The sequence below is a fragment of the Mariniflexile soesokkakense genome (assembly GCF_039650365.1).
GTDB lineage: Bacteria > Bacteroidota > Bacteroidia > Flavobacteriales > Flavobacteriaceae > Mariniflexile > Mariniflexile soesokkakense.
Window position 1 is genome coordinate 1 of record NZ_JAZHYP010000008.1, and the last position, 57671, is coordinate 57671.

Sequence of the window (57671 nt, forward strand, 5' to 3'; positions counted from 1 at the left end):
ATTGAAACGGATAGCCAGACCCCACAGGGAAACGCCCAAAAATTATAAAAAGAAAGCTAAATGCGAATTCAGTGGCTACTATATTAGGGATGGTTTCAGTTACTCCTAATATATAGTATGGGGGGGGGAGGGTAAATTATTTATTGATAATATAATCGGTTTCTACTACTTGGCTGTAAACGTCTCTACTAAACATATATAAACGTGAGGGTTTTTTTGAAAGTCCTTTTTGTTTTTCGTCTAGCGGCACTATATAGGGCTTGCCGGAAACCTTTTTTCTGAAATTTCTATTGTCTAATTCTACATCTAATATTGACTCGAAAGCTAGCTGAAGTTCATTTAGGGTGAATTTGATTGGCACAAAATCGAATATTAGCGGATCTGTGATGATTTTGCTTTTTACATCATCGTAGGCATCGTTGATAATTTGATGGTGATCGAAGCCTAATTGCGGTAAAGATTTTAGATTAAACCATTTTATGGAATCATCCATTTTCAACAAATCTTTATTAGATGCTATTATTAAATAATAGGCTACCGTTATGGTTCTTACTTTTGCGCCTCGGCTTCGTATCCAGAGTAAATCTTTATCTGATTTAATTCTAGCTGCGTTGCCATAAGTTCTGAATTGGTTTCTATTTAAATGATTTTCGCCGGTTAGTTCTTTAAAAACTCTATTAGCCGTTTCGCCTAGATTATTACTTTTAAGTACATAATGCCCTGGCAAGACCCAATCATCGACCATTGGTAGATTTTCGTTATATAAATTTAAGGTGCGTTTTCTTAATAAAACATTAAGCCCATTCTCTTCTAGTTTTAAAACCACACAGTCTACTGATAAATTGTCAATTTTTCTAAAATCCATATAAATTAAAACGTTAAATTTACGCTTTTACAAACTTAAACAATCTCTAAATATTAAATTTATAATTAATCCTGTTTTTAAATGATGTTCGTGTTTTTCAATAACAGCCCCATCTTAATGAACACCCAATTTTAAATCTAGATTTTATAAACCAATATTGAACGCTTAATTAATAGTTATTATGATGAAGTCTTTTCAGCTTAACATGGAAAATTTAAAACTATTACCTGAAACTGTTTTAAAACCCTCGTTTGAAAGAGACAAAATAAAAACCAGTATTTTGCATATTGGCGTAAGTAATTTCCATAGATCTCACCAAGCATATTACATTCACGAATTGATGGAGAAGTTCAATGAACTTAATTATGGTATTTGTGGTGTTGATTTGTTGGATTCTGACCGAAAAATATATAATATCCTAAAAGACCAAGATGGTCTTTACACCTTATATACGAAAGAACCAAACGGCGCACATAAGGCAAAAATAATTGGCTCTATTGTTGAATATTTTTTTGGCCCCGAAAACCCGTTGGCAGTAATAGAAAAAATGACAAGTCCTGACATTGAAATTATTTCACTTACCATTGCAGAAGACGGATATCATTTAAACGAAATTACTGGTGCGCTTGATTTGAATCAACCAATATTGGATGAAGAAATCAAAAATCCATTTAACCCTAAAACTGTTTTTGGATATTTAACCCAAGCATTTAAATTAAGAAAACTAAGAAACCTACCTGGTTGCACAATTCTTTCTTGCGATAACATTAAATCTAATGGAGATACAATAAAAAAAGCATTATTGGAATATGTTAGCAAAACCGAACCCGAACTCTTAAACTGGATTTCTAAAAACACAACCTTCCCAAATACAATGGTTGACCGAATTACAACCATAACAGATTTTAATGATATTGAAACCTTAAAACAAGATTTTTTTATAGAAGACCAATGGCCTGTGGTCTGTGAACCTTTTGCACAATGGATAATTGAAGATAAATTTCTTCATAAAAAACCATCATGGGAAAAGGTAGGCGTGCAATTTACACAAAACATTGAACCCTTTGAAAAAATGAAACTACGGTTGCTTAATGCCAGTCACACCATTTTAGGTATACTCGGCACCATGTCTGGCCATAAAACTGTTTATGAAGCCGCAATTGATGACAATCTTATGACTTTTCTAAAATCTTTTATGGACGAAGAAGTACACCCAACTCTTAACGAATCAAATGCTACTCATGTTAGTAACTATAAAAAAATGCTTGTGTCGAGATTTCAAAACCCTCATATAAATGATAGACTATCGCGTATTTGCCAAGAAAGCTCTGCGAAGATTCCTATTTTTATACTTCCTATCATTACAGACCAATTACAAAATGAACAAAAAATTAAAGGCGCTGCCTTTATAATTGCAGCGTGGTGCAAATACAATGATGGCATTGACGACCACGGGAACACTTATAAAATTGTAGACTCTATTAGTAATACACTAATCAGAATGGCCGCACTATCACATCAAAACCCTTTAAAATTCCTAGATATTGAAACGGTTTTTAACGACTTAAACACGAACACCTTTTTTACCGAAACCTATTTAAAACATTTGAACCACCTAAGAACGCATAGTATATCAGAAAGCATTACGGCATTCAACAAGAATACAATTTAAGGCACCTTAAGCAAAACAAGAAAAGCTTTATGAGTAATTTCATAAAGCTTTTAATCGCTATTAATAATAAAAACGCTTAGGCGTTTATCATTTTATTTATCTCTTCTTCTTTAATTTCAGGGTTCGCTCCTTCCCTACTTGCCACTATAGCCCCAACTGCACATGCATAATTAATAGATTCTTGGGGATTATCACTATTCAACAACTTACTAATTAATGATGCCAAAAAAGAATCGCCCGCACCAACAGTATCAATTACATTTATATGATAACCGCTATTGTAATAAAATTTACCATCCACAAACAATACAGCCCCATGCTTACCTTTAGTAACACAGATTGTTTTTGTATTTGTTTGTTCAGCTATAATTTGAATGGTTTGCTCTAATGATGGTGATTTAGAATCGAACATACCGCTTATTTCAAAAATCTCATCATCGTTAAACTTAATAAAATTAGCCTGATTCATTAAATAATTAAGAACATCTGAAGAATAATAAGGCGGCCTTAAATTAATATCGAAAATTTTATATTTTGCTAATTTTAATAGCTCATAAAGCGTGTCTCGGGACATGTCATCTCTTGCAACCAAACTACCAAAAACAAAAGCATCAGATTCTTCAACAATGGAACGAGTCGCATCAGTAAGTTCTATTTTATCCCAAGCCCTAGGAAACATAATGTCGTAGGACGCCGAACCCTTATCATTCAGCATCACTTTTACTTTTCCTGTTTTATAGTTTTTATCTATTTGTATGCCATCAGTGTTTACGCCTTTCGATTTAAAAAAATCCAAAATTCTATTTCCTCTTTTATCTTCTCCAATCCTACTAACCATGGAAACAGCATTGCCAAAACCCTGTAATCTTGCTGCAACATTTAAAGGTGCACCTCCAATTTTTTTATGGGTTGGAAAAACATCCCATAGAACTTCTCCAAAACATGTGATATTTGCCATTTTAAATGTGGTTTAATATGTTTCCATTAATATTTAAAATACATTTTTCAACACCATATTTAGTAATATTGTGATAGGCCGTAACATAAGAATCTACAAAAGATTGCGAATCTTTTAGTGCTCCAAAAATCGCCTCAATTTCCAAAAAGGCAACCGGATTATTTTTTGAAGCTATTGCTTTTTCTTTTAAAGTCGATTTCATAGCATCCTTAACCAACAAAGCTTTACCGGTTTCATCAACCCCCAAACTATAAATTGCCCAAGCCGCAACCACAAAAGCTGCGTGTTCAAAATGTCCTTCTTGTTTAAGCTGGGCATTTACAGTTGGCAAAACAAAAATTGGAAATTTAGCTGAACTCTCTGAACAAATCCTGTCAATCTGGTCTTTTATATAAATATTTCCAAAACGTTCTAATAATGATGCTTCGTAGGCCTCTAAATCCACACCATTTAAATCACTTAAAATAGGAGCCACTTCTTGCCTCATGTAATCCCGAAGAAATCTATTCACATCGTTATTGTTAGCTGCTTCATCAATGGTATCATACCCCATTAAAGCACCTAAAATTCCTAAAACAGAATGCCCAGCATTTAATAGTTGAAGTTTCATTTTTTCAAACGGCACGACATCTTCTACAAACTGAACCCCTACTTTTTCCCAAGCTGGTCTTCCCGATATAAAATCATCTTCTATAATCCATTGTTTAAAGGGTTCACAAACCACAGGCCACGCATCATCAATTCCTGTTGTTTCAATTAAATTTAAAATATCAGCTTGACTTGTTGCCGGTGTAATCCTATCGACCATAGCATTTGGAAAAGAAACATTTGCCTCCATCCATGGTACTAATTCTGGTTCTGCTTTTTCAATATAACTCAAAAGCATTTTTTTAGTCATATCCCCATTTCCTTGAATATTATCGCAAGACTGAACAGTCAAACCTTTCAACCCATTTTCTTTTCTAAGTTTTAATGCTTGGGTTAAATATCCAAAAATGGTTTTTGGCGCTTTCGGATTTTCTAAATCATGCTGAATTAACGGATTATCAAAATCAAACTCCCCTGTAGCTTCATTATAGTTGTAACCGCCTTCCGTTATTGTTAGCGTTATAATTTTAACCTCTGGGCTTGCCATTTTTTCTATAACCGCTGACGGATTTTCAGGCGCATATAAACACTCAACAATAGAGCCAATAATACGTTTTGAAAGCGAACCGTCTAATTCTTTTACCACCAAAGTGTAAAGTCCGTTTTGTTCTTTTAAAGTATTATAAATCTTGATATCAAAATCCAATAATGCTACACCACAAATCCCCCAATCCGTTACTGTTTCATCATGCAGTAGTTGATCGGTATAAAAAGCTTCATGCGCTCTGTGAAATCCACCAATACCAACATGCACGATACCTGTCTTTATATTACTCCTATTATATTTAGGAATAGCCGCTTGCTCCTCAAACTTAGATAAGTTTAAGTTGTTTAATTTATAAGTTGTCATTTTTTCTTTGTTTTATTTACTTTCGAAACGTTGAAGTAGTACTGCAAAAATGATGATTGCCCCCTTAACTACTTGTTGAGGATATGATGGCACGTTTAGCAGATTTAAAATATTTCCTATTAAACCCAAAATAAGCACCCCCATTAATGTATTTATAGCCGTTCCTTTTCCGCCATTTAAACTTGCACCGCCAATTACTACAGCGGCTATCGCGTCAAGTTCCCATGCCATCCCCATATTTGGAGACCCTAAATTAGTTCTTGAAGCTACAATTATGGCCGCAGTTGCCGCTAAAGCTCCAGAAATAGCATATACTAAAAACTTGTATTTATTAACTTTTATACCGGATAAACGAGACGCTTCCTCATTACTACCTATAGCAATAATCAATCTACCAAACACGTTGTAACGCAACAGTACCATGGCCAAAATGACTATTAAAAAGAATACGATAGCAATATTTGGAACCCCTAAAGTTGAGTTGTTCGCAAAATTAGACATGAATTCCCCACCTGGAGTTTTAAAAGTAATTGGAGACCCTTTTGAATAAATAAACCCTAAACCTCTTGCGATAGTCATTAAAGCCAAAGTAGCTACAAACGGTGCCATTTTCTGGAATGCCACGAGATACCCAGCAATACTACCCAGTCCAAAACCTATAATAATAGTTAATAAAATTGCCGCTGGAAGAACCACCACATTGACCAATATAGCGAAAGTTACCGCCAATAAAGCAACCATGGACCCTACCGATAAATCGATACCCCCTGTTAATATTACAAGCAACATTCCGATACTAATAATACCTATACCAGAAACTTGTTTTAATAAATTTGAAAGATTAACAGATGTAAAAAACACATCCGAAATTAATGCTGAAAATATTACCAGCAATATGAAAATAAATATTGTATTATGTTTTACGAGAAACTTAAGCACACCACCCGGGCTACTTAGTTGTTGTTTGATTGTTAATTCCATAATTTTGATTTTTATTAAAGTGTTTAGACCGCTTGTTTTAGTTGTTCGCCAATTGAATAGCGTAAAATGTTTTCTTCTGAGAATTGCGCTTTGGCTAATTCGCCGTAAACCGTACCTTCATGCATGACCAAAATACGATCTGAAATACCCATGATTTCCGGCATATCGGAAGAGATAACTACAACGCCAACGCCTTTTTTAGCAACCTCGTTAATAAGGTTGTAAATTTCAATTTTTGCTCCAACATCAACGCCACGTGTTGGCTCGTCAATAAAAATAACTTTACTATCAATACTCAACCATTTAGCTAAAGCCACTTTTTGTTGATTTCCTCCACTCAGGTTTTTAACATTGACCTCTGAACTTGGTGCCTTAATGTTTAACTTTTCAATTAAACCTAAAACATTTTTATATTCATTATCTATATTGATAAAACCTAGCTTTCCTGCTATACCTTTAAAATTAGTAACACTAATATTTCGTCTTATGGAAAGTGGTAAAAAAACACCATCTTCTTTTCTGTCTTCAGAAACAAAACCAATTTGATGTCCAACGGCACATACTGGTGTATTGGTTTTTATTTCTTTACCATTCAAAATTAAACTACCCGATTTCTTTTTATGTGCTCCAAAAATAAGTTTGGCAGTTTCCGTTCTTCCGCTCCCACCTAAACCTGCAATTCCTAAAACTTCACCAGGACGTACTGAAAAATTAACATCGTGGACCAACGTATCTTTTGCTGTTAAGTCTTTAACTTCCAAAATAGGCACTTCTCCTATTTGCACATCACGAGTTGGATATAAATCTTTCAACTCCCTACCAATCATCAAACGTATTACACCATCGGTATCCGTGTCTGCAATAGCCATACTCCCTGTGTCCACACCATCTCTTAGCACCGTAACAGAATCTGCTATCTTGAAAATTTCGTCCAAATGATGTGAGATATAAATAATAGAAACCCCTTTATCTCTAAGCTTAAAAAGATTGTCGAATAACTTTTTAGTATCAGTTGGATCAAAAACCGTAGTCGGCTCATCCAAAACCAATACTTTAGTATCTTCAGAAAGCGCTTTAGCTATTTCAACAACTTGTTTTTGCACGATACTTAAACTCCTAACGGTTGCTGAAGCATCAATTTTAAAACCTAAAGAATCAATTAATTCTTGAGCATCTTTAGTTAATTCTTTCCAGTTCATCCAAAATTTACTAGCACCGAGTTTATGTAAATAAATGTTTTCGGCTACTGACAAATCATTCACTAAAGATAATTCCTGATACACCACACTAATGCCCAGCACCTGTCCGTCGTGTGTGTTTTTCGGATTAATTTCTTCCCCATTTAAAACAACCTTACCGCTATCTTTTTGATGCACACCACTAAGGATTTTAATCAACGTCGATTTTCCTGCTCCATTTTCACCAAGTAAAGCATGAATTTCGCCTGGCTTCACTTTTAAGTTTACATTTTCAAGCACAGAAACCACACCGAAACTTTTGGATATCCCAGTCATTTCCAATCTATATTCACTCTCTGAAGTTTTCATATCAATGGATTTTAAGATTAAAACAAAGCTTTAGGGTCGTAATACTTAGCTGCGTTTTCTTTTGTAATTAATAAAGGTGCAGTAAATGACGTTTTCTTGAAGTCTCTTTTTCCATTCATATATTGAATAGCATACTCCACGGCGTTTTTACCAATTTGTACAGGACTATTCATAGCTGTACATCCGTAAAAATCAGTATCCATTATATACTTAATAGCTTCTTTTTGTCCATCCGCACCAGCAACAATTAAAATATCGTCCGTTTTACCTGCTTGCGCAATAGCTTTAATAGCACCTAATACACAAACATCCGATTCTGTAATAACCACATTAATATCTGGATGCGCTACTAAAATATCCTCCATTGCTTTTAAACCTCCTGCGTAGGACCAATCAGTATAAGCTTGGGTTTTAACATTTAAATCAATGTTTCCTTGGGTTCTTAATTGCTCTTCAGTAATACCTTGCAACAAACCTTGTTTACGCGTTCTTCCAACAGGATTTCCTGCATTTCCACTCAATAAAGCAATATTCATTTTAGTATTTCCCATTTTTTTAACAAGCCATTCGCCAGCCAATTCTCCATTTGCTAAATTATTAGACTGAATAGTTGTTACATAGTCCGCTGACGGATTAATAGAACTATCAATAATAAAAACTGGAATCCCCGCTGCTTTGGCCGCTCGAGTAACACCTACTAAAGCATCTGGATCCTTCGGGTTCAACAACAAGGCATCAACACCTTTAGTAATTAAATCCTCTACTGCTGCTACTTGTTTATTGATATCGTCTTGACCATCAGCCGATAAAAATATCATACCGTTTTTTTCGGTTGTAGCCTGTATACTTTGTAGTAACGCTTGATAGTAAGGAGCGTTTAATGTAGGTGATGCATAGCCTATTTTTTTTCCTGTTAAGTCTATAGCGCTTTCAATTTTTGCACTGGAATCTTCTGCACTATTTACATCCGTTTTTGTAGTCGCACTTTGATCTAAACAACTTGACAAGTTAAACAACAATGCTAAAACAAATATTGGCTTAAGGACTTGTTTCAAAACGGAATTCTTATTTATTGTTTTCATAATTAATAGTTTTATTTATTATCTTAATTTATATATTTAGTTTATTGGTTTTTAAAAAATTGTAAAATCTACTTGAAGTACGGTTTTCTCTTTTTCTGGATTCCACATAGCCATTACCCCGATAGGTAAATCATAATTACCTAATTTAACATTTTTATTGAAGGTTGCCCCTACATTTATTAGGTTTCCAGCTCCTTCTGTATAAAATGTTTTATCTGTTACAAAAGACCAAGCACCACCGGCGAATAGAGACAGACTAGAATCTCCTTTTTTCCAGACCTTACTACTAACTTCAAAATAATGTGTCCATGAATTTTTTAACGATCCATCGGTTTGAACTTCGTAATCCCCAGACCCACCATTAATAATAGTCGCTAAATACAAAAGTGTATTTGGTGTAATGTTGTACCCAAAGTTGACATCTACAAAGTTATACCCCTGTGTTTTATCGTAGCTCCAATAATGCAAAATATTGCCTCGCTCTTCAACTCCAGTGTAGTTATTATGAGTAACAGCTTCTACAAAAAACCTGTCCGAAAATTGATATTTTGTATAAATAGAAAACTCTTGATAGTGCGCGCCTGTAGGTTCTCCTGTATTTTTGTTCACAACATCAACAGTTGTAAAACTCGCACCTCCCCATACACCCAAAGTAATTTTTTTATCCCTAGAGTTAAACTCTAAGTTAGTAGCGATCATAGCTCCAGGATGCACAACAAACCCATGCCATAAATGCATGTTTTTTATATGTGCTCCCGCAGTAAAGGCTTTATAATCATCTTTCATAATTTCATCTTGCGCATTAACTTTATTAATTCCTAAAAACAAGACACATAAACACACTAATTGCAAGCGCGTAGCTCTATTTGATTTTACTTTTTTTGACTTTAGATAAAATTGTCGTGTTTCTAGTTTAATTTGTTTAAGTGGTGATTTCATTATTAAAATAATTAGTTTATATTTATTAAACGTATTTTTAACGTTTAATATTTAACAAAGATATAATACTAATTAAGTTAATTATAACTTTATTGATACAAAACTTATATATCTGATAAATTTTTACGATATTCTCATATATTCGAAATAAACGATAAAAAAAATTTAATAATTTATATTAAACGTTAATAATACGTTTATTTAATTTTTCAAATAAAAATTTATTATATAAAAAACAAAGGATTTCAATACAAAAAAGGCTAATTATCAAAAATTGAACAAACTAAAAAAAAATACTTCTTTATAATGTTTAATCAAGCTATCAAAAACACATATTAACATACTTTGTCCGTATATAAGTAAATTATACCCTAACATAATATTGTATGTCTATTTTTATACTATTATCTTTGCGACTTATTTTAATTTTATTTAATGATACATATAACATTGCCTGATGGAAGTGTACGATCGTATGAACCGAACGTTACACCTATGGATGTTGCTAAGAACATTAGTGAAGGATTTGCTAGAAATGTGATTTCGGCTAAATTTAATGATACAACTATTGAAACTGTGACCCCTTTAACCACGGATGGGGCGTTGGTTTTATATACTTGGAACGATAATGAGGGAAAAACTGCTTTTTGGCATTCATCTGCACACGTATTGGCACAGGCTATTGAGGAACTTTACCCTGGAGCCAAACTAACCATTGGACCTGCAATTGAAAATGGGTTTTATTATGATGTAGATTTTGGTGAACATAGCATTTCTGAAAAAGACTTTAAGGCTATTGAAGATAAAATGTTGGAAATTGCCCGTGGCAAACATGATTTTAAAATGCGTTCGGCTACAAAAGCGGAAGCATTGTCTTTATATAAAGGCAACGAATTTAAAACGGAATTGATTGAGAACTTAGAAGATGGCACCATTACTTTTTGTGACCATGCTACGTTTACCGATTTATGCCGTGGGGGCCACATACCAAATACTGGTATTATAAAAGCTGCTAAAATATTGAGTGTTGCGGGTGCTTATTGGAGAGGAAATGAAAACAATCCGCAACTAACGCGTGTTTATGGTATTTCGTTCCCGAAACAAAAAGAGCTTACCGAATATTTAGAATTACTTGAAGAAGCTAAAAAACGTGACCATAGAAAACTAGGGAAAGAACTGGAGTTGTTTACATTTTCGGCAAAAGTGGGACAAGGGCTTCCTTTATGGTTGCCAAAAGGCGCTGCTTTACGTGAGCGTTTGGAGAACTTTTTGAAAGTAGCACAAAAAAAAGCGGGCTACGAAATGGTAGTTACACCACATATTGGACAAAAGGAACTTTATGTAACTTCTGGACATTATGCTAAATATGGAGCTGATAGTTTTCAGCCAATCCACACCCCAAAAGAAGGTGAAGAGTTTTTATTAAAACCCATGAACTGTCCGCATCACTGTGAAATTTACAATCATTCGCAATGGAGTTATAAAGATTTACCAAAGCGTTACGCTGAATTTGGTACTGTTTATAGATATGAACAAAGTGGCGAATTGCACGGATTAACGCGTGTAAGAGGGTTTACTCAAGATGACGCACATTTATTTTGTACACCAGACCAACTTGATGGTGAATTTAAAAACGTAATAGACCTGGTACTTTATGTATTTGGTTCTTTAGGTTTTGAAAACTTTACTGCACAAGTATCGTTGAGAGATCCTGATAATCCTGATAAATATATAGGTAGCTTAGAAAATTGGGAGAAAGCCGAAAAAGCTATTATGAGCGCCACCATAGACAAAGGTTTAAATTATACCGTAAAAACTGGCGAAGCCGCTTTTTATGGCCCTAAGTTAGACTTTATGGTGAAAGATGCTTTGGGTAGACAGTGGCAATTGGGAACCATTCAGGTAGATTACAACTTACCTGAACGTTTCGATTTAACTTATAAAGGTAGTGACAACGAGTTACACCGCCCCGTAATGATACACCGCGCACCATTTGGAAGTATGGAACGTTTTATAGCCATTTTACTAGAACATACTGCTGGTAATTTCCCGCTTTGGTTAATGCCAACTCAGGCTATTATACTGTCAATTAGCGAGAAATATGAAAAATACGCTGAAAAAGTTTTAAATTTGCTAGAAAATGACGAAATTCGCGCCCTTGTAGACCATAGGAATGAAACCATTGGTAAGAAAATTAGGGAAGCAGAAATGCAAAAACACCCTTTCATGATTATCATAGGTGAACAGGAAGAAAAGGAAAACAAGATAACTGTGCGTATGCATGGAGGAGAAGATTTAGGAATGATTTCTATTGAAGACTTCTCAAAAATTATAAAAACAGAAATAAGCAAAACGTTAAAATCGTTTTAAAAATAAGTTTAACTTAAAATTATATAGCCATAGCAATTAGAAGAAAATCGCAACCCGCCAAAAGGGTTTCACAAGAGGATAAACATAGAATTAACTCTAAGATTAGTGCACCCAACGTTCGTTTAGTAGGCGAAAATGTTGAAATAGGTGTGTATTCTACCAGAGATGCTTTAAAAATAGCAGACGAGCAAGGATTTGATCTAGTAGAGATTTCACCTAATGCGGATCCTCCTGTTTGTAAAGTTATGGACTATAAAAAGTTTCTTTACGAACAAAAGAAACGTGATAAGGTAATTAAAGCAAAGGCTACAAAAGTTGTAATTAAAGAAATTCGATTTGGACCTCAAACCGATGATCATGATTATGATTTTAAAAAGAAACATGCCGAAAAATTCTTAAAAGAAGGCGCTAAACTTAAAGCATTTGTTTTCTTTAAAGGACGTTCTATTGTATTTAAGGAACAAGGACAAATTTTATTATTAAGATTAGCCCAAGACCTTGAAGAATTTGGCAAAGTAGAGCAAATGCCGCAATTGGAAGGTAAACGTATGACTATGTTTATTGCACCAAAAAAATAAAGAAAGAAACTGAAACAAATTCAGTTTAAAGATAATTAAGCGAAATAATTAAAACCTAGGAAAAGAAAATGCCTAAAATGAAAACAAAATCTAGTGCCAAAAAACGCTTTAAGCTAACTGGTACTGGTAAGATAAAAAGAAAGCACGCTTTTAAAAGTCACATCTTAACAAAGAAGACTAAAAAACGTAAGCTTGCTCTAACGCATGATACATTAGTACATAAAGCGGATGAGAATAATGTTAAAATCATGTTACGCTTAAAGTAACAATTTTTTAACCGGTTAAAACAAATTATAAACCCTGGAGTTAGGCTTTTTAAAAGTGTCTGTTTAGACCGCCTACTACAAAAAACAATTAAAATTATGCCAAGATCAGTAAATTCTGTAGCAAAAAGAGCCCGAAGAAAAAAGGTTCTAAAACAAGCAAAAGGCTTTTTCGGACGTCGTAAAAACGTTTGGACAGTAGCAAAAAATGCGGTTGATAAAGCGATGTTATATTCGTATAGAGACCGTAGAGTAAAAAAGAGAAACTTCCGTGCTTTATGGATAACTCGTATTAATGCGGGAGCCAGAACTTATGGATTATCTTATTCTCAATTTATGGGAAAATTAAAAGCTAATGATATTGAATTAAACCGTAAGGTTTTAGCAGATTTAGCTATGAATAACCCTGAGGCTTTTAAAGCCGTAATAGAGAAAGTAAAATAAGGCGTTTTCGCCTATTGTAAAACATATTATATTCGCTTAATATATTAAAATCCGGTTCGAAAGAATCGGATTTTTTTATACCCCAAAAGCGGTAACAACAATGTTTCTTGAACCACCATGGTTTCTGTGTTCACAAAGATAAATACCTTGCCAAATTCCTAAATTCAATTTTCCATTTGTAATTGGTATTTGTATTGACGCACCAAGTAATGAAGCCTTAATGTGTGCAGGCATATCATCAGACCCTTCGTAAGTATGCTTATAATAAGGGGCATTTTCCGGAATCATCTTGTTAAAATGACTTTCAAAATCTGTTCTTACTGTAAAATCGGCATTTTCATTAATAGTTAAACTTGCCGATGTATGCTTAATAAACACCTGTAGTTGTCCTATATTTATTTGACTAATTTCTGGTAGTGTATGTTCTACAACATTTGTAATTAAATGAAAACCTCTAGAGTATGGTTTCAGTTTTATTTGCTTTTGATAGAAATTCATATAGCTTTCCTGTATAAAAATGATATCTAAATTTAGATTCTAAAATAGAATTAAAAACTCAACTTTCCGTTATAATAACGCAACCTTTTAGATTTAATCGCATCTATTTAAATATAAATAACCCAAATTTTAGTAACATGAAACATTTTATTTTAATCACATTTTTAAGCTTTATTACTTTAACGAACTGCTCTATTAACAATAATGATGATGGTAAACAACAAGTATATAAAACCTATTGGCATCTTACAAATGTTAGCGGAGGTATTGCTGGTGTAGACAATGATTTTGATTTAGATAAAATTATTTGGAGTTTTGATAATACAACAGGTAAACTAACTATTAACAATACAAATACAGACGACACAATTGAGGATGGTTTTGATTCTGGAGTTTATAACTATACAGTTACTATTGTTGAAAGCGATGAGTTTCTTGTAATAGAATCTAATGAATTTGGAAATGTAGTTGCTACAGAAACCCAATTAATAATAGACCAAAATATTACTACTAGCGGTACAGGAACTGATGGTTTTGTATATACTTTTAAACGTGTAGTTATTCTTGAAGATGTAGAATAAAAAAAATCAGGTTTTCTGCTTTTTCTTTCTAGCTGCAGGAAACAATACATTGTTTAAAACAAATGTAGTCTTTTTCATAAAAAATTATTAATTTAGTTTTTTCCTAATTTATAAGTAATAAAATGAAAATGGATACCATTACTCCTTACATTCCTGCCTTAATTATATTTATTGGTGCATTATTTGCTGCAAGTCAGGCTAATAATGATAAAAAGGAAATTGCTAGTAAACAAGAAGAGATTAACATAATAGTTAAGAGAAATGAAACTTTAAGTTCAAATATTTTAGACCTTACTAATCAGCTAAGTAGAATTACGAAAGAAGTCAAACATATTTCATTAGAAAATAGTGAAATCTCTAAAGTTAATTTTGACTTAAGTAAAGAGAATATTGATTTATCAAAAGAAATAAAGGATATTTCAGATAATATAAAAGACTTATCTAATGAAAATTTAAAAAATACTGAAGAAATAAAAGATTATTCTAACTCTGAAAAATTCTTCAGAGAACGTGATTTTTCCTTTTTAAATAAACTCTTCCCTGATGGCTGTATTATAAATCGACAAAATTTTTCTGGGAAAAATTTTAGCAAATCTACTATATCAAACTCTCCTATTATAGAGGATATTCAAAGCCACATCAAAGTAGCTAAAGGGTATTCTGAACTTGTAAATACGTATGAAAGTAAATTGAATAATGGAGGTGTTATAAGTAGTGTAGAAATGAATACTAGTATTAATTTAAGTTATTATGGTAAATTACAAAAATTGCAAGGTCATAGAATTGGAAATTCTTGTCAGTATTTTGTAATAATTGACGTTGATGAATATGGTTATACATTTGCTGTCGGAAGAACTATATGTGGAAAGGGAGTCCGGTTTTAATTTAAGTTTTCTGCTTTTTCTTTCTAGCTGCCGGAAACAATACGTTGTTTAAAATCAACCTGTAACCTGGAGATGTGGGGTGTAAATCGAGTTCGGTTTTAGAGTCTCCTACCCTATGCTGATAATCTTCTGGATCGTGACCTCCATAAAAGGTAAAAAAACCTTTTCCTTTAATACCGTGAATATATTTCGCTTCCCCGTTAGACTTTGTTTCTCCCATTACCAATACATTCGATTTTATTTCATCTCTGGTAAACGCTGTAGTTTGTCCCATAAAACCTTTGACTAAAGCGGTGTGGTTTTGACATAGCATGGTTGGAATAGGATCCCATTTTGCTGAAAACTCCATTAAAGAAAAATAATCAGATTCTTTAGAAACCATCCGTTTTTGAGTCATATCAATAGAAGAAAACTCATAAACATTCGGGTTCCGTTCTAAAGTATAATTTGTAAAAGCAAATGTTTTATTATAGTCAATTTTATTTTGATACCCCGAATCACTACCATCACCATCAAACATGGGTTCGCATATATCTATGCCTTCGGCAGATAAAGCAATATCAAAACTATCCGCAGCACTGCACATAGCAAACATAAACCCACCACCTATTACATAATCTCTAATTTTTAAAGCAACGTCCAATTTTTCTTGTGACACTTTGCTATAATCTAATTTTGTAGCCAAAGCTTCAGCCTCTCTTTTCTCTTCAATATACCACGATGCCGCTTTGTAAGCACCATAAAATTTCCCGTATTGCCCTGTAAAGTCTTCATGGTGTAAGTGTAACCAATCGAATACCAAAAGTGCATCGTTTAGCACTTCCTCATCATAAACTGTTTCATATGGTATTTCAGCATACTGTAACACCATAGTAACAGCATCATCCCAAGGCAGTTTTCCTTTTGGTGTATAAACAGCAATTTTAGGTGCTTTTTCTAGTACCACCGCTTCCATATTTTGGCTTGGGCTGCTAATTTCTTCTAAAATAGTTTCGGTTTTAGCGTCGGAAAGTACTTCAAAGGAAATCCCTCTAATTTGACATTCGCGTTGAATTTCTTGAGTATCGGGCAATAAAAATGAGCCACCACGGTAATTAAGCAACCATTTTACCTTTTGCTCTTTACTTAATATCCAATAGGTTAATCCGTATGCTTTTAGATGATTTTTTTGGCTATCTACGTCCATAGGAATGAGGATATAGGATGCAAAAGCACTATAATTAATAATGAAGAATGAAAAAATAATAATGAGTTTTCTCGTATTCAATGAAAGTCTGTATTTCAAATTAGTCAAGAAAGATACTTAATTTTTTCTCCTTTCCGAATTGGTTTAACAGAAGATTAGATTTAAAACGGTACGTCGTTATCATCATCGTCGTTAAACGAACTACCAAAAGCTTGGTCTGGGCTTGCTTTAAAGTTATCAGATTTAAACGTATCATCATTTGAAGCTGCATTCATTTTAGAATGGAACTCGAACGGCGAATCGAAATCATCTAAATTATCGAACTTACCTAAATGCCCAATAAATTTCAAACGAATGTTTTCCAAACCACCATTACGGTGTTTTGCTACAATAAATTCACCTTGACCTTCGGTTGGAGAACGTTCTTCATCATCCCATTCATCAATTTTATAATATTCGGGTCTATAAATAAAACTTACAATATCAGCATCTTGCTCAATTGCTCCAGATTCACGTAAATCTGAAAGTAACGGCCGCTTGCTGCCCCCGCGTGTTTCAACAGCACGCGATAATTGCGACAGTGCTATAACAGGAACGTTCAATTCTTTTGCCAACGCTTTTAAGTTTCTAGAAATCATCGAGATTTCTTGCTCACGGTTTCCGCCATGGTTACTTCCACCCGTCATTAATTGCAAATAATCAATCATGATAAGTTTAATACCATGTTGTGATGATAATCGGCGTGCTTTTGCCCGTAAATCGAAAATAGAAAGCGATGGTGTATCATCTATAAATAAAGGTGCTTTTTCAAGACCTTTTACCTTCACGTTTAGTTGTTCCCACTCGTGTTTTTCAAGTTTTCCGGTTCTTAATTTTTCCGAAGACAATCCCGTTTCACTAGAAATTAAACGGGTAATTAATTGTACCGAAGCCATCTCTAACGAGAAAAATGCCACGGGTATGTTTTGATCAACCGCAATATTTCTAGCCATAGATAAAGTTAATGCCGTTTTACCCATACCAGGACGTGCAGCAATAATAATTAAATCAGATGGTTGCCAACCCGATGTTAATTTATCTAATTTATTAAACCCTGTGGGAATACCACTAAGCCCTTCCTTATTTGAAATTTCTTCAATTTTCTTTTTTGCTTGAATCACTAAATCTTGTGCCGTTTCACTCGATTTTTTAATATTTCCTTGAGTAACTTCGTATAATTTTGATTCGGCTTGATCTAATAAATCGAAAACATCTTTGGTTTCATCATAAGAATCTTCAATAATTTCACTTGAAATTTTAATTAAACTACGCTGGATGAATTTTTGCAAAATGATACGTGCATGAAACTCTATATGTGCCGAAGAAGATACTTTTTGGGTTAAAGAAATAAGGTAAAAATCGCCTCCAGCCAGTTCTAACTTAGAGTTTTTCTTTAACTGTGTTGAAACGGTTAATAAGTCGATTGGTTCGCTATTCTCAAACAACTGAAAAATAGCACTAAATATATGCTGATGTGCTTCTTTATAAAAAGCGTCCGGACTTAAAATATCGATAACCTCATCGACACCTTTTTTATCAATCATCATCGCACCTAACACAACTTCTTCTAAATCAAGCGCTTGAGGTGGTATTTTTCCCTTCTCAAGACTGATAAGTGTGCTTTTGTCTACTTTAAATCCTCTAATTTGGTCGGGTTGTTTCATAACTGCGAAAGTAACTAAAAAGAACTTGTTTTTAAACAGAAAACAACTTATGATTGTTAACTAGTCTTCAACAATCTAACTGTTAATAACTTATAAATATTGTCAATAACACAAAAAAAATCTGAAGTTTAAAGCTTCAGATTTTTTACTAGTATGATTATTAAACGTGTTAGCCTTTAAATACGCCCATTTGGGAATATTTTTCCATTCGTTTTGCAACTAAATCTTTTGGTGATAAGTTTTTAAGCTCTTCAAAATTTTTGGTAATGGCATTACTAACCGCTGCAAATGTTTTTTCTCTGTCTCTATGTGCACCGCCAAGAGGTTCTTTTATAATTTCGTCAACTAACTTCTGCTTTTTCATATCGGTAGCTGTTAATTTTAAGGCATCGGCAGCTTGTTCTTTAAACTCCCAACTACGCCATAAAATAGATGAACACGATTCTGGTGAAATTACAGAATACCAAGTGTTTTCAAGCATTAAAACCACATCTCCAACACCAATACCCAATGCACCGCCTGAAGCACCTTCACCCACGATAATGGTAATGATTGGCACACTTAAACGGGTCATTTCTAAAATATTTCTAGCAATGGCTTCTCCTTGTCCGCGTTCTTCAGCTTCCAACCCTGGAAATGCACCTGGAGTATCAATAAGGGTTACTACCGGTATGCCAAATTTTTCAGCAGATTTCATTAAACGAAGCGCTTTTCTATACCCTTCTGGGTTTGCCATTCCAAAATTTCTGTATTGGCGTGTTTTAGTATTGTATCCTTTTTGCTGTCCAATGAACATAAAACTTTGGCCACCAATTTTTCCTAAACCACCAATCATGGCTTTATCATCTTTAAAGCTTCTGTCACCATGTAGCTCCAAGAAAGATTCACCACAAATAGCACGAATATAATCTAAAACATACGGTCTATCTGGATGGCGAGACATTTGTACACGTTGCCAAGGCGTTAGGTTTTTATAAATCTCTTTTTGAGTGGCAGCTAATTTTTTTTCAATATTAGTACATGTTTCTGTAACATCTACTTCGCTCTCTTCACCAATAACTTTGCATTTCTGTAATTGGTCTTCAAGTTCTTTTATTGGTAGTTCAAATTCTAAATATTCCATAAGAATTTTGTTTTGGCTATTAATCTTAAGTTAGTGTACAAACCTACATATTTTTTCATTTTAAAATAAGTAAAATCTAAAAATGTTGGTTCTCTTTTACTTCTTTACAAAAGTAAGCATTCTAAAAGAGAATATAAAAACTTTAATTTTGATATGAGTTTAAGAATACTTTCTTTTTAACAATCTTATATTTTTCAAAATAGCATTTAGTAAAACAGTGGTAATAACCACAACAGCTCCATAATAAAAAGACGTACTCATATGTTCCTTTTCAGGGAACAAAAAAATGGCCATAAAAATACCGTAAATAGGCTCCATATTATAGCTTAAAACAACAGTATATGGACTAATAACTTTCATAACATACACCGCAGCAATAAATGCATAAGCAGTACAAATAGAGGCTAAAATAAAAAGGTAACTAAAATCTTGAACACTTAAATTAAAGAATTCTGATGAAAAACCACCTCCAAAAATTAAAATATAAATAGATATGAATAAAACACCGCTTAAAAATTCATAAAACGAAATAATTGTTGCGGTGTGTTCTTTTAGAAATTTGCCGTTTAAAACTGCAAAAAGTGATGATAAAAAGGCCGATGTAATTCCTAAAATGATGCCGTTTATATACTTTAATTCACTTTTAGTGATTATAAAAACACCAATTACTACGATGATTCCGAACAAGATTTCGTACCAAATAATGCGGCGCTTATAAATGATGGGTTCTATTAACGATGCAAAAAATGCACCACAAGAAAACATAGCAAGTGTTATGGATACGTTTGAAGCATCTATGGCTCCAAAAAAGGTAATCCAATGCAAAGCTATAATGATACCAGCAACCGATAATCTAAGAATAGATTTAGGATTGATTTTGACATCTATCTTGGCCATTTTAACATAAACAAATATTAAAATAGATGCCATTACCATTCTAAACCAAACTAATGGAACGGCTGTAATAGTAATCAATTCACCTAAAATAGCAGTAAAACCAGCTATAAAAACTAAGAAGTGAAGATGTAGATGATTTTTTAGCTTAACGTTTAGCATTGCGCAGAAGGAAAATAGCTAGAATACCAAAAATAACATTAGGAAACCAAACCGCTATTAGTGGTGAAAAATCGGATTGTTCTGCCATAACACCAAAAATTTTATCGAAAAACACAAAAACCATGGCAATACAAATACCTACTGCCAAGTTAACCCCCATACCTCCTCGACGTTTTATAGAAGACACAGCTACAGCTATAATGGTTAAAATAAACACGGAAACTGGTAAACTCCATTTTCGGTACAATACTAATTTAAACCGCCCAACATTTGAAGACCCCCTCGCTTCTTCTTTGGCTATAAATTGTTTTAAATCGCCATACATTTTGGTTTCTGCAGCATAAATTACAGGAATTAAATCATCCACATCAAAAGAAAAAAGTGTGTCTTTGGTTGCGATAATATCTAATTCATCTTCATTTGCACCTATATTTCGCTTAACATAGTTGGTTAATCTATAGGTAGTATCTTCTTCAATATATTTAATATTATTGGCTGTAATTTTATACTTTAGTTTATTCTTTTCAAAATGCTCTAAAGTAAAATTACTACCATTTTTATTTGCTACATCAAAACTACTAACATAAATAATATCATTGTCATTAATTTGCCTGAAAACGTTTTGGTCTGTTTCCTCAAAAGCTGTTTTTCCCTTTTTAAGATATTTATAAGTAAAATCGTTAAAGCCTTCGCTGGCTTTTGGCGCTAAATAAAGTCCTAGCACAATAGACAGTAAAGCCACTACGGTGGCACCAATCATGTATGGGCGTAAAAATCTAGAAAACGAAACACCTGAACTTAAAAAGGCTATAATTTCGGTGTTATTGGCCAATTTTGATGTAAACCATATAACCGACAAGAATAAAAATAGAGGAAACAGTAAGTGCGCAAAATAGATGGTGAAATTGTAAAAATAAACAAGCACTTCACCAATTGGCACTTCATTTTCTAAAATTCTACCAATTTTTTCAGCAAGATGCACTGTTATTCCAATAGGAATAAACAGTAACAACATCATAGAAAATGTAAATAAATAACGCTTTAATATGTACCAGTCTAGTATTTTCAATTTGGTTTTAGGTGTTGGTTTTAGGTGAAATAACTTTTAGCTTTTATAATCTATTATCCATTTGTTTTACCATTTGGTCTTTCCAAGTTCTAAAATCGCCTGCTAATATATGTTTTCTTGCTTCGCGAACCAACCACAAATAAAATCCTAAATTGTGAATGGTGGCTATTTGTTTTCCTAATAATTCATTAACCGTAAATAAATGCCTTAAGTAAGCTTTGGTATATTCAGTATCTACAAAGGTTATTCCCATGTCATCAACCGGAGAAAAATCGGCTTCCCATTTTTTGTTTTTAATGTTTATGGTTCCTTGTGCTGTAAACAGCATTCCGTTTCTGGCATTTCGTGTTGGCATCACACAATCAAACATATCTATACCCAAGGCTATATTTTCTAAAATATTTATGGGTGTACCAACGCCCATTAAATAACGGGGTTTATCTTCAGGTAAAATTTCGGTTACCACTTCAGTCATGGCATACATTTCTTCGGCAGGTTCACCAACAGAAAGTCCACCAATTGCATTGCCAACAGCGCCTGCATTGGCTATATATTCAGCAGATTGCTTGCGTAAATCTTTATAAGTACTTCCTTGTATGATAGGAAAAAACGCTTGGTTGTAATCGTATTTTAAAGATGTTTTTTCCAAATGATTGATGCATCTATCTAACCAACGATGTGTCATGTGCATCGAGCGTTTTGCATAGTTATAATCGCATGGATATGGAGTACATTCATCGAATGCCATTATAATATCAGCACCAATAGAGCGTTGAATTTCCATCACATTTTCGGGTGTAAACGTATGATAACTCCCATCTATATGCGATTTAAACTTCACACCTTCTTCTTTAATTTTTCTATTTGCTGAAAGCGAATACACTTGATAGCCACCTGAGTCGGTTAAAATGTTTCGATCCCAATTCATAAATTTATGAAGTCCACCTGCCTTTTCTATAATGTGTGTTTGCGGACGCAAGTATAAATGATAGGTATTCCCTAGAATAATATCTGGATTAATATCATCTTTTAACTCACGCTGATGCACCCCTTTTACAGTTCCTACAGTACCAACTGGCATAAAAATAGGTGTTTCAATCACGCCATGATCGGTAGTTACTGTCCCTGCTCTTGCTTTACTTTGGGTGTCTTTCGCTTTTAATTCAAACTTCATTTAGTGATTTTATCTCTTTTATAATTTGGCTATAAATAATATAAATAGCACTTTGGTTGGCAAAGATAATTAACTGAAAAATGATATTGATTGTAATGAAAAGAAAATAATTCGCTTTTGGCAGCGTTTTTGATTACATGTGAATATCTAATTTCAATGATTATATAATTTGAGTCTATTTGTAGATACTAAGCTCATTTATATTATATAAAAAACTAGAAGAATTATATAACATCTAAAGATGCAGGATTATATATTTTTGGAAGAAGTAAAAAAAACTCAAGTCTAATTAAAAAAGAAAATTATGAAACATTTAAAAAGCAAGTTGAATGCTAGCAAAAAAACAGTTTTACTAGCTTTATTTTTAGTATCAACATTATCATATACCTACGCACAAACTGCTACCGGCTTTGGTTTAAAAGGTGGGTTAAACTACAATGCCAATGGTAATTATTTTGAATCTATTGGTGATAATGCCCAACACCCCGACAGAAATATTGGCTACCATATTGGTATATTTGGAAAAATTGGTACCCAAATTTATTTTAAACCAGAACTTGTATATACAAGTACAAAAAGTGATTACAACGACGATAACTTTAAAATGCAAAAATTGGACGCTCCTTTATTAGTAGGCGTAAAAATAATAGGCCCTCTTAGTGTTTTTGGTGGTCCTTCTCTACAATATATTTTAGACACCGAATTTGATGGTATTTCTATTAATGATGTTGAGGATGAATTTTCGGTAGGATTGAATTTTGGTATTGGTCTTAACCTTAATAAAGTTGGTATCGATTTAAGGTACGAACGTGGTTTTAATGAAAATGAAGCGACCTTTTTAAACAACAATAGTAGAATAGACACAAGACCCGAGCAGTTAATTTTAAGTTTATCTTTAATACTGTAACTATAAATTGCTTAAAACAAAAAACCTCGCTATTAGCGAGGTTTTTTGTTTATATAAAAATTACTAATTAATAGTTTTTGTCTAAATAATCAAACGGTTTTACTCCATCTGTATCTTTAAACGTTATTATAGTACCTGTGTAATCTCCATTTTGTTCTTTTACTATTTTATTTAGAAGTACTTCATTGTAAGCTAAAGGTTCCGACTTTACTTCTTCTAAAGTAGATTTAGTGATTTTACTAATTATAATTTCATTTTTAGTTAAAATACCATCGCCATCATCGTCTAAATCTATGTAATCCGGGGAGTTATCACCATCTGTATTATCATCCGTTACATCTGTTAAATCAAGATAGTTTAATGTAAATTCACCATCACCATTCAAATCTTCTAAATATGAAGGAATACCGTCTCCATCATGGTCGTTTTGAGCCATCTGTAATAATTCAAACTTAAAAATTATTGGAGAATATGCTGGAATTCCAGTAGTAGCACTTGAAAAATAGGCTAAACCTGAAGGTAAAAACATAATACCCAAACCTTTATTCATGTAACTAACGGTCCCATCACCATTTTCAACATAACTTTCTGCAGTATTAAACCCAGGTATAACCTTTCTCCAACCAGGAATTAGTCCAAAAGTAGAAACACCATTCCCTACTAAATCACTATCAAAGGGGTTTACAGAATAATCAAAAACAGCATCATCTAAAGTGAATCCTTCATAATTAAAACGAATCTTATCACTAAACTTAGGGGAATCATTCCCTCCGCCTTGGTTTAATTTAAGTACATAATATTCATAAATAACGTCTTCAAAAGTAATAGTTTCAGGTTCACCAACCGCATCCTTTAATAAGGTATGCCCGTCTGGAATTGGTCCTCCTAATGAAATTTTAGTTAGAACTATATCTGATAAACTTGGATTTGGGTTTGAATCTCCAAAATCACCAGAATTGTAATAATGCGTTAATAAATACTTATCTAAAGAATCTTTATCTTTAAGCTGTTGCTCCGCTCTGTCTCTAACTTCTATAACAACTGGAGTTGGGTCGTCATCTTTTTTACAGGATAACACACCAATGGTTAAACATAACAGATATAGGCTTACTTTTCTTAAATTCATGCGTTTATTTTATTTTTTAAAGGCTGCATGCGAATTCTTTTTTTGGATTTAATTAAATCTTAAAAAGAATGTTTCATTATTCCTTATTTTTGAGCCGCAAGATACAATTTAAATATAATTTTGCATAACAACATTAACGTAGTTTTCATCTGTATATTTTATTTTTTATATGGTCAGATGCAATTCACATAATTAATAATTTATATGGTGAATATTTTTTCATCCATGCTCATTTCACAATAATTATATGCGTATAGATAAGTATTTATGGTGTGTTAGGTATTACAAAACAAGAACAATTGCAACTACCGCTTGCAAAAAAGGGCATGTTCGTGTAAACCAAGAAATTGTAAAACCCAGTAGAGAAGTTTATCCTCAAGATATCATTGAATTAAGAAAAGACCAAATAAACTACAGACTTACTGTAAACGATATTCCTGAAAGTAGAGTTGGTGCTAAATTAGTTGACATCTATAGAACAGATACCACCCCTAAAGAACAATTTGAAGCACAGGAACTTTTAAAATATTCGAAAGATTATTATAGAAAAAAAGGTGTTGGCAGACCTACTAAAAAAGATAGAAGAGATATTGATGGTTTTACCGATGCCCCCACTTTGAAGGATGACGACTCGGAAGAATGATTGCAGATTACAACTTCATTTTGAAAAAGTTAATAGAAATAGGTAAAAATGAGTAATTTTATACTTTAAAACAATGCATCAGATATGAACGTTACAAATAATGTGATATTAAACCACGATGAGATTAACCATAAAATAAGACGTATTGCGTTTCAAATTTATGAAAGCAATGTGAACGAAAATGAGGTTGTTTTAGCTGGTATAGATAGTAATGGCTACATTTTTGCTAAAAAACTAAAAACCGTACTGCAAAAAATATCAGACATCAATCCTATTCTTTGCAAAGTGAGCATTGACAAAAAAAATCCGCATTTGCCTATAAAAACATCTATTCAAGTTGAAGACTACGAAAATAAATCGTTGGTATTGGTTGATGATGTTTTAAATTCTGGTACCACATTAATTTATGGCGTAAAGCATTTTTTAAATGTGCAATTAAAACAATTTAAAACAGCAGTTTTAGTAAATAGAAACCATAAAAAATATCCTGTTAAAGCCGATTTTAAAGGCATTTCACTTTCAACTTCTTTGCATGAGCATGTTAATGTTGTGCTAGATGGCAAAAAGTTTGAAGTTGTTTTAGAATAGCTGAAGGATTAATTCTTCAACAATGTGGCTTTCTGTTTTATTATCTGTAGTTACAGTAGTATTTGCTAAACTATAAAATTGAGACCGCTCAAAAAGATGCTTTCCTATAAACTCAGCTAATAACTCGTCTGTTTCAATATGGGCAATTAATGGGCGTTTGCTCTTTTCATTCTTCAATCGGGTAATTAAAGTAGGGATAGACGCTTTTAAATAGATACTTTTGGTATGGTTAGCACTCAATATCAATTCCATATTATTACTGTAACATGGCGTGCCACCTCCTAAAGACAATACCAAATTGTTTTTAGACTCTAAAAGTTCTCTTAAATAATGGGTTTCTTTTTTTCTGAAATAAATTTCGCCATCTGTTTTAAATATATCACTAATGGTAGATTTTTCGTTTGTTTCAATATAATCATCTAAATCTAAAAATTCATAGTTTAGTTTTTTTGCTAAAATTCTACCTAAAGTTGACTTTCCTGAAGCCATATATCCAATTAAAATTAAAATCATTTAAAGCGTTATAAATTGATTATTAAAAACATACGTTACTAAGGTGCAAAAAAACGAAAATTTCTTTAAAAAAAGCCTTGTTTTATTAAAAATAGGTTTTATATTTGCACCCGCTAACAACAACACGTTGGCAGACAAAAAACAAGACCTGGTAGCTCAGTTGGTAGAGCATTTCACTTTTAATGAAAGGGTCCTGGGTTCGAATCCCAGCCCGGTCACCAAGTAGGATATCATCCGAAATCAAAACCTTGCTAATTGTATGATTAGCAAGGTTTTTTATTTTTAGGAATCATTTTATTTGGATCAAGCCGGATCAAGGATCAATACCAATTATTGTGTATATGCAAAAATTGTAGTTAGTCTAAACAGAAAGAATTCTACATTTTTGACACCTCTGAATTTGGCTTGACCCCAGAACACTTTATTAATAAAGCAATCGAAATAAAAATATAACAGTTAATTTTTTATTATAACTGATTAAATTTTTAAAATCAATTAATTGATTGTTGAAACTTTGATTTTTGCACTACGCCTCAACAAATATCCCATGATGAATATGATTAGTGCACAAATTACAAAAATAATTCTGCCCCAAACTGGGTTTGGAATGAATGCCATAAGCAAAATGCCTGCACTTATTGCCATTACCATATTGCCTAATTTATTTCTTTGCTGGCGGTCAAAATCGTCTTGTTGATCATCTGCAATACAAGGTGTTTGTAAATCCTCAAAAAAGCGATCCGTTTCGACTTTATGTTTATCCTTGGCTTCATTGTAAAACAATGAAGTAGCCCAGAAAAAAGTAGAAGTAATAAATACATGGCCTCCAACCGTTAAAATTATATTCATGTCAATAATTTCTCGTTCGGTAAGTGATTCAATTCCAAACATGGAAGCAAAAACATCTGCGGTAAACACATTCATAACAAACCAAGAAACAAAAAAGCCAACTGCTATTGTAGCCCACGGAGCCCATTCAGGCGTCTTTTTTACAATTATTCCAAGTGCTAATGGTACCATCATTGGCACCTGAACCATAGTTGAAACGGACATCATAAGCTCAAATAAACTGAGCTTTTCTAGCGATGCGAAATATAATGCTGCTGCAATAACGCCTACACCACTAATAAAACTTACCAATTGACTAATTCTTAATAATTTACCATCACTACACTCCTTTTTCTTTTTAGAGATAAAAGGTTGATAAATACTTCTAACAAATATTCCGGCATTTTTATTCAATGCTGAGTCCATTGATGACATGGAAGCGGCAAAAAGAGCTGCCATAAGTAACCCAACGGTACCTATAGGCATGGCGTTCCGAACAAAGACTAAATATACCGCATCTGCGGCCTTGTTGCCTAGTTGTGAAAAGTTTGCTGCTGCATCTGGATATAAGGTAGCTGCTGCCCAAGGTGGAATAAACCAAATAATACTTCCCACTCCCATTAAAATCATAGCTAATAAAGCAGCCTTACGCGCGTTGAAGGAATCTTTTGCATTAAGAAATCGAAACGAATCATGAAGATTCATCATCGTTAAAATCTGTTTTGGTAAAAAGAATATGAACGTTCCGAATAATATTAATGGATAGTTCATATTTGGACCTATGAGAAAGCCTCCTGGAAAATTATCGACCATCTTAATTGGGCCGCCAACTAACACTAAAGCCACCACTGCACAGGCTACTGAGGTAACAGCCACAACTAAAGTCTGAACAAAATCTGAAGCAACAACTCCCCAAGCACCTGATAGTACTGACACAAAAAGTACTGTTAGTCCAATTACAATAATAGTAATGGAGATATCTGCATCGAAAACAGCACTGGTAAAAACTCCAAGAGCATTTAACCAAACTCCTGCATTTAAAAAGGAAAATACAATTAATGCCCAAGCAAAAAATAGTTCATTATTAGAGCCAAATCTCCTCCTTATAGCTTCTGTAGGTGTATCTACTCGCATCTGTTTAAATCGATGAGCGAAGTACACCCATGCGCAATAGAATGCAAAGGTATTGCCAATATACACAGCGACAATAGCAAAACCGTCGGTGAAGGCTTTACCTGCGGCTCCAGTAAATGTCACAGCTGAAAACTGCGCCATAAAAGCGGTTGATCCCACCATCCACCATAGCATTCTTCCACCTCCACGAAAATAATCGCTCGTAGATTTACTTGCCATTCGTGAAAAAATAACACCAATGGCCAGTATTAATAGAAAATAAACACCAATTACTATATAGTCATAAAACATAGTTTTCCTTTTTATTGAAGATGACGAACATCTGTCCAGTTATTATTCTTCCTAATTAAATCAACAAGTTGCTGGTACAGACTGCCTTCTTTAAAGGATTGGTAATGTTCAACTATTTCTCCATTAATATCTTTCACAAACTCCCTAACCAAATAATGCCAATTTCGCTCTGTATCACCAGCAATTTTTGGTTGATTGTCGGCTATGTCTTGAGGTATTGGCAGTTCTTCCCAAGTTTTACTTTCACCATACAAATAAAGTGGCCCCATGCCATAGTGCCCTTCAATGAAAATAGCTCCCTTTGTGCCATAAAAAACAATATGGTTTTCTTGAAATTTGGGATTCAGCCCTCCATGTTTAAACAGTACAGAAACTGGTTTGCTAGCAAATTCACTTTCCAACTGAGCCAACACAGTGTATGACCACTCCACATTACTTTCTCCCCATATAAGCGACGGATCGTTTAAATCTTTTGGAATAAAGTCTCTTCTGGTTTTGAAATTATGCACGCCTTCAACAATAGGCGCTTTCCCTAAATCGTCCCGCACCTCTCCAATTATTGAAAGGATTTTTTCACCAATCACAGACGTTACAATAGATATCATGTGTGTAAAGTTGTTGTTAAGACGACCACCTCCATCTTCTTTTCGGTGTGACCAACCGAATGGAATATCCCGCTCCAAATTAAAATGCGAAATACACTCCACTTCTACAGGTTCACCAATCGCACCATTTGCTACAAGTTGTTTAGCATGCTGAATGTGTGGCATATATCGAAAACTGGAAGCATAGGCTGTTTTTACTTTTTTATTTTGTGATAGTTTGTACAACTCTAATGAAGACGCTCCAGTATCCGTCAATGGCTTATCGCTAAATACATGGCATCCAAACTCAATGGCCTGTTTTATTGGTTCATAATGAGCGCCACCAGGAGTTGCAATAGAAACAATATCTGGTTGGCAATCCTTTAATGCTTGTTGCCAATCTGTGCCAGAATAGGGAATATTCATTTTTTTTGCCACCTTACTTACCACACTTGGCGTTCTACCAACAATACCAACTACCTCAGCACCAGCAGCACGAAATGCAACTGCATGACCTTGACCAGCAAATCCAGTACCAGAAATAAGTACTTTTAATTTATTATTCATTTTTTAAATTGTTATAATTAATTTCAATCATTTTCGGATATAATTGGTAATATGCTTTCTGAAGAACGTAATGCTTATATGAATTAGATTTAATTCAAAAATTAATAATTCTAAACCTATACTTCACCATTCATAAAATGAATTTGATTTTCTAAAAACCACATTCTTCTGCCATTTTAACTACACCGACAGTTAAAATTAAATTAGCAAAGCGTCGCTGTTCTCCTGTTTGAATAATTAATGTGGTAGCAGGTTCCCTGATTTTATCATAGAAAGCCCAGCGTTCCATCTCGTCCCATGTTACATCACCAAGTATTTTTTTATAAGCAGTATGTATTTCTGCGTTTGCTTCAACAGGCTTTTCCATGACGATTGCCCCTTGAACAGGGCATACTTCCAGTATGCCTACAAGTACTGTGATGGCATCTAATAATCCTGGACGAAAATTGAGGTGTACAGTCGTTGAGTTAGGGCCTGTCATAGCACCGACTGGTAAATTTCCGTCTGCAATGACCACTTGGGCAAAATGCCCTGAACGCGCAAGCACTTCCATAATTGTTGGATGTATTACCGGAGTCTTTAACATAAATTTATCTTTAGGACACACAAAAAACTAAGTGCTAAATAGCACCTAGTATTTTATATATCTATTTTAAACGATTAATAGCACATGGTTTAGAGTTTAACCACATGCAATTTTACAACGAACTACATATTATAAACGCCCCCATTGATATCGAGTGTAGCACCAGAGATAAAGCCATCGTATTCTGACGCCAGATATAAAACCGCTCGGGCTACATCATCTGCGTTACCTGCTCGTTGGATTGGAATACCAGCAATTGTTTCAGCTGCAGATTCTTTTGTTGTATGTGTGTTATGAAATGAAGTACCAAGGATAAGGCCTGGAGCAACAGCGTTAACCCTTGTTCCTTGCGGTCCTAATTCTGAAGAGAGTGCTCGTGTAAATGTTAAGATGGCACCTTTGCTTGTAGAGTAAACTAGTGATCCTGGGTGTCCTCCTTTACGCCCAGCGAGCGATGCCAAATTTACAATACTGCTGTTGTCATTTTTTGCTAAATAAGGTGCTGCTGCTCTAGTGACAAACATCATGGATGTAAGATTGATGTCCATAACCTTGTGCCAGAACTCAGCCTCCATTTCGCTCAGCATTTTTCGAGCAACAAGTGAACCTGCGTTGTTGATTAGGATATCCAGACCACCAAAAGCTTGTACTGTCTTTTCAACCAATGCACTTGCATCGGCTTCTTTTGTTAAATCACCACTTATAGCAACAGCCTTTTGCCCTTTGCTTTTAGCATATTCCTTCAATTGTTTCGCGGTTTCATCACTTGAAAAATAGTGGATAGCAACATTGGCTCCACTATCAATAAAGTGTTTGGTTATTGATTCTCCAATTCCTTGAGCGCCAGCGGTTACAATCACATTTTTTCCGCTTAATTTATTATTGTTATTCATGTTTTTTCTATTGTATTTCTATGGCCAAATACAGCTTCCACTTAATCATTATACTGAGTATTAATTACTCATTATAGAAACTTCATATTTTTTCTATATAAATTGTATTAATAATCTTTAGATTTAAAAATTACCCGTTCATCCTTTTTCATTCCTATCATTTAATCGAGATATATAAACCACGACTATAAAGATTGACAAAATTCAAATCGGTGTTATTATTAATCACCAATTTAATACTAGCTTACACCACAATATTCGTACAATAACTTAAAATGCAGCTTCATCCTTTTTTTTGCTAATTTTGGATTTTGACTTTTGATTGCTTCATAAATTTCGGTATGCTCTTTTATTCGCAATTCATCTAAATTATTATAAGCAATGTGGTACTTTTTAAAATCTACAATTATTTGAGGTGTGATGCCTATCATTATTTGATTCATCGTTACATTACCACTCGCTTTTGCTATTGCTAAATGAAATAATAAATCTTCCTGTACAGCATCTTCTCCAGATAATAATTTGGTTTTATGAGCGTCTAATGCTTCTTTTATCCGTTCTAAATCTTCTCCCGTACGTCTTCTAGCTGCTAATCTAACAGCTTTTAATTCTAGTAAAATTCTAGTTTCTACTAACGATTTAAAATCAGGCAAACCAAGACTTATGATATCCTTAACCATTCCATTCATGGCAACTGAACCAATGTTTGCTACAAATGTTCCGCTTTGAGGCATTGATATTAATATACCATAAGATTCTAATTTCAGAATAGCCGTTCGAATACTTCTTCTACTTACACCAAACTTTTCAGCTAATATTCGTTCAGCAGGTAATTTATCCCCTGGTTCCAAATGTTTCTGACTGATTAAACTACTTATCTGAGAAATTAATTTTTTAACTCGATTATTAATTTCCTGATTTTCATTTTTTGAAAGGACATCTAAGTTCATATAAATAATTTAAATTGGTGCACCAGATTGGTTCAGCTAATTTATTAAATTTATTTCATTTCCAAGAACAAACCTCCTTATTAAATATTAGAATTTTAAAGGGTTAACCGACCTAATTCATTCAGGCCGGTCAACCTATAAAAAACTAAACAAACTCAAACTTATAAATTATACTTTTATTTAATAACCCGGATTTTGAGTAATAACTCCATTGGTTGCGGTAACTTCTGAATTTGGAATAGGAAACACATAATAATTACTATTAATGCTTGCTCCCATTTCAGAATCGACAGTACCAGTTCTCACCAAATCAAACCATCTATGTCCTTCCAATGCCAACTCCACTCTTCTCTCCTTAGCAATAGCCGTTTTAACAGTAGCTTGTGTTAATGCAGTACCAACTAAACTGTTCAATCCAGCTCTCGTTCTAATCGGGTTTAATCCTGCCAAAATAGTTGCAGATTGTGCTCCATTTGCATTTGTTGTTTCATTTAAGGCTTCTGCATACATTAGAATAACATCTGTTAATCTCAACTCTATAAAGTCTTGATTAAGAGCTCCAGTATATTTAGAACCTCTACTATTTGCTACATCAACAGTAAGTGCTTTTCTTAAATCTGTACCTCCACCAGCAGCACTACTGGCATCAAAAGCAGCAGTTAAGCGTGGATCTAATGGTGTAGGAGATTTTGTGTCAGCTCCTCTAAACCATGCCTCAAATTCAGTAAATCCATATACATCTGAAACAGAAGTTGAGAATTTAGTTGCAAAAAGGATTTCTCTACTTGCATCTGTTACTACGTTAGCAAAGCTAGGTTCAAAAATAACCCCAGCTCCTGCAGCTCCACTTACAACAGCTGATAGTTCAGTTGCTGCAGCAGCATAATTACCTCTGTGCATATACACTTTTCCTAGAAATCCACGCGCGGCAATTTGAGTTGCGCGTCCACTTGCTCTTAGAGAATTATTCAAACCTGCTATGGCAGCTTGAAAATCTGGAATGATAATATTATCGTAAATGTCGGCAGCCGGTTTTCTAACTAAAATAGACAAATCTGACGTGCTAGGCGAAGGAGACAAATTCACAGGAACATCTCCAAAAGCCATTACCAATTTAAAATAAGATAAAGCTCTTAAAAATTTAGCTTCAGCTACTTCTGTAGGCTTCTCTGAATTATCAATAACGTTATTCGCACTTAAGATAGACTTATATAAATTAAGATAGAATGGACGGAAAAATTGTTCTACCAAATCTCCACCTGCTAAATCCTTATTGTATCTGTCAAATGCAGGAAATGGTTCTTCTCTCATCAACATATTGTCGGCTCTAAAATCGCCCATTAATACTAATGGCGTTGCAGCACCCGTTTGATAGTGATATGCTGCATACAAAACAGGAGTGAAATTACTTAAAGCACTTGATTCAAGCTCTTTAGGTGGCGTTTGATCCAATTCATTATCACATGCTGTTATCAACAGCATTGACACTAATACGATATATATATATTTCATTTTTTTCATTATTTCTTAATTAAAAATTAACATTTACACCGAACGTAAAACTTCTTACAAGCGGGCTCGCACCTTCCTGGTATCCGTAGGTTGTTGGACCTGCGTAACCTGTATTTTCAGTCTCTATCCCTTCAGGGTTAAATGAAGTGTAATTATTGCCCATTATATATAACAAATTGGTAGCTGCCACATATAATCTCATTGAGCCTATACCAACTTTAGTCAAGAAGTCAGGATTAACGGTATAACCTAAAGTTACGTTTCTTAATGCGGTAAAAGAAGCATCTTGAATTCCTGAACCATGTGCGTTTCTGGTCTCCACAAAATGCTTCCCACTAACATCGGCAATTCTATCATTGTTAGCATCAAAATCAGGACGTAATCTGCCTCCAAATTGTGATTTCCAGTAAATTGGGTCGATATTGTAAATTTCTGCTCCTTGAGATCCTTGGAATTGGAATGAAAAATCAAAATTTTTGTAATTCATGTTACTTGAAAGTCCCCAGTAAAAATCTGGAGTAGCCGATCCTAACTTAACATAATCATCCTCATAGGTAATTTGACCATCGTTGTTTTGGTCTACAACATACCATTCTGAACTACCAAATCCAATATTTCTTGATGGATCGGCAATATAGATTGATTCCACCTCACCTGTTACGGCATATCCCCACATTTCACCAACTTCTCCTCCCACGTAATTTCTAAACTCAGGACCTCTACCAGCTGGTCCACCGTAAACTTGTCGAGGTAGTTCGTCAAGGGCACCTAGACTGGTAATTTCGGTATTAACCGTAGATAAGTTAGCATTTATACTCCAAGAAAAATTATCCTTTTGTAATATATTAGCATTTAATTCTAACTCTAAACCAGAACTTTGTACATCCCCACGATTAAGTACAATAGAAGGTGTACCTAAAACTTCTGAAACACTTTGGTTAATCAACATATTGTTAATATCAGACGTATAATAATCTAAACTAAACCTGAAACGGTTATTTAAAAATCCTGTATCAACACCATAATTGGTTTCTTTATTGGTTTGCCAAGTTAAATCAGGATTTGCAACATTTTGTGGAATTAAAAATCCTGTTCCAAAAGCAGTTGGAGCCGTACTTAAAATACTTAATGATTCGTAAGACCCTAAGAAAGATTCTGTCCCTAACGACCCAGTACTAAATCTAGGCTTTAATAAGCTTATCACGTCATTACCATCTAAAAAAGATTCTTTATGCATATTCCATCCTACCGAAACAGCAGGGAATGTTGCGAATTTTTTATTAGCCCCAAAACGAGAGTCACCATCTCTTCTTAATGATACTGATAGTAAATATTTATCGTCATAAGCATAGTTAACTCTACCAAAAATACTTCGTCTTGATCTAGTTTCATCTATTTCTTGAGACACCACATCAGCAGCATTGAAAAATGAATAATTTATTGGCAATCCAAAAGGTACATTCGTTCCTTGTGATGACATTCCTTTGAAATAGGTGTTTTGAAATTCGATACCTACAACAGCAGCCACATCATGTTTATCTGCAAACACTTTTGCGTAGCTTAAAGTCGTCTCACTTAACACAGTTGATTTTTTTACATCAACAATATCTAAATCAGTTTGATTAGAACGTTGTTGACCATCAGATAATTGACCTTCATAAAAGTAAGTTTGATTATTATTTAAATCTGCTCCAAAAACAGTTTTTAAATCTAAACCATCTATAATGCTGAATTGTAAATAAGAACTCATATTAGCAAAATAATTTTTTGCCCACCTACGAGAATTATCAAACTTCGCCGCTACACCTGCATCTCCTGTACCTCCAATACCATTTTGGTTTCTACCATATTGCCAATCGTGAACTATATCACCAGGCTGCAAATTATAGATACTTGTAGGATCAAGACCGATACCTCTATAGTCTTGGTCAAATGTTCTACCAAAATTATTTGCAGTATAACCTGAAGCGAATAATGCCGCTCTCTTTTGATCTAGTTGTTGAACGAAATCAATTGATGCTTGTGTATGGTAAATAGGGCTGATGCTATATGCTCTCAATAAATCCCTCATTTCCCAAGGCACAATATCCTGATGACCGTAGAAACCACTTAAACTCATACCTGCCTTCAACTTGTCGTTCAAATTAGCATCAATATTCATACGTCCAGTAACTTTTTCGAAACCTTGACCCATTACAATACCTTCAGTGTTTAAATAACCAAGAGAAGCAAAAGCTTTAATATTATCAGATCCTCCACTCACACTGAAGTCATGGCTAGTTGAATTACCGTTTTTAAATAGCCAATCTTCTACACTCACAACATCGGGTGCATTTGTGTATGCTTCTAGTCTGTATTGTAATAAACGTGGATCCGTTAAAGAAAGATCGTAAGCATCTGTTTGTAAATCAGCAGCCCATTCTCCAGCGGTCTTAAGCATTTCAATGTCTTTTACATACTTACTTGAAGTACTTGTGTAGGCATTGTAACTAAAATTAAGTTTACCTGATTTTCCTTTTTTAGTGGTTACCAAAATAACCCCATTTGCTCCTCTAGAACCATAAATAGCAGAAGAAGCGGCATCTTTTAACACCTCTAAACTTTCAATATCATTTGGGTTAACAGTTGCTAAATTTCCTGAAATAGGATAACCATCAACAACGATTAGTGGCCCTGAATCACCCGATATAGATGACGCTGCTCTAATTTGAATTTTTGGATCTGAACCTGGCTCACCACTTTGATTTTGAATTCTAACACCTGGCAATTTTCCTGCAAGTGCATCATCCACACGAGCTGCCTGTACTGCAGCAACATCTTCACCACCTATTTTAGCAATAGCTCCTGTAAGATGTGATTTTTTTCTAGTACCATATCCTACTACTACTACCTCATCAAGTTTACTAGCGTCTTCTACCATAACAACGTTAAGCGTTGTTTGATTTGTTATCGTAATAGATTGTTTAATATAACCTAAATACGAAAAATTAAGGACATCTCCTTTTTTAACTTCAATTTGAAATTTTCCATCAAAGTCTGTTGCAGCACCTTTTGTGGTATTGGCTATAATGACATTGACACCTGGAATAGGCATGTTTGCCCCATCTACTACTGTTCCGGATAATTGATATCCACCTTGCGCAAATAATGATATATTCAATATCAGTACTAGCAATAAAATTAGTTTAGTTTTTAAATTCATTTGTGAATTTGTTTTGTTAATTATTTAAATATCCAATGCTATAATTTACATTGTTTTAGAGAAGAAAATCTCATCCATTACATTACAAAATCATAACCTTTCTTTTATAAACTTGTTTTTAGTATTTTTGCAGAAAGCATGATTATGTATAGTATAACATGTCAAATTTTTTACTTCAATCTCACAAGAAGTAATTCACTTAAAGGATAGGTGCACATCTATCCTTTTTTTTTAAGTTGGTTTTATCTTCATATATGAATTAGTTTTATTAGTTTTATTTAGTGTTACAAAATTGTTTTTATACATTTTATTTTGGTACGCCAAACTGGTTTACCAAATTGGTTTTCCAAATATATGTTAAAAAAATGTTATAGCAAAATATTTATTTAATTCATTTAGTGCATTTTATCTAAATACCTTTAATTCGCAAAAAAACAGCTTTGCAACTAACAAAAATTAGTTATTCCGAAAAAAATATTATAATCTATTTTGACAGATAACTTTAGTCTGCTTTTTTTTTATAAAACCCTTAAATTATAAAAAGGAAAAAATTAATCTCTTAAATGAAGATACTACCATTTAATAAGCTTCATTTACCAACTCCATAAAGTACCATCTTCCAATCTAGTAACTGGGAGATAAGATCTTTTATATGGATATTTTTTAGCAGCCTCTTCATTAAAATCAACCCCTAATCCTGGACTGTCTTCAATATATATTTCGCCATCTTTTAGTTTAGCATCATAGCTAAATATCTCATTTAATTCGGGAGTTCCAAAACCCACAAACTCCTGCACTCCAAAATTTGGTGCCCATAAATCTAAATGCATATGTGCCATGAAACAAACGGGAGACAAATCAGGAGCGCCATGAGGTGCCATTCTCACGTGATATAGTAAGGCAAAGTCTGCTAATTTTTTTAATGGTGTTAGTCCGCCGCCATGCGTTACGGCAGTTCTTACAAAATCAATAATTTGATTTTCAATTAAGGGCTTTGCGTCCCAAATGGTGTTAAATTTTTCACCAAGCGCTAATGGTATAGAAGTTTGGTTTCTTATAACTTTATACCCATCCGTATTTTCATAAGTTACGGCATCTTCCAAAAACTTTAAACGATAGGGCTCTAGCATTTTCCCTAATTGTACGGTTTCAATTGGTGTTAATCTACTATGCACATCATGACATAATTCAATATCATAACCAAATTTTTCTCTTGCTCTTTTAAATAATTCTGGAATAAAGTTTAAATATTTTAATGTAGACCAACCATGTTCTGGTGGTAATGGTCTATTTCCCTGTAATTCATAATAATTTTTTTTGTCACCTAAAGTTCCGTAAGTACCTTCTGTACCCGGAATGGTGCATTGTAACCGAACAACCTTGTACCCTTCCTTAATAGCTACTTCTAAACCTTTAAGCACTTCTTCAATCGTTTCACCATTCACATGCGCATACACAGTAACTGCTCTTCTACTTTTTCCTCCTAGTAATTGGTAAACAGGCAAATTGGCAACTTTACCTTTAATGTCCCAAAGTGCCACGTCAATAGCTGCAATTGCCGCTATACTAACAGCACCATTTTGCCAATAGGCACCTTTATATAAATATTGCCAAATATCTTCTATTTGATGTGCGTCTCTACCAATAAGACATGGAATAACGTGTTCTTCCAAGTAAGCAACAACAGCCAACTCTCGACCGTTTAAAGTAGCATCCCCTATTCCGTATAAACCATCGTCCGTTATTATTTTAACAGTAACGAAATTTCGACCCGGACAACAAACAAAAACTTTTATATCTTTTATTTTCATATTGTTTAATTTTTAATCTTTTGAATCACTTTCTTACTTTAAAACACCTAAGTCTAAAGCATCGGTTCCTTTCCCTTTTAAAGGTGAATTTTCTAATAACTTATAGGTTTCTCCATTAAAACCAGGATTCAAATTCCAAAGGTTTTGCACGTTGTACTTTTCATCTCCAGTTACATTAAGCTTATCAGACTCATAAAAATTATTATTCAAAATATTCACTACAGGCTCGCCCACAACTAAATGCATTTTTAAGCCTTTAGTTTTATTGAAAATATTGTTTTCAATGTCAATTACCTGAACGCCGTATAAAGACATAGCTGCTTCATATTTATTTTTACTTCCGAAGCCTACATTATCAAAAACATTATGATCCATTTCTAAAAATGGACCGAAAGTACTTTCGTCTTTTCCGCCTCTGTAAAGTCTTAAAGCAGCACCTTGCACGTCTTTTAAACTGTTATTTTTCATTATAAAATACTCTACATTATATGCTCCAATATCATCAGTTTCGGTATCTAATGCGGCAATGTGACCTGTAATGTTTTTGAATTTTGAATTTTGAATGCTAATAGTATCTGCAAATGTTCCTTTAGCCACTCTTAATACATCAAAAGAATGATTTACAATAAAATTTTCAAAATCACATTTATCAATAAATAATTTATAATTCTCTATCATTGAGTTTTTACTAGTGCTGATCACTGAGTTTCCTGCGTAATCAGGTGAACTTGCACCATCAAATTTTATGTTTTCTAGAGATAAACTTCCGCCATTTTGAATTTCAAAAGCCATCATTCTTTCAAACAAAATGGTTGCTTTTTCGTTTCCTGAAGCTTTAAATGTGAGTGGATGACTAACTTTTACTGCTTTAGTCAACAAATAAGTTTCGCCAGATATTAACTCTATAATATCACCTGGTTTTGAGTTTTTGGCTGCATCAAACAAAGTATTTATACCCGGTTTTGCTTTTACAAGACTCCCTGAATTTAACGCTATATGATTATATGATTTTGAATACCATGAAACCCCTGTATTTTCTTTAGTTGCAATATTTGGACTAATGGTAATTTCATTTTTAATTTTATCGGACTTCGGAATTAAAAACCCTTGATCATTTTTTATTAATTGAATATCTGCGTTTTCAAAACCTCCTGAAATATCAGTCACTTGGTTGTTTCCTAAAATGTTGTTTTCGAATTTAACACCACTTATATCATCATAAACTGTAAACAAATCACTTTTTGATTCATGATAAAAAATATTATTTGAAATTTCTGAAGTTCTTGGTGCTTGACTTCTTTCCGCATCACTACCAGCACACAATTGAATATGGTCGCAATTGATAAACGTGTTGTTATTTACTTTAGAATCTATTACTGGAACATAACGATTAGGTGGCGAATTTGGCACGCCATTCATAATAACAAAAGCGCCTCTAAAACGATAACCTGTTAAGCCAACATGGTAATTATTAATAACCGTTTGTGTTTCATTAATAACACGAACACCTCCTGTACTTGGTTTTCCATTACCTATAAATACATTACCATCTACCATAGTTTCATTTCCATGACGCATGGTTAGAGTACCAGTACACTCAAAAAAAGTATTGTACTTAAAAGTGTTTTTACATGATTTATTTGAAATAATTTCATGCTCGCCGTTAGTTCTATCAAAATAATTAGACTCGACCAAGGTTTTGGAATTTTCCAGTGCATTATGACTGGTTCCAATCCTTAAAGTTTCACCTCCGTTATTTCCATAAGTAGGACGTGGTCCAAAATAATTATGATCTATTTTATGATTGTTTTCAATACTTTCTTTAGTATCTAAACCAACAATCATGGTGACTCCTAAATTCTTTTTCCCAACAATATGGTTGTGGTCTATGCGATTATTTTTTCCGTAGATGGTTATCCAATAATCTTGAACTTGACGCTCTGGATTGTTATAATTATCGATAACGCACTCGGTTAATCGGCAATTGTTAGCTAATTCATTTTTACTTTTTCTAAAAGAAATCACTGCGTTTGTAGGTGTATATCCGTTTTTAAATACGAGCCCTTCAATTACTAAGTATTCACCTGCAATTTGTAAATTCGAAGCACCTTCTAAGGTAACCTTCCCTTTTTCTTCAACAGACAAAGTAATTGGTTTTTCTGGCGTTCCTTTACCTTCAAAAACCAATTCTGCATCTTTCCAAACACCATTGGCTAATGTGATGACATCTCCTGGTTTTGCATTTTTAACAGCCTCGTTAAATTCTGATACGTCTTTTACTAACGGGGTTGTAGACTCATTCTCTTTACAAGAAAATATTGTAATTAAAAAAATTGATATTATTGATAATAATGCTCGTTTTTTCATAATAAAAAATTGGTTTACCAAATTGGTTTACCAATATACTAATATTTTATTGGTAACCAAAAATAAAGTTGTTAAAAGTATTCTGTTAAGGCTATAATGCCATTATAGGATATAGCACATGAGAAAAATAATGCGCAAAAAAGTCCAATATTTACGGGAATGCCTGTTTTGTACTCCTTCATTATTTTTTTAGAATTTACCATTATAATGATGCCTAAAACGACTAGTGGTAATACAAATACATTAAAAACTTGTGATAGAATTTGAATCTCAATAGGATTTGCTCCAAATGCAGGCCCAATTAAAGCTACCACACAAGCTATAGCAGTAATAATTCTAAACTGTTTTGAAGACGTGTCCAGTTCACCAGACTGATAATCGGCAAGTAATAACGGTGCAATTAAAAGACATGGGAAAATTGAAGACAAACCAGCACTTAAAGCTCCAAAAAAGAAAATAGTAACAGCCCATTTACCAGCAACAGGCTCTAATGTATTTGCCATATCTAATACTTGCGTTACTTCTTTGCCTTGATAATACAAAGCCCCTGCTGCTACAGCCATAATGGTTCCACTGATTATAAATATTAAAATTGCCGCTGTAATGGAATCTTTTCTTTGTTGATCTAAGTTTTTAATAGTCCACCCTTTTCCTTTAACAAATAACGGTCGTGATAAAAATGTAGCGGATGCCATAGTGGTACCCACAAATGCAGCAACTAACATTTTACCCCCAGGAACATCTGGAATTGTAGGTATTAATCCTTTTACAACATCTAATGGAAGTGGTTGCACAAAACATAGTGAAAGTACAAACGAGAACCCCATTAGGGTTACAAAAATGACTAATATCTTTTCGAAAAAAGTATACTTACCAACTAACATTAATAGATAAAAAGTAACAATAATTATAATAGCAGTAATTAATACAGTTTCATATTTAAAGGCACTTAATCCATCAAAATTGACAGCTAATATTTCAAAAATAATATTCGCTGAAATCCCTAAGATTCCCATTAAAGAATTCCATTGTCCAAATGTGACACCTACAATTATTAATATGGCTAAAGCTTTACCATATTTTAAATGTTTTTTAAATGCGAAGAGTGCAGTTTCCCCTGTAATTAATCCAAAATTTCCATAAGCAAACATCAGGATTCCGGAGAATATACAACTTAACAAAAGCACCCAAAGTAATTGCATATTAAATTTGCTTCCAGCAACAATCATTGAGGTTACGCTTCCGGTTCCAATAGTATAGCCTATGGCAAAAATACCAGGGCCAAAACTTAAAACTAATGCAATGATTTTTTTTAATAACGAGATTTTCTGTTTTGATTCTGACATAGTTTAAGCCTTTATTTAGTTGGTTGGTGGTTTTGTAGTTTGTTAATTTTTGTTACCAGTTGGTGTGGTAAAATTTTCCAGTAGCGTCATCGGTTCTTTGATAGGTATGTGCCCCAAAATAATCGCGTTGTGCTTGTATGATGTTGGCAGATGAATTTGCAGTGAAATAGGCATTGAAAAAATTAACAGAATCACTTAGGCATGGTACTGCTAATTCATTTAAAATACAGTTTGCCACTACTTTTTTAATTGATGGTTTCAGTGATTTAACTTGATTAATGATTTTTTTATGGGCTAAAATATTATCATCCTCTTTTAAAACAGAAATAAGTTGCACCATAAAATTTGATCTAATAATGCATCCATTAGTCCAAATTCTTGCTATTTCACTCAAGTTTAATTGCCATTTATAGGCTTTTCCAGCTTCAGAAATTAATTTAATCCCTTGATAATGATTGATAATTCTAGCAAATTGATAGGCGTTTAAAACATCGTCATTATTTAACTTTAATTCTAAAACTTCTTTATTAAAATTTTTACTTGCTTGAATTCTTTCTTCTTTATAAAACGAAGTAAAACGAGCAAATAATGCGGTAGCAATTAAGGTACTTGGAGCACCTAATTGTGCGGTAGCAATGGTTGCCCAATTTCCAGTGCCTTTGTTGCCCGCTTTATCTACTATTTTATTAACTAACCAATCATCGCCATCTTTCTTTCTTAAAATGTCTATAGTAATTTCTAATAAATAACTGTTGGCTTTTAGTTTCCATGATTCAAATATATCTGCAATTCTATCTGGTGTATATCCTATCATCTTAAAAATGGTATATACCTCAGCCAATAATTGCATTTCTACATATTCAATGCCATTATGTACCATTTTTACAAAGTGTCCGCTACCTTCTTCTCCTACATAGGTACAACAAGGTGCATTGTTCGCATCTTTAGCGGCAATTTTTTCTAAGTAAGGTTTTACCAGATTGTAAATTTCTTTATTTCCTCCTGGCATAATAGAAGGCCCTTTAAGTGCTCCTTCTTCACCTCCAGAAACACCAACACCTATAAAATGAATGTTTTTTTCCTTTAGATAATCGTAGCGGGTTTTGGTGTCTAAATAATTTGAATTACCGCCGTCAATCAAAACATCTCCATCCGATAAAAAAGGGATTAAATCTTCGATAACCATATCTGTAATCTTACCTGCGTTTACCATCAGCATAATTCTTCTTGGTGTTTGCAAAGAATTTACAAATGCTTCTATATCTGAAAATGCTTGCGCCGTTTGAAGCTCTTTATGACTGTTCTTGAAGTTTATTGCTATGTTTTCCTCAGTCCCCTTTACTTCTCTATTAAATATGGAAATGTTAAAACCTTTTTGAGCCAAGTTTCTACTTAAACTCTTTCCCATAACTCCTAATCCAAATAATCCAAATTCTGATTTCATTTTTAATTCCTCTGTAATTATTTCAACAATTTCTTCTGGTTTTAAACCAATATTCACTTCAAACGCATCTTCTGGTTGCTCTAAAGTATTAAACTGCGATTGCAGTAAATCTGTAGGCATAAAATGATTTGATCTATTATTTACTCGTTCTAAAATTTGCTCAAAACTTCCAACTAAATGAAACCATTTCACTTGATTTTTAATATCAGAACTCAAAATATCTCGATATGTTTGTTTTAAAGCAGAACAAACAATAACACAACTGCTTTTTTGTAATTCTTTTTTGGCCAATTTATTAAGCGTCACCAACCAACCATAACGGTCTTCATCATCGAGTGGTACTCCACTACTCATTTTAGCCACATTGGATTGTGGGTGAAAATCATCACCATCAAAAAATGGAATTTTTAAACGTTGGGATACTAACTGACCAATAGTGCTCTTTCCGCAACCCGAAACTCCCATTATAAAGATAGCCTTGTTCAAATTCTTATACTATTTTAAATAAACTTTACTGTTTTTAAAAAAATAATTCTTTAATTTGGTGATGTACCAGCGCCTACTGTCGCCTGTTTAAACCACACCTCTGCATAACATCCATTGGCATATTGTTTTGCTATATCTCCGTTATAGGTTTCCGAGCCCGTATTCCAAACTATATTCTCTTCTGGTATTTTTCCATTGGTTTGATTATAGGCACCTTGCTTAAAATATTGTATTTCACCAGCATACCCATTTTCACGTTCTATACCGTCACGACCAATTGCTGCGTATAATGTCAATATTTGTTTTGGGATATCTGAATATGTTGCAAATTCAGATTTCAGTAAATTTTTAGTAAACTTTTTTGTCTCATGACCTTCACTTTTAAACGTGAGATACATAATACCTTCATAAACATTTACTTCATAACTAAATTCTTCACCTAATTCAATGCCTTCTTTTGGCTCTGGTGGATATGACGATGCAGTTGCTCCAATTACAGACATATCATTTCCCCAAACCGCTGTGGAATAATCCCATCGTTTTGAATTATCACCTTCCGTGTTAATCTCATAGTTCCAAAAAACAGAACCTTTTTTGTGCCCCGGAAATTTTTTATAAAATATTTTTAAGGGCTCATTTTCATGTCCTTCATCACTATGAATTTGCCCAACTACCACCGAATAAGAAGCAGCAACCCGTGCATCACCAGAGGTTGAAACATGCATTACTTTTAAAATGCCGGTTAATTTCCCACCTGTTTCAGGTATCCAATGTTGTTTTTGTCCTAATTCTGTTCTTGTGTTGTTTGATGTTCGAGAAGTAATTCCGGAATTTGGTGTTTTATATACTACCCAATTGGTTTTGCCTTCATTTGAAACATAAAAAAAATCTTTATGATCAACATTCACTAAGTTTTTAAAACTTGTACCATCACCACAAAGAATACTCCATTCATCCATAAATGGTATAACATCACTTGGAAATAGTGTTGTTTTTGCATCTTTATTGTCAGATTTTTTAGCAGTATCAAAACAACTGTTTACAGACAACAAAAACCCAATCATTAAAATTGATTGAAATAATGCTTTAATAGTTTTGGTATTCATTTTATTAGGATTTTGCAAAGTTTTATCAAAATTAAAATATTGGTTAACCAATCTGGTGCACCAAATATAACTAAAATTATTTATTAATAAAATTTAATCTTCTTTTTTTACAAACAAATAAAAGTAAGGGGTCCAGAAATAGGTTGTATTTTTAGTAACAGATTTAACTTTGAACAACCAGAGATTAATAGAAGAATACCTGCTTTTTTGATAGTTAAAAAATAATTATCGCTTTCTAATCATTTTCATTGAATCAACAACTCATATTGTTATATTTGCTGGTAGAAAGTATATTTGAAAATTCCTTTAAATAAAATAAAGTTCACAAATCGTTAAAGTATTTGTAGGGATAGCAAAACTTGATATTTCTGGTATAGTTATGTTATAATAAAACCCTATCCAATCTCAAGAAAAAATAACAATAGCTTAACTTTTTTTTATTTTTATACACTTCAGAAATGCGCACGTGGCGGAATTGGTAGACGCGCCAGCTTGAGGGGCTGGTATTCGCTTAGAATGTGGAAGTTCGAGTCTTCTCGTGCGCACTTTTTTATTTATACTTTCCTTTATTTACAGTACTTACAAGAGATTCGACTTGTTTTTTACCCCCAATTACACCCCATTTTTACTACCTTAACCTAACTTAACCCTATTTTAATTAAGTTTTTAAATACATTTATATTTCAAGTTATAATTCAGATTTAACAAAGCTAAAATATTAACATAGGGGCATAGTAAAAAAAAAGGCTTACCCACCCCCACCAATTTCACTAGTGGGTACTAAGAAAATCCCTTAAATAATTTTTTATCTAAAACCTACAAAAAACATATAGAGGGTGTTTTTAAACTGCCTATGCCTTATTTTTAAAAATACACCGCACAACCACTGTATTTATTGACTTTTCTTGAACTTAAACATAAGTTTATACCTATGGTAAGCAAAAAAAGTTTAACGCTCAATAAATCGTTATCATGGCGTAAATACTGATTTTAGGCAAATCCCTGCATAAAGTACTCTTTTTTACTCGAAAAATTATAAAATCAAAAAAACGACAAACCTACAAATACCCTATACGTGCGTATATTTCAATTTACATCCACATTTTTAAATAATATTATGCATAAAATAGCGTGAAAATAACAGGGTTTGGGGAGCATCCAAGCAAAAACTCTTTAATTATATTTCATTACTAAACTGTCCCACTCAATTAATTTAGTTAAATTTTCATAAAATTTCAGTCATTTTGCGACTGTTTTTAACATGTATTATACTACATTTCTTATTTTACTTTATTTAAAACTTTTACTGGCTGTTTTTCAGCATTATACAAAATTTTTTAAATGTTAAAAAAATCTTAACACTTTTTAAATTACTTTATTTAAAATACTGTATTTCAGTATGTTAAAAAATGTTTTTACATTTGCATCAAACAGTAAAACAAGTAAATATGGACACCAATAAGATACAAATAGTTCAAGTTCCTTTAAACGAACTAACCGAAATAATAAACAATGCAGTTGCTTCACATATAAGTAAGCTTATTGGTAAGTTAAATCAAAATAACTCTCCTGAACCAGATAAAAATTTACTTAGTAGAGAAGAGGTAAGTAAGCTTCTTGGATTAAGTCTAGTTACTTTATCTAAATACCATAAAAATGGTACTTTAAGAGGTTTAAAAATTAACAACTGCAAAAGGATTTATTATAAAAGGGATGATATTTATGCCCTACTCGACCAGAACACTTCATAACATACAAATACATACATGAGCCACAAGTCTCAAGTAATCTTCACTAAGGCTTTATAGCCACAACTTTCAATTTTAATAAACCTAGATAATAAGTAGTGTTTTCACATTGCCTAGCATTGCTTATGTCTTTTTTTAATCCAATATCGATGAAAAAAGAATTTGAACACAACAGATTTACTCAGATAGAAGTTAAATATGACTTCCCTATGGTAAAGCCCCCATAAAAAAACTGGTTTCTAGTACCTTTTATAGATTTTGGTTATAAAATCTTTAGTTAAAACATTAATCGGCTTTGAAAGCCATAAATAAACATAAACATTATGAAATTAGTAATAGAAATCGAGATGATGAACATAAAAGAAATCCGTTCATTGTTCTCTTCAATGGTCAAAGAAAGACTATATAAATTCAGAAAAATATATTTTAAAAAAAACAGAAAGAATCTTAATTCTGATTTATATCTAAGTAGAAATGCGGCGGCGGAGTTTCTTAAAATCTCTAAAACCACACTTTGGAGATTAGATAAAAATCAAAATCTTCCTGCCCAACGTTTGAACGGTAGAGTCTATTATTTTATGAGTGATTTATCAGTATTCCAGACTAAAAAGATGAAGGTCTCGACTAAATTATTCCGTGACACATAAACTTTAGTGTTACTATAGATATTACAATAATTATATCGCTCAAAAGGCTAAATAGCCACAAATTTCAATATTAATTACAAACAAGATGTAGGCAATGCTATATGCTCCCATACACTGTTTATGTCTTGTTTTAAAGTAACAACAATGAGAAACAAAATCGTATATATTAACAAATTTAATAATATAAAATCCCCACAGGTTCTTGAGGAAATTGATCTTTACTCATACTTATATAGTATATCCAATACAGATAAAAAAGTTCTCGAAAGGATAGAAGAAGCAAGATACTTATTTAATCAAGGATGCAAAGAGAAATACGAAGCCATCAAGTGTAGTTTACCTTGCTACACACTTAACTTTGGGTTTGATAAGTATAAAATAAATGATAATATTATTGGGTCGACGGGACTCATTTATTTAGACCTAGACAACGAAACTAAAATAGACTTAACTAATGAACTAATATTTGCAAGTTGGATGTCTCTATCTAATAATGGTAGAGGAATATTGGTACAAATAGATGGACTTACCAAAGATAACTTCAAATATAACTATACTATTATAGCAGAAAAATTAGGAATTGAGGCAGATAAAGCCGCTAGGAAAGCCACACAATACACAGTACAGAGTTATGATAGTAATTTATACATTAATGAAGATTCAACTACATTTAAAGCTTTAGATGTAAAGAAAAAAATACCCAATTCACTACTACAAAAAAAGAAAAGAAGTGATAGTATCGATTTGGGTATAAAACCATTGATTAGGTTCAATACTATAAATGACTACAACTTTAACGAAGAACCTTATATATACTTTCCAGAAGAAAAGGAGAGCATAGGAGAAATTTACATACCTAAAAGAATCGAGTATGGAGCAAGAAATACTATAATCTTTGCAATAGGTTTACAATTTAGAGGGTTTAATCCTTTTGTACATTCAGAAGATGTAAGCCGCTTGCTTTATGGTATTAATATTAATCACTGTAAGCCACCTTTAGAAGAAGATGAACTCCTAATAATTGTAAGAAGTATAATGAGCGTAAAAGACCCTAAACCATTATACAACAAAGAAAGACGTATACTTTTTAACCCCAAAAAAAAGTATTCAAGAAAGGAAAAGATGGCTATCATCAATCCCATTTTAGGCAAAAAAAGAAGAGAAAAAACCTATGAAGAGTTAAAAGAATGTGTTAAAAATTGGAACTATGAAGAATTGGGTAAAGTCACAGAAAAAAAGCTTATCAAAGCTTCAGGAAAAAGTAAAAACACAGTTAGAAGATATTATCGTCAGATAAAGGATGACCCAGAACTTTTTTAACTAATATAAATTCTCCCCATGCCATTAGGATAAACCAAGTACGCTTCTACATCGCTAATTATTAGTTTTATCCCTTTAAGCTTGTATAAAGTAGATGCAGAACCTTCATAAATTGTTATATTTTGGCTTAATGTGTAAACCATATTAGAATTTTTAACTGTTGTGGGAGCAGTAATCTTTAACTCAATTGTTGATTTTCTATCTTTATTAACCTTATCTGGCACTTCTAAAGGCTTAAAAAATCTAAGCCCACTTGGGTTTTCAACTTCATCAAACCTATGAATTACTATCCTATCTGGACTTGTAGTATAGATATGTCTTTCAATAACAATTTTAGAAGATAACTTCTTCAACTTACTCAAATCTAAATCTTTAAAACCAACTTCTTCTTTAACCTCATAAAGAAAATTATAAGCTTTCAATTGTACTTTATGACTTGGAGATATTCCTATCAATCGACTAATACTCGCCATTTTTCAAACATTTTATAACTGAATTTGAAGACACATTAAACATTGTCCTCTATCAAATATAAAACAAAAATTCATTACAGGGCATATACGCCCTCTAATTTGTACCAGCATTAACATACTTTGTGATTTATAATATATCACGAATGCCTTTAACCAAAGAAGAACAAGAATATCTAAAAAAACTAGGAAGCAGAATTGTTGCTATTCGGAATGAAAAAGATATTACTCAAAAAAGGCTTTCTGACTTGCTCGATATGGATGACGGATCTCTTAGAAGGATAGAATCTGGTCGAACAAATCCAACTACAACTACACTCCTAAGTATTTCCAAAGCACTAAACGTAGATATATCTGAATTATTTAGGTTCTAACCTCTTCCAATAGGTTTGTATTTCTTATACTTACTTTTATCTTAGAATATTTGAAAGCCACAAATCTACCCAATCAAAGTTTACTTAAACATATAATACTATTTTTGTAAAGATTTCGGTTTAGGATATTTTATTTCAATGCAAGAAAAAACAAACTCAATATTAGTATCTACACTTTTATCTTTATATGCAAACAGCTTATCATCTACTTTAGATGGTCAAATGGTTGTTTTAGAGGGCTTCTATTCTGACAACTATGGAAAATTATATGGCAGATATTTTTACGATGAGATTTTAGATAAGGATAAGAGCCATAAAATCACGGCTCAGTTTACAGAAAGTTTAAAAACAAAGCTTAATTCAGGTAGCTATTACCAATTTCAAGGTTTTATCCAAAAAGCACAATCTATTGACAACGATTCTCGCCTAAAAGTGTTCTTTAGAGTTACCAAAATTCTAAAGCACGAAGAAAAGGTACAAATTGTTTCTAAAGTTGAATATGATATTTTAAGAGCAAGGTTTGACCGAGACTTTCCAATCATTCAGGACATACTTTTAAACAAGATAGAAAGAGAGCAAAAACCGATTATAGATATTATAACAGGAGTACAGTCAACGTCACATGAAGATTATTCAAACCAATTACATGACAAAGAGTATTATAACATCCGCCATCATAAATGCAACTTATCTTCAAAAGATGCTATTCTTGAATTTTTAAACAGTTATAATTTTGCTGATTCTGATTTGCTTGTTATAATAAGAGGTGGTGGAAGTGGATTAGAAGTTTTTAACGAAATTGAACTGTGTAAGAGAGCCATAGAGCTACCTATTCCTTTTGTCACTGGTCTAGGTCACGATGAAGATAAAACGCTCTTACAACGTGTTTCTGATAAGGCGTTTTCTACACCTACAGCAGTTGGTGTTTTCTTGCAAAAGGTAGTTAGCTCCCATAAGGAACGTTTAAGGCTCGTTAGTAACAAGGATTTGGAAATGGAGAGGTTCAAAAAGCAAGTTGAAAGTGAAAAGTTGCTATTGACAAGTCGAATTGAATCGCAAAAGAAATCTTATAATCTTGTTTTACTAATTATAGCTATTCTTATAGTTATTATAGTGGTCATAACCTATACACTTTAGTGGATAGCTTTAATCAAATTCTATTACTTACAAATAAAGAAAAAAGGATATTGTTATAAACTGGTTTGGTTATATTATTAAAGTAAGAAATTTTCACTATTTTAGTAATATAATTTGGATTTAACAATCGGATATGTCCAATTTTTATAAGTTATACCAAAAAACGAACTATTAATGATATTCTCTTCTGAATTTAAAATTGAAAGGACACAAAATGATGATTGGTTTGACCCAATTTTATCAACCGACACAAAATTATTTATCGACCCATTTTTAGTTTTCGATACTGACCACGTTTCTTTTAATAATACTCATCAAAAAACAATTGATTTTTTCAATTTAGCATTTGAAATTGCTTCAGTTTCAAAACCAAATAATACTGACATAAGGTATCGTCAACTTTTAAGTATGATGAAATTTCCTGAAGTTGAAGAAGTTTGTTTGGGTTATGCTTCACGAGGAACTGGTGGTTCGGGTTCTGGTGGCGGATTCTCAAAAATGATAGTTGATTCATTATTTGAATCAATTAGGCTTGGTATAACTAATTTAAATCATTTCGAAGAAATTGGTTTATTTAATGAAGGATTTGGATGCGACCGAATAAGTGATATGACAGCAACATTGCTAAAAAAAGAAATCATAGCATACACACAAGAAATTTGTAAAAGACACAAGGTATCTACGGTAAAAATTAAAGTAAGTCAGTATGAGTTTGACTCGAAATTCAAAAGATGGAAAGATAAAGAAGTCAACTTACCGTTAAATCCATATACGAAAAAAGGAGTTTTACTCGTTCCAAAGAAATTTTTGAGAGAACTACCAACGATAAGTGCAGATGAATTTTTTGATTATTGTTGGTCGAATATGAATGAAGAATTGAGAGACCAATACGGCATTGAAATAAAAAGTCAGGTAAAGAAATCAGATATTATTCAAATTGCTCGTCAAAATCGAGAGTGGATTGCAGAATATGAAGCTTATCGTGATGAAAAAGGCTCTAAAGCTTATGACATAACAAAAGACCCAAAAGGATATTATAAATGGGTAATTGACACTTTAAATTACGTCAGGGAAAACGCTTATAAATTTATTATTCCTAAAAATGAAAGTGACTTTGACAAGTTTACTCAAGAAGTTATTGAACAATACGAACACTTTATAGAAGATAATTCTGGATATAAACTTTTATGGGACGATAATGGTAGAAAACCTAAAAGTGAAGAAGCTTCTCAATTAATTTTTACTGGAATAGTAAAACATTATTGTAAAGCTAACAATATTGACTTAAACAGGGAAGTGAATTTAGGAAGAGGACCTGTAGATTTTAAATTTTCATCTGGTTATGAAAATAGAGCTTTAATTGAAGTAAAGCTAGCAAAAAATTCAAAGTTTTGGAATGGACTTGAAAAACAGCTTATAAAATACCTCAAAGTTGAAGACATAAAAAAAGGTATCTTTTTAGTGATTTGCTATAACGAAAAAGATTTAAATAAAATATCTGACATAGAAAAAATCTCTAGAGAAGTAGGAGAAAAAAATAAAGTTGATTTAAAAGTAATAGTTATAGATGCAACATTTGGAAAACCATCAGCTTCAAAATTATGAAAACTTGTACTATTGTGTAATTTAAATCAACATTAAGCTTAAATATTTATCATCTGACATGAAGAAAGTAACTGTAAAAAACCTAATTGAATTTCGAGGGAAAAATGAACGAACCAAAATTACATTTGTCCATAATCTCAAGAGAGATAAAAGGAAATCAGAAGATAGTTCTGGAGGCGATTATTGGATAAGTTGTTTAAGTGCAATTAGAAATTCTTTTAGACTTGATGATGAAAGCTTATTAGACGAAAAGATAAAGTTATTGCGAGATAAGATTGAGGTCTCAGAAATAAAAAGGATAAAAGACCAATTCCAAAGAAACCTTGATATTGTTAATAATTTTAAAGATTTTGATTTAAAACATCTTAAACCTAATACCAATTTAACATTTTTAAAGCAACCTAAAGTCAAATCTATACTTGATATTAAAGGGCTTCCTATAGAAGCAAAACCTTGCCATATATACTCGTTTTCCGAAAATAATAGTGAGGAAGTTGGAGGAATTTGGTTTATTACCAAATTAAACGGTTTTAAGAAAAGTGAATTGGGCATGTTTACTGATATACTATATAGATATCTTGACAAATATTACTCAAAAAACTTTTATGTTAATCCTGATTATTGTGTAGCTGTTGACCTTTTTAACGCACAAGAAATTAATTATTCAGATATAAAAAGTGGAAAAATCCCTATATTAATTGATAACACAATAGATGAACTAAAAAATTTATAAAATCTTGGAAAAGCAGATATAATTTAAAAACTAACTCTAATACTCAATTTCTTGCATACTTCAAAGTTTTGCATTATCCACCCAATTACTTTAGTATAAACGTTACGGAGCATTATAGAAAGATTATTAAATTTAGATTAAAATGGTTATTGTAATGTTGAATAAAATTACCTCCTAATATACTGTTCACAAAAGTGTTAAGAAATTTAAAAATGATTTCGTAAATTATTTATAAAATTTGACGAACTTTAAATATGTATATAATTTTAATTAAAAAATAGATATTATGGGAATTAAACCTGGACCAAAAAGAATTGCCACATCAACAGGAAAAACTGACAGGCGTCAGCGAGACAATAAAGAAACTCCTAAAAATACGCCATCACTAAAACCTCACAAGCATAAAAAAGGGGATTAATAAAGTTGTCCTATTTCATAAAAAGTTCCTATAAATAAACGAGCTGGTATAATGCAGAGAGCGTCTAACAACTTTTACAATATTAATTGCTGTAACCCTTACCTGCTAACATTTCATTTTAAATGACCTTATACGAATTTAATATACTATCATTTGAAGAAAAACTAGCAACCGTATTTGATATAGGCATCTTCTTAGATAACTACATAACCAAAGACATCCGCATCAACTGTTATGCTATAGATAAGTTTTTTGTTGAGCTAGTTTACAATGCAGAATTTAATACAATTACAGAGGTAAGGAGCTTTAAAAATGGTAACGAAGTGGAAAAGTACTCTAAGGACATAAAGCTACTTTAAAACATGTTTAAATGACTTATAAACGACCATTAAAGACATTCATTTATAGATACTTATTTGTCTAATTGCTATAGTTTAAGTAGATGATTTTTAACTTAAAATTGATAGACCTACAAACTCTACTTTTTCAAGGATATTAGGTACATCACTATTCACTTTTGGGCTAAATAAATCTCTACTAACAGTATAAGCACTTAATTCATCTTCCTTAAAATTAATGTTGATTAATTCTTTTATACCGTTTTCATTTAAATCGTCCTTTAACCAATCTTGCTCAAAATCCCTTTGTAAAATTATTGGTTGCCTATTTTTCTTATTATGAATTTTAGCAAATAAAGGAGATGCTTTTTTAGTAAGAATTGTAAAGGTAACGACATTGCCTACTAAAGTATATAAACCTGCCAATGACAACACATCATTGTCTTTATGCTTTATGTGAAAAGGATATTTTTTACTCTTATATTCGTGAGGCTCAAAAAAACCTGTTACTGGAACAATACAACGCCTAGTTAGTGCTGAATGTTTATATATGAAATGTTCAAATAACTTTTCAGATTGTGCATTTAACCCACCCCCATATTTAACAGCATCCTTATAATAATCACTTAACTGTTCAGGCTTTTTATTGTTTGGAACTATCCCCCATAAAGCAGGAGCTAATACCGATGGCTCTTCTTGAGGTATGATAAGCATATCGGGATGCGCAAACCCATTTAGATGGTAACGAGGTATGTCATAAGCATCCCTTGCATCATCGTCTGTAAGTGATACATTGTAGCGATTTTCAAGTTCTACTACTTTTTTTGTCTGGGATGTATGAAAGCACATAGCTTAAAAAATTTGACTTATAAATATACTAATTATGTGTTAATCGTGATAATTTCATTTAAGTTAGTTGAGTATCTAGGGGATAAACGCTCTTGTTTCATTTTCCATTGACGACCTAAAGACTGACTACCAAATTTAACTTTATTATTGCCATAAGCCTTATTTAACCTATCAACTATATTCATTATTGGTTGATGCTTAGGGTTTTCAGCAGTAAATAAAGTAAACTGTTTTTGATTGTTTGGAGTCAGCCCCATAACTATAACACCTGCCTTTTTGTAGTGATATCCCTCTTTGTAAATTGCCTTTAATCCTGCCTCTGCATATTTGACCAAATCGATACTAGAATCAGTTGGATAATGTGTTTTGATAACAATATTTCTACCGTATTGTGGTAAATCTTTACGGAAACCGTTGGTATGCAAAAAGACCATTAACAAATTACAATGGGATTCTTGTCTCCGAAGTTTTTCGGCACAAGAAATTGAAAAGGTAGATACACGCTCTTTAATATCCTGATAGCTTGTAAGCATCGCTTCAAAAGAACGTGTAGTCGCTATCATTTTTTTATTGGCTTTTGTTTCTAAATCTAAAGTTGGCTTGCCTTCTAATTCGTGTTTTAATCTTAAACCTACTACTGACATATTATTACGTACCCAATCATCTGAAAGTTGTGTAAACTGAAAAGCGTTATGAATATTAAGATTTTTAAGTCTCTTTGCATGTTGCCTACCTATACCCCAAACGTCTTCAATTTTAAGCCATTTTAAAGCGTTTATACGTTTTTCTTCACAGTCTATCACATAAACACTATTCGTGCGCTCTGGAAACTTCTTTGCTATCTTATTTGCAACCTTAGATAATGCCTTTGAAGGCGCAAAACCAATGCTAATTGGTATGCCTGTACCTTTGGTAACACGATACCTTATTTTATTGCCAATCTCCTGTAAATCGAACAATTTAAAACCTTCAAATTTTAAGAAAGCTTCGTCTATACTGTAAATCTCTACTTCTGGAGTAAATTCAGATAATAAATTCATTACCCTACTGCTCATATCCCCATAAAGTGCATAGTTTGATGAAAAGACTGAAATGTTATTTTCATCAAATACTTTAGCATATTCAAATGCAGGTGCACCCATAGGAATACCTAACGCTTTAGCCTCATTGGAACGTGCTATAACACAACCATCGTTATTTGACAAAACCACAACTGGCTTACCGTTTAAGGATGGATTAAAAACACGCTCACAGGAAGCGTAAAAATTATTACAGTCTACAAGTGCAAACATTTAGAGGTACTTAATAACATTTATAACAACACCCCAAATAATGAAGTCATTATCTTTTGTAACCTTTATAGGTTTATAGTCTTTGTTTTCTGCAATTAGCCAAATAATATCCTTTTCGATTTTTATTCTTTTTACAGTAAACTCGCCATCAATAAAACAAATAGCAATCTTATTATTTGTCGGTTCTAAACTTTTATCAATTATTAACAAATCGCCATCGTGGATGCCTGCATCTATCATTGAATTACCTCGTACCTTACCATAGAAAGTAGTACTAGGGTTTTTTATTAGATGTTTGTTTAAGTCAATATTAATATCTAAAAAGTCATCTGCTGGAGAGGGAAAACCTGCACTAATACCATTTGATACAAAAGGTAATTCTAAACTAATTGAATAGCTTGGAGTGTAAAATTCAATGTTTTTAGAAATATGTAGGTTTCTTATCTTCATAGTTTAACAAAGTTATTAAATAATAAAAAATGAAAGACTTAAAATTTGAAGATTTACCAAAAGCAATGGAGTTAATATTAGAAAAAATATCATCTATTGAAAGTGATTTAAACAATTTGAAACAAAATTTTCAGCCTAAAGAACCTGAAGAACTGATGACAAGAAAAGAAACAGCAGAATACCTTAAAATTGACAGTACAACATTATGGCATTGGACAAATAAAGGTAAAGTAACTGCCTATGGTATTGGAGCTAGAAGCTATTATAAAAGAAGTGAAATAATAAACTCATTAGTTAAATTAAAAAAATAAGTTTTAGGTTTTGTAAGAAAGTAACTATATTAGCTAAAGGATTTAAAAATTATTAAAGATAAATATGGATTATATACGAAAAAAGTATTGTTATTATTCCATTTCATCCTAATAAAGGATATTCAATAATCTATATAACTAAGTTAGGCACAAGCTGAAAAAACAGAATGATTGAAAATAACCAACTAACCATAAAATTCGGCGGAGACGGAAATATCAAAGTTGAAACTCTAACTGAATTTTTAGACAACTACAAACAATTACTTTACTTAATCAATAATGAATTAGGTTACAATCCTAACGATATGGTTATTGAAGTTTCACCACCCGAAAATGGAAGTTTCAAAATAAAACTAAAGTCAAAGTATAAAGATTTGATTTTAGAAAAAATGGGAGACTTGACTGTTGGAACATTAGTTGGACTTCTGATTTTATTCGCAACAAACGCAACTCAAAACAAAACGGAAGAAGAAATAAAACAAATTTTGGAAGACAAACAGATAGTTGATAAAGAACTACCTAAAATAATTTATAATGTATCTCAAAATTCTGGTGCTAATCAAAAAATTAAACAGACTTTTATAATCGTAAATAACGATGAAAATGTAAAAGACTTGAAAATAG

The 57671-nt window shown here is 32.7% G+C and carries 53 protein-coding genes and 2 tRNA genes (1 of these 55 running past the window's edge); 23 read left to right on the forward strand and 32 right to left on the reverse strand.

Annotated elements, in window-relative coordinates:
• Window positions 1-136: 136 nt before the first annotated feature.
• The gene (locus tag VP395_RS13595; protein WP_346242567.1) at window positions 137-865 is read right to left on the reverse strand and encodes an NUDIX hydrolase; all 729 of its coding nucleotides are present in this window, start codon (window positions 863-865) and stop codon (window positions 137-139) included.
• 181 nt (window positions 866-1046) lie between these two features.
• Here VP395_RS13595 and VP395_RS13600 point away from each other — a divergent pair, with 181 nt between their 5' ends.
• Entirely contained in the window at window positions 1047-2537 is a 1491-nt protein-coding gene (locus VP395_RS13600; protein ID WP_346242568.1) for a mannitol dehydrogenase family protein, read from the forward strand.
• 76 nt (window positions 2538-2613) lie between these two features.
• Here VP395_RS13600 and VP395_RS13605 read toward each other — a convergent pair whose 3' ends face one another.
• From VP395_RS13605 to VP395_RS13630, 6 genes are read right to left on the reverse strand one after another with little or no spacing between them, the layout of a single operon-like run.
• A complete protein-coding gene (locus tag VP395_RS13605; RefSeq protein ID WP_346242569.1) occupies window positions 2614-3495 on the reverse strand; it encodes a carbohydrate kinase family protein in 882 nt (293 codons plus the stop codon).
• Between the two features lies 1 nt (window position 3496).
• Window positions 3497-4993, reverse strand: a complete 1497-nt coding sequence (locus VP395_RS13610; RefSeq protein ID WP_346242570.1) for a mannitol dehydrogenase family protein — start codon at window positions 4991-4993, stop codon at window positions 3497-3499.
• Between the two features lie 12 nt (window positions 4994-5005).
• Window positions 5006-5974: an ABC transporter permease gene (locus VP395_RS13615; protein WP_346242571.1), complete on the reverse strand. Its 969-nt coding sequence runs from the start codon at window positions 5972-5974 to the stop codon at window positions 5006-5008.
• 23 nt (window positions 5975-5997) lie between these two features.
• Window positions 5998-7521: a sugar ABC transporter ATP-binding protein gene (locus VP395_RS13620; protein ID WP_346242572.1), complete on the reverse strand. Its 1524-nt coding sequence runs from the start codon at window positions 7519-7521 to the stop codon at window positions 5998-6000.
• A 17-nt stretch (window positions 7522-7538) separates the two neighbouring features.
• Window positions 7539-8603 (reverse strand): substrate-binding domain-containing protein, encoded by a 1065-nt coding sequence (locus VP395_RS13625; RefSeq protein WP_346242573.1) that lies wholly within the window; start codon window positions 8601-8603, stop codon window positions 7539-7541.
• 51 nt (window positions 8604-8654) lie between these two features.
• The gene (locus VP395_RS13630) at window positions 8655-9542 is read right to left on the reverse strand and encodes a hypothetical protein (RefSeq protein ID WP_346242574.1); all 888 of its coding nucleotides are present in this window, start codon (window positions 9540-9542) and stop codon (window positions 8655-8657) included.
• A 435-nt stretch (window positions 9543-9977) separates the two neighbouring features.
• Between VP395_RS13630 and thrS the strand changes: the two genes are divergently transcribed.
• The 4 genes from thrS to rplT all read left to right on the forward strand — a co-directional run bounded on the left by thrS (window position 9978) and on the right by rplT (window position 13197).
• Entirely contained in the window at window positions 9978-11912 is a 1935-nt protein-coding gene (gene thrS, locus VP395_RS13635) for a threonine--tRNA ligase (RefSeq protein ID WP_346242575.1), read from the forward strand.
• 29 nt (window positions 11913-11941) lie between these two features.
• A complete protein-coding gene (infC, locus tag VP395_RS13640; RefSeq protein WP_379884360.1) occupies window positions 11942-12490 on the forward strand; it encodes a translation initiation factor IF-3 in 549 nt (182 codons plus the stop codon).
• Between the two features lie 68 nt (window positions 12491-12558).
• Complete coding sequence (rpmI, locus tag VP395_RS13645; protein WP_044639312.1) at window positions 12559-12756, forward strand: 50S ribosomal protein L35; 198 nt, start codon at window positions 12559-12561, stop codon at window positions 12754-12756.
• 96 nt (window positions 12757-12852) lie between these two features.
• Window positions 12853-13197, forward strand: a complete 345-nt coding sequence (gene rplT / locus VP395_RS13650; protein ID WP_346242576.1) for a 50S ribosomal protein L20 — start codon at window positions 12853-12855, stop codon at window positions 13195-13197.
• A 75-nt stretch (window positions 13198-13272) separates the two neighbouring features.
• Here the strand turns inward: rplT and VP395_RS13655 are convergent, their stop codons facing one another.
• On the reverse strand, window positions 13273-13695 hold the full coding sequence (locus VP395_RS13655) for a secondary thiamine-phosphate synthase enzyme YjbQ (protein WP_346242577.1): 423 nt from the start codon (window positions 13693-13695) through the stop codon (window positions 13273-13275).
• 137 nt (window positions 13696-13832) lie between these two features.
• Between VP395_RS13655 and VP395_RS13660 the strand changes: the two genes are divergently transcribed.
• Together VP395_RS13660 and VP395_RS13665 are read left to right on the forward strand one after the other, a co-directional pair.
• Window positions 13833-14276: a hypothetical protein gene (locus VP395_RS13660; protein ID WP_346242578.1), complete on the forward strand. Its 444-nt coding sequence runs from the start codon at window positions 13833-13835 to the stop codon at window positions 14274-14276.
• A 128-nt stretch (window positions 14277-14404) separates the two neighbouring features.
• Window positions 14405-15160 (forward strand): hypothetical protein, encoded by a 756-nt coding sequence (locus VP395_RS13665; RefSeq protein WP_346242579.1) that lies wholly within the window; start codon window positions 14405-14407, stop codon window positions 15158-15160.
• 1 nt (window position 15161) lies between these two features.
• Here VP395_RS13665 and VP395_RS13670 read toward each other — a convergent pair whose 3' ends face one another.
• The 6 genes from VP395_RS13670 to tgt all read right to left on the reverse strand — a co-directional run bounded on the left by VP395_RS13670 (window position 15162) and on the right by tgt (window position 22471).
• Entirely contained in the window at window positions 15162-16346 is a 1185-nt protein-coding gene (locus VP395_RS13670) for an asparagine synthetase B (RefSeq protein WP_346242693.1), read from the reverse strand.
• Window positions 16347-16507: 161 nt separating this feature from the next.
• Complete coding sequence (gene dnaB, locus VP395_RS13675; RefSeq protein ID WP_346242580.1) at window positions 16508-18049, reverse strand: replicative DNA helicase; 1542 nt, start codon at window positions 18047-18049, stop codon at window positions 16508-16510.
• Between the two features lie 169 nt (window positions 18050-18218).
• Entirely contained in the window at window positions 18219-19172 is a 954-nt protein-coding gene (locus tag VP395_RS13680; RefSeq protein WP_346242581.1) for an acetyl-CoA carboxylase carboxyltransferase subunit alpha, read from the reverse strand.
• 159 nt (window positions 19173-19331) lie between these two features.
• Complete coding sequence (locus VP395_RS13685; RefSeq protein ID WP_346242582.1) at window positions 19332-20228, reverse strand: DMT family transporter; 897 nt, start codon at window positions 20226-20228, stop codon at window positions 19332-19334.
• On the reverse strand, window positions 20215-21297 hold the full coding sequence (locus tag VP395_RS13690; protein ID WP_346242583.1) for an LptF/LptG family permease: 1083 nt from the start codon (window positions 21295-21297) through the stop codon (window positions 20215-20217). The genes VP395_RS13685 and VP395_RS13690 overlap by 14 nt, the downstream gene beginning before the upstream one ends.
• Window positions 21298-21340: 43 nt before the next feature.
• Window positions 21341-22471, reverse strand: a complete 1131-nt coding sequence (tgt, locus tag VP395_RS13695; RefSeq protein ID WP_346242584.1) for a tRNA guanosine(34) transglycosylase Tgt — start codon at window positions 22469-22471, stop codon at window positions 21341-21343.
• 304 nt (window positions 22472-22775) lie between these two features.
• Between tgt and VP395_RS13700 the strand changes: the two genes are divergently transcribed.
• Window positions 22776-23378, forward strand: coding sequence for an outer membrane beta-barrel protein (locus VP395_RS13700; protein WP_346242585.1), 603 nt, complete (start codon window positions 22776-22778; stop codon window positions 23376-23378).
• A 67-nt stretch (window positions 23379-23445) separates the two neighbouring features.
• Here VP395_RS13700 and VP395_RS13705 read toward each other — a convergent pair whose 3' ends face one another.
• Window positions 23446-24504 (reverse strand): FKBP-type peptidyl-prolyl cis-trans isomerase, encoded by a 1059-nt coding sequence (locus tag VP395_RS13705; protein ID WP_346242586.1) that lies wholly within the window; start codon window positions 24502-24504, stop codon window positions 23446-23448.
• A 247-nt stretch (window positions 24505-24751) separates the two neighbouring features.
• On the opposite strand from VP395_RS13705, the gene VP395_RS13710 reads away from it, so the two are divergent.
• Window positions 24752-25147, forward strand: coding sequence for an RNA-binding S4 domain-containing protein (locus tag VP395_RS13710; RefSeq protein ID WP_346242587.1), 396 nt, complete (start codon window positions 24752-24754; stop codon window positions 25145-25147).
• Between the two features lie 84 nt (window positions 25148-25231).
• The gene (locus VP395_RS13715; protein ID WP_346242588.1) at window positions 25232-25735 is read left to right on the forward strand and encodes a phosphoribosyltransferase family protein; all 504 of its coding nucleotides are present in this window, start codon (window positions 25232-25234) and stop codon (window positions 25733-25735) included.
• On the opposite strand, the gene VP395_RS13720 is transcribed toward VP395_RS13715, so the two are convergent.
• On the reverse strand, window positions 25727-26248 hold the full coding sequence (locus VP395_RS13720) for a shikimate kinase (RefSeq protein WP_346242589.1): 522 nt from the start codon (window positions 26246-26248) through the stop codon (window positions 25727-25729). The two genes, VP395_RS13715 and VP395_RS13720, sit on opposite strands and share 9 nt — an antisense overlap.
• A gap of 145 nt (window positions 26249-26393) precedes the next feature.
• On the opposite strand from VP395_RS13720, the gene VP395_RS13725 reads away from it, so the two are divergent.
• Window positions 26394-26469, forward strand: a tRNA-Lys gene (locus VP395_RS13725).
• A gap of 274 nt (window positions 26470-26743) precedes the next feature.
• Here the strand turns inward: VP395_RS13725 and VP395_RS13730 are convergent.
• The 12 genes from VP395_RS13730 to VP395_RS13785 form a co-directional block, all read right to left on the reverse strand.
• On the reverse strand, window positions 26744-28501 hold the full coding sequence (locus VP395_RS13730) for a sodium:solute symporter family transporter (RefSeq protein WP_346242590.1): 1758 nt from the start codon (window positions 28499-28501) through the stop codon (window positions 26744-26746).
• An 11-nt stretch (window positions 28502-28512) separates the two neighbouring features.
• The gene (locus tag VP395_RS13735) at window positions 28513-29652 is read right to left on the reverse strand and encodes a Gfo/Idh/MocA family protein (RefSeq protein ID WP_346242591.1); all 1140 of its coding nucleotides are present in this window, start codon (window positions 29650-29652) and stop codon (window positions 28513-28515) included.
• A 151-nt stretch (window positions 29653-29803) separates the two neighbouring features.
• Window positions 29804-30238: an RbsD/FucU domain-containing protein gene (locus tag VP395_RS13740; RefSeq protein WP_346242592.1), complete on the reverse strand. Its 435-nt coding sequence runs from the start codon at window positions 30236-30238 to the stop codon at window positions 29804-29806.
• Window positions 30239-30360: 122 nt separating this feature from the next.
• A complete protein-coding gene (locus tag VP395_RS13745) occupies window positions 30361-31131 on the reverse strand; it encodes an SDR family NAD(P)-dependent oxidoreductase (protein WP_346242593.1) in 771 nt (256 codons plus the stop codon).
• Between the two features lie 239 nt (window positions 31132-31370).
• A complete protein-coding gene (locus VP395_RS13750) occupies window positions 31371-32081 on the reverse strand; it encodes a FadR/GntR family transcriptional regulator (RefSeq protein WP_346242594.1) in 711 nt (236 codons plus the stop codon).
• Window positions 32082-32261: 180 nt separating this feature from the next.
• Window positions 32262-33593, reverse strand: coding sequence for a RagB/SusD family nutrient uptake outer membrane protein (locus tag VP395_RS13755; RefSeq protein ID WP_346242595.1), 1332 nt, complete (start codon window positions 33591-33593; stop codon window positions 32262-32264).
• Window positions 33594-33612: 19 nt separating this feature from the next.
• Window positions 33613-36795, reverse strand: a complete 3183-nt coding sequence (locus tag VP395_RS13760; RefSeq protein WP_346242596.1) for a SusC/RagA family TonB-linked outer membrane protein — start codon at window positions 36793-36795, stop codon at window positions 33613-33615.
• A gap of 593 nt (window positions 36796-37388) precedes the next feature.
• Complete coding sequence (gene manD / locus VP395_RS13765) at window positions 37389-38606, reverse strand: D-mannonate dehydratase ManD (protein WP_346242597.1); 1218 nt, start codon at window positions 38604-38606, stop codon at window positions 37389-37391.
• Between the two features lie 33 nt (window positions 38607-38639).
• On the reverse strand, window positions 38640-40973 hold the full coding sequence (locus VP395_RS13770) for a chondroitinase-B domain-containing protein (RefSeq protein ID WP_346242598.1): 2334 nt from the start codon (window positions 40971-40973) through the stop codon (window positions 38640-38642).
• 71 nt (window positions 40974-41044) lie between these two features.
• Complete coding sequence (locus tag VP395_RS13775) at window positions 41045-42319, reverse strand: Nramp family divalent metal transporter (protein WP_346242599.1); 1275 nt, start codon at window positions 42317-42319, stop codon at window positions 41045-41047.
• A 52-nt stretch (window positions 42320-42371) separates the two neighbouring features.
• Window positions 42372-44249 carry an NADP-dependent phosphogluconate dehydrogenase gene (gene gndA, locus VP395_RS13780; protein WP_346242600.1) on the reverse strand — a complete coding sequence of 626 codons (1878 nt, stop codon included), beginning with the start codon at window positions 44247-44249 and terminating at the stop codon, window positions 42372-42374.
• Window positions 44250-44299: 50 nt separating this feature from the next.
• Entirely contained in the window at window positions 44300-45355 is a 1056-nt protein-coding gene (locus tag VP395_RS13785) for a polysaccharide lyase family 7 protein (RefSeq protein ID WP_346242601.1), read from the reverse strand.
• 460 nt (window positions 45356-45815) lie between these two features.
• On the opposite strand from VP395_RS13785, the gene VP395_RS13790 reads away from it, so the two are divergent.
• The 4 genes from VP395_RS13790 (at window position 45816) to VP395_RS13805 (ending at window position 49070) form a co-directional block, all read left to right on the forward strand.
• Window positions 45816-45900 (forward strand) — tRNA-Leu (locus tag VP395_RS13790).
• An 864-nt stretch (window positions 45901-46764) separates the two neighbouring features.
• Window positions 46765-47106, forward strand: a complete 342-nt coding sequence (locus tag VP395_RS13795; RefSeq protein WP_346242602.1) for a helix-turn-helix domain-containing protein — start codon at window positions 46765-46767, stop codon at window positions 47104-47106.
• A 320-nt stretch (window positions 47107-47426) separates the two neighbouring features.
• Window positions 47427-47750, forward strand: coding sequence for a helix-turn-helix domain-containing protein (locus VP395_RS13800; protein WP_346242603.1), 324 nt, complete (start codon window positions 47427-47429; stop codon window positions 47748-47750).
• 144 nt (window positions 47751-47894) lie between these two features.
• Entirely contained in the window at window positions 47895-49070 is a 1176-nt protein-coding gene (locus VP395_RS13805; RefSeq protein ID WP_346242604.1) for a hypothetical protein, read from the forward strand.
• Here VP395_RS13805 and VP395_RS13810 read toward each other — a convergent pair.
• Complete coding sequence (locus VP395_RS13810) at window positions 49067-49543, reverse strand: hypothetical protein (protein WP_346242605.1); 477 nt, start codon at window positions 49541-49543, stop codon at window positions 49067-49069. The two genes, VP395_RS13805 and VP395_RS13810, sit on opposite strands and share 4 nt — an antisense overlap.
• A gap of 143 nt (window positions 49544-49686) precedes the next feature.
• Between VP395_RS13810 and VP395_RS13815 the strand changes: the two genes are divergently transcribed.
• The 6 genes from VP395_RS13815 to VP395_RS13840 all read left to right on the forward strand — a co-directional run bounded on the left by VP395_RS13815 (window position 49687) and on the right by VP395_RS13840 (window position 54166).
• A complete protein-coding gene (locus tag VP395_RS13815; RefSeq protein WP_346242606.1) occupies window positions 49687-49914 on the forward strand; it encodes a helix-turn-helix domain-containing protein in 228 nt (75 codons plus the stop codon).
• Between the two features lie 138 nt (window positions 49915-50052).
• On the forward strand, window positions 50053-51051 hold the full coding sequence (locus VP395_RS13820; RefSeq protein WP_346242607.1) for an exodeoxyribonuclease VII large subunit: 999 nt from the start codon (window positions 50053-50055) through the stop codon (window positions 51049-51051).
• Window positions 51052-51225: 174 nt separating this feature from the next.
• Complete coding sequence (locus VP395_RS13825) at window positions 51226-52656, forward strand: hypothetical protein (protein WP_346242609.1); 1431 nt, start codon at window positions 51226-51228, stop codon at window positions 52654-52656.
• Between the two features lie 58 nt (window positions 52657-52714).
• Complete coding sequence (locus VP395_RS13830; RefSeq protein ID WP_346242610.1) at window positions 52715-53389, forward strand: hypothetical protein; 675 nt, start codon at window positions 52715-52717, stop codon at window positions 53387-53389.
• 286 nt (window positions 53390-53675) lie between these two features.
• Entirely contained in the window at window positions 53676-53807 is a 132-nt protein-coding gene (locus VP395_RS13835; RefSeq protein WP_346242611.1) for a hypothetical protein, read from the forward strand.
• Between the two features lie 122 nt (window positions 53808-53929).
• Window positions 53930-54166 carry a hypothetical protein gene (locus tag VP395_RS13840; RefSeq protein ID WP_346242612.1) on the forward strand — a complete coding sequence of 79 codons (237 nt, stop codon included), beginning with the start codon at window positions 53930-53932 and terminating at the stop codon, window positions 54164-54166.
• A gap of 90 nt (window positions 54167-54256) precedes the next feature.
• Here VP395_RS13840 and VP395_RS13845 read toward each other — a convergent pair whose 3' ends face one another.
• From VP395_RS13845 to VP395_RS13855, 3 genes are read right to left on the reverse strand one after another with little or no spacing between them, the layout of a single operon-like run.
• Complete coding sequence (locus VP395_RS13845) at window positions 54257-54994, reverse strand: SOS response-associated peptidase (protein ID WP_346242613.1); 738 nt, start codon at window positions 54992-54994, stop codon at window positions 54257-54259.
• Window positions 54995-55026: 32 nt separating this feature from the next.
• Window positions 55027-56286: a Y-family DNA polymerase gene (locus VP395_RS13850; protein WP_346242614.1), complete on the reverse strand. Its 1260-nt coding sequence runs from the start codon at window positions 56284-56286 to the stop codon at window positions 55027-55029.
• Entirely contained in the window at window positions 56287-56736 is a 450-nt protein-coding gene (locus VP395_RS13855; RefSeq protein ID WP_346242615.1) for a LexA family protein, read from the reverse strand.
• A gap of 29 nt (window positions 56737-56765) precedes the next feature.
• Between VP395_RS13855 and VP395_RS13860 the strand changes: the two genes are divergently transcribed.
• Window positions 56766-57047, forward strand: a complete 282-nt coding sequence (locus VP395_RS13860) for a helix-turn-helix domain-containing protein (RefSeq protein ID WP_346242616.1) — start codon at window positions 56766-56768, stop codon at window positions 57045-57047.
• 167 nt (window positions 57048-57214) lie between these two features.
• Window positions 57215-57671 carry the 5' portion of an LAPAL motif-containing putative phage structural protein gene (locus tag VP395_RS13865; protein ID WP_346242617.1) on the forward strand. 401 nt of this gene lie beyond the right edge of the window, so only the first 457 of its 858 coding nucleotides appear in the window; it begins with the start codon at window positions 57215-57217; its stop codon lies beyond the right edge, outside the window.

Coding starts and splice junctions, on each gene's coding strand:
- rpmI (WP_044639312.1), top strand. CDS start 12,559: ATGCCTAAAATGAAAACAAAATCTAGTGCCAAAAAACGCTTTAAGCTA.
- VP395_RS13660 (WP_346242578.1), top strand. CDS start 13,833: ATGAAACATTTTATTTTAATCACATTTTTAAGCTTTATTACTTTAACG.
- VP395_RS13860 (WP_346242616.1), top strand. CDS start 56,766: ATGAAAGACTTAAAATTTGAAGATTTACCAAAAGCAATGGAGTTAATA.
- VP395_RS13715 (WP_346242588.1), top strand. CDS start 25,232: ATGAACGTTACAAATAATGTGATATTAAACCACGATGAGATTAACCAT.
- VP395_RS13775 (WP_346242599.1), bottom strand. CDS start 42,319: ATGTCAGAATCAAAACAGAAAATCTCGTTATTAAAAAAAATCATTGCA.
- VP395_RS13740 (WP_346242592.1), bottom strand. CDS start 30,238: ATGTTAAAGACTCCGGTAATACATCCAACAATTATGGAAGTGCTTGCG.
- VP395_RS13655 (WP_346242577.1), bottom strand. CDS start 13,695: ATGAATTTCTATCAAAAGCAAATAAAACTGAAACCATACTCTAGAGGT.
- VP395_RS13810 (WP_346242605.1), bottom strand. CDS start 49,543: ATGGCGAGTATTAGTCGATTGATAGGAATATCTCCAAGTCATAAAGTA.
- VP395_RS13855 (WP_346242615.1), bottom strand. CDS start 56,736: ATGAAGATAAGAAACCTACATATTTCTAAAAACATTGAATTTTACACT.
- VP395_RS13800 (WP_346242603.1), top strand. CDS start 47,427: ATGAAATTAGTAATAGAAATCGAGATGATGAACATAAAAGAAATCCGT.
- VP395_RS13615 (WP_346242571.1), bottom strand. CDS start 5,974: ATGGAATTAACAATCAAACAACAACTAAGTAGCCCGGGTGGTGTGCTT.
- VP395_RS13825 (WP_346242609.1), top strand. CDS start 51,226: ATGATATTCTCTTCTGAATTTAAAATTGAAAGGACACAAAATGATGAT.
- VP395_RS13785 (WP_346242601.1), bottom strand. CDS start 45,355: ATGAATACCAAAACTATTAAAGCATTATTTCAATCAATTTTAATGATT.
- VP395_RS13595 (WP_346242567.1), bottom strand. CDS start 865: ATGGATTTTAGAAAAATTGACAATTTATCAGTAGACTGTGTGGTTTTA.
- VP395_RS13830 (WP_346242610.1), top strand. CDS start 52,715: ATGAAGAAAGTAACTGTAAAAAACCTAATTGAATTTCGAGGGAAAAAT.
- VP395_RS13730 (WP_346242590.1), bottom strand. CDS start 28,501: ATGTTTTATGACTATATAGTAATTGGTGTTTATTTTCTATTAATACTG.
- VP395_RS13845 (WP_346242613.1), bottom strand. CDS start 54,994: ATGTGCTTTCATACATCCCAGACAAAAAAAGTAGTAGAACTTGAAAAT.
- VP395_RS13600 (WP_346242568.1), top strand. CDS start 1,047: ATGATGAAGTCTTTTCAGCTTAACATGGAAAATTTAAAACTATTACCT.
- VP395_RS13770 (WP_346242598.1), bottom strand. CDS start 40,973: ATGAAAAAACGAGCATTATTATCAATAATATCAATTTTTTTAATTACA.
- VP395_RS13625 (WP_346242573.1), bottom strand. CDS start 8,603: ATGAAAACAATAAATAAGAATTCCGTTTTGAAACAAGTCCTTAAGCCA.
- VP395_RS13685 (WP_346242582.1), bottom strand. CDS start 20,228: ATGCTAAACGTTAAGCTAAAAAATCATCTACATCTTCACTTCTTAGTT.
- VP395_RS13620 (WP_346242572.1), bottom strand. CDS start 7,521: ATGAAAACTTCAGAGAGTGAATATAGATTGGAAATGACTGGGATATCC.
- VP395_RS13805 (WP_346242604.1), top strand. CDS start 47,895: ATGAGAAACAAAATCGTATATATTAACAAATTTAATAATATAAAATCC.
- VP395_RS13755 (WP_346242595.1), bottom strand. CDS start 33,593: ATGAAATATATATATATCGTATTAGTGTCAATGCTGTTGATAACAGCA.
- manD (WP_346242597.1), bottom strand. CDS start 38,606: ATGAAAATAAAAGATATAAAAGTTTTTGTTTGTTGTCCGGGTCGAAAT.
- VP395_RS13665 (WP_346242579.1), top strand. CDS start 14,405: ATGGATACCATTACTCCTTACATTCCTGCCTTAATTATATTTATTGGT.
- VP395_RS13835 (WP_346242611.1), top strand. CDS start 53,676: ATGGGAATTAAACCTGGACCAAAAAGAATTGCCACATCAACAGGAAAA.
- tgt (WP_346242584.1), bottom strand. CDS start 22,471: ATGAAGTTTGAATTAAAAGCGAAAGACACCCAAAGTAAAGCAAGAGCA.
- VP395_RS13700 (WP_346242585.1), top strand. CDS start 22,776: ATGAAACATTTAAAAAGCAAGTTGAATGCTAGCAAAAAAACAGTTTTA.
- VP395_RS13710 (WP_346242587.1), top strand. CDS start 24,752: ATGCGTATAGATAAGTATTTATGGTGTGTTAGGTATTACAAAACAAGA.
- VP395_RS13840 (WP_346242612.1), top strand. CDS start 53,930: ATGACCTTATACGAATTTAATATACTATCATTTGAAGAAAAACTAGCA.
- rplT (WP_346242576.1), top strand. CDS start 12,853: ATGCCAAGATCAGTAAATTCTGTAGCAAAAAGAGCCCGAAGAAAAAAG.
- VP395_RS13720 (WP_346242589.1), bottom strand. CDS start 26,248: ATGATTTTAATTTTAATTGGATATATGGCTTCAGGAAAGTCAACTTTA.
- thrS (WP_346242575.1), top strand. CDS start 9,978: ATGATACATATAACATTGCCTGATGGAAGTGTACGATCGTATGAACCG.
- VP395_RS13795 (WP_346242602.1), top strand. CDS start 46,765: ATGTTTTTACATTTGCATCAAACAGTAAAACAAGTAAATATGGACACC.
- dnaB (WP_346242580.1), bottom strand. CDS start 18,049: ATGAAACAACCCGACCAAATTAGAGGATTTAAAGTAGACAAAAGCACA.
- VP395_RS13820 (WP_346242607.1), top strand. CDS start 50,053: ATGCAAGAAAAAACAAACTCAATATTAGTATCTACACTTTTATCTTTA.
- VP395_RS13605 (WP_346242569.1), bottom strand. CDS start 3,495: ATGGCAAATATCACATGTTTTGGAGAAGTTCTATGGGATGTTTTTCCA.
- VP395_RS13815 (WP_346242606.1), top strand. CDS start 49,687: ATGCCTTTAACCAAAGAAGAACAAGAATATCTAAAAAAACTAGGAAGC.
- VP395_RS13745 (WP_346242593.1), bottom strand. CDS start 31,131: ATGAATAACAATAATAAATTAAGCGGAAAAAATGTGATTGTAACCGCT.
- VP395_RS13680 (WP_346242581.1), bottom strand. CDS start 19,172: ATGGAATATTTAGAATTTGAACTACCAATAAAAGAACTTGAAGACCAA.
- VP395_RS13850 (WP_346242614.1), bottom strand. CDS start 56,286: ATGTTTGCACTTGTAGACTGTAATAATTTTTACGCTTCCTGTGAGCGT.
- VP395_RS13705 (WP_346242586.1), bottom strand. CDS start 24,504: ATGAATTTAAGAAAAGTAAGCCTATATCTGTTATGTTTAACCATTGGT.
- VP395_RS13760 (WP_346242596.1), bottom strand. CDS start 36,795: ATGAATTTAAAAACTAAACTAATTTTATTGCTAGTACTGATATTGAAT.
- VP395_RS13670 (WP_346242693.1), bottom strand. CDS start 16,346: ATGGACGTAGATAGCCAAAAAAATCATCTAAAAGCATACGGATTAACC.
- VP395_RS13750 (WP_346242594.1), bottom strand. CDS start 32,081: ATGAACTTAGATGTCCTTTCAAAAAATGAAAATCAGGAAATTAATAAT.
- VP395_RS13610 (WP_346242570.1), bottom strand. CDS start 4,993: ATGACAACTTATAAATTAAACAACTTAAACTTATCTAAGTTTGAGGAG.
- VP395_RS13735 (WP_346242591.1), bottom strand. CDS start 29,652: ATGAATAATAAATTAAAAGTACTTATTTCTGGTACTGGATTTGCTGGT.
- VP395_RS13630 (WP_346242574.1), bottom strand. CDS start 9,542: ATGAAATCACCACTTAAACAAATTAAACTAGAAACACGACAATTTTAT.